The sequence below is a fragment of the Streptomyces smaragdinus genome (assembly GCF_009604385.1).
GTDB classification, from domain to species: domain Bacteria; phylum Actinomycetota; class Actinomycetes; order Streptomycetales; family Streptomycetaceae; genus Streptomyces; species Streptomyces smaragdinus.
Map to the genome: position 1 here is coordinate 1 of NZ_WEGJ01000016.1, position 55,663 is coordinate 55,663.

Below are 55,663 nucleotides of genomic sequence, written 5' to 3' on the forward strand. Positions count from 1 at the left end.
CACGCCCACCCCACCAGGGCCAAACCCCCCGCCGGCTGCGGTGACCCCCACCCCCAGAAACGGGCGGCATGTGGGTGGGCCCCTGCCCCGCGCCGCCAGGCGCGGGGAGCCGGCGGCGCGACGCCGCGTACACCCCCGGGGAAGCAGACCGCCCCCGCCCGGGCCCAGCCCCCCGCCGGCTACGGCGACAACGTCACCCCGAAACCGGCGGCCGCGGGCGCGGGGAGCCGGCGGCGCCGGAGCCGCGCCCCGGACGCCCGCCCCCGCCAGAGACCCCGGGGTTGAAGGCGCGACCTTCTGAAGTAAGCTGCCATTGTTCTACTTCAATAGGAACAAGGGGGAGCCGCATGACCACCACCCGCAGATGCACCCTGACAGCCATCCCGTTCGCCGCAGCCACCACCGCCTACGTCGCCACGTTCCTGACGTACCAGGACCGCCTGCCCACCCGCATCGCCACCCACTTCACGGGCACCGGTACCCCCGACAGCTTCACGAACCGCACCACCGCCCTCTGGATCGGCACCGCCCTCCTCCTCGGCCTCGGACTCCTCCTCACCACCCTCGCCCTCATCGCCAAGGACGGCCCCGGAGCGAGGCTCATCGCCGCAGCCGGCGCCGGCACCGCCGTCGCGGCCGGTTACCCCCTCGTCCTCACCGTCGTCGTCAACGCGGACGTCCGCGACCCGGCAGCCGTACACCTGCCGCTCTGGCACGTCGCCGTACTCCTGCTCGCCGGTGCAGCCACCGGCGCCCTCGCCTGGCGGCTGACGGACAGCGGCCCCCGTCCCGAACCCGCGCAGCACGTCTCCGCGCTCCAACTGGCCGACGGTGAGGTCGCATCCTGGAGCCGCACCATGGTCTCCCGCGCGCTGCTGATCCCCACCGCCCTCGTCACCCTCGGCGGGCTGTTCACCGTTTTCATCGGCCCCTGGCAGGCAGGAGTGGTGCTGCTCGTCGTCGGTCTCCTCTGCGCGCCGCTCGCCGCCCTCCGGGTCACCGTCGACCGGCGCGGGCTCACCGTCGCCTCCACCGTCCTACCCAGGCCGCGGCTCGCCGTGCCGCTCGGCGGTATCGTCGGTGCCGACAGCGTCCGGGTCGACGCCATGGGCGACTTCGGCGGCTGGGGCTACCGCATACTCCCGAACCGGCGGGGAATTATGCTGCGTTCGGGCGAGGCGCTCGCGGTCCGTACGACGGGAGGCCGCGAATACGTGGTCACCGTCGACGACTCGACGACCGGGGCCGCGCTGCTCAACGGGTTGGTGGACCGCCAGGCATCGGGGCGTGAGTAGGAATGCTGTTTCGGGTCCTTTCGAACTCCCCCGTTCCGCTGGGCGAGCAGATCGCCGCCTGCGTACGGGGGGCGATCGCCGACGGTACGGCGGCCCCGGGCGAGCGGCTGCCACCCGCCCGTGAGGTCGCCGAGTCACTGGGCGTCAATATGCATACCGTTCTGCGCGGTTACCAGCGCCTGCGGGACGAGGGTCTGATCGAGCTACGCCGCGGCCGGGGTGCGGTGATCACCGCGGCGCCGGGCATCGCGGGCCAGGCCCGGATCGCCGAGGCCGTACACGGTCTCATCGCCCAGGCGCGGGAGTTCGGCCTCACCGACCAGGAGTTGGTGTCCCTGGTGCACAACTGCCTGTCGGCCACCACGACGCCCGACAGCGGGGGCTGATGGCGCCCCCGCGGCTGGGGCTCAACAGCAGCCTGTGGATAACCCGAGCACACATTCGGGCGACCCTCCCTGTGCATATCCATATTCGATACGTCACCGACAGTAACGTGAGTCCATACGCACCCACTCAGGAGGCTCACGATGGCCGACACCACGCGCTACTACGACGACGCAATCGCCTTCCTCCGCGGCTTCGGCCGGCAGATCGGGCTGCATCGCGAGCGAGCCGGTCTGAGCCAGGCAGAACTCGCCGACCGCCTCGGCTGCAGCGCGGAGCCGACCGACTCAATCGAGCAGGGACGCCGGATCGCGCAACCGGAGTTCATCGACCGCGCCGACGAGGCACTGAACGCGAGTGGCGTGCTGTCCCCGAGGCCGGCGGTCCTTCATCCGCCGGCGCCAAGCGGCCCGACCGCCCCGGAGCGGCGGCGAGGCAGGACGTCAGCACGCTCCCGCCCCACCGGCCAAACGCTCACCACCCCGGACCGCCTCAGGACAAGTACCCCTCCACCTGCGAAGCCGACCGCACCTGTGCCCCCTCCGGATCCTCCCCCACCGCCATCCGGGCGCGGCGCTGGCGCAGCAGGTCCCAAGCCTGGTCGAGTTCCACCTCCAGGGCCGCGAGGCGCGCATGCTCGGTCACGGGGTCGTTGTCCCCGCTCGCCCGGCGGTCACGCAGGTCCTTCTCCTCCGCGATCATTTCGTGGATGTGCCCGAGTATCCGCTTCTCGGCCTCAGCGTTCTGTCCCGCCACGGTTCCCTCCCTGTCCCCGGAAATGCCCGATCAATACAGCACCCCCATCGTGCCACCTACCAGGACAAACACGACAGCACCCCTCACGACTCCGAATGCAGCACCCCGGCCGCCGGACTACGCGAATGAACCCACGCCGGCAGCGCCGTCAGCGCCGCGACCGCCGCCAGGATCCCGGCCGCCGCCGCGAGCAGCCAGCTCGCCGGTGGTGTGTACGTCTCCCCGAACAGCCAGTACAGCCCCAGACCCGCGGGCATCCCCACCGCCACCCCGGGTACGGCGGGCAGGAGTTGGGCGACGCACAGCGCCGTCACGACCTGCCCCGGTGTGGCCCCCAGCGTGCGGCTGATGGTCAGCGCCCGTCTGGCCTGGACGGCTGTGCTCCAGCCGAGGAGCACGGTGTTCAGAGTGGACAGCGCCACCAGCGTGAGCGTCACGGCGAGCAGCGTCTGGCCGGTGCGGTCGGTCCGTACCTCCAGGGGGCCGAAGCGCAGGGCGTCGGGGGCCGCGGCGAGTGCCGTGTACCAGGCGAGCAGCGCCGTGATCATCGCGGCGGTCGCCGCCGCACCCGCTCCCGCCAGGACCGCGCGTCCCGGGCGGCGGGCGAGCAGCCGGACGCCGAGCAGCAGCGAGGTCGGCAGATAGGCCGTCACGGCGTTCAGCCGAGGGTGGTGGGTGAGCAGGTGCGCGGGGTCCGCCAGGGCGTGCACGGTGCTGAAGCGGGTGGCCCGCAGGGCGGGGCCGATCGCGCCGGTCCCCGCGACCGCGGCGGCGAGGGCGAGCGCGGAGAGGACGGTGCCGGGAGCCGGGGCGCTCGCGGTGTTGAGCAGGCCGTCGCTCGGGTCGACGAAGTGCGGCGCCGCCAGCGTGCCGGCGGTCAGGCCCAGCGCCGTGGCGAGGACGGTGAGCAGCAGATACTGCGCCAGCAGGCCCGCGGTGATCGTCCCGGGACCGGCGCCGACGACCTTCAGCAGTGCCGCCCGCCGGTTGTCGCGGGCGGTGCGGCCGACGGCGAGGGCCGTGAGCGTGACGATCGCGGCGACGGCCAGCAGCGTGCCGCCGACGACCAGGGTGGGCCGGGTGCCCTGGATCATCGCGGTGTCCGTGCGCAGGATGTTCTGCCACCGCAGCACGTTGAACCAGCCGTCGGGCACAACGCCCCGCTCGCGCAGGCGGTCGCCGAAGCCGTCCGTCGCATCGGGGTCGGCCAGCTTGACCTGGATCAGCCGGACGCCGGGATCGTCCCCCGCCAGCGCCCGGGCGTCCTCGTCGGTCAGCCAGACCATGCCGCCCCAGTCCGACGGCCCGGGCCCCTGCGCCCGGTCGCTCCACGGGTACACCCCGGTGGCCGCGCTGATCGCCGTACCGACGACCGGCATCTCCCGCCCGCCGACGGTGACGCGGTCACCGACCCGGACCTCGAGCTCCCGCGCGAACCCACGCTCGACGACCACCCCGCCGGGGCGCACCCAGCCGCCCGAGGTCACCAGCGGCCGGTCCACCGCCGGCCGGGTGCCGTCGCGTCCCTCGGCGCCGGCGTGCACGGAGCGGCCGTGGGCCCCGACGGTGGTGTCGTACGCGAAGAACGGGCCGCCGACCGCCCTCACCTCGGGGATCCTGCGCAGGCGTTCGACGTAGTCGGCGGGGTCCGGATCCGTCGTCGTCATCAGGATGTCGGGGCCGGCGGTGGCGGCGCGGGTCTTCGCGTACGCGGTGGTCACGGCGTCGTCGGTGGCCACGCCGAGGGTCAGGGCGGTGGCGGCGACGGTGACGGCGAGCAGGAAGAGGAGGGTTTCGCCGGGGTGGCGGCGCAGGTCGCGCCGGATCAGGCGCCAGGCCGCGAGGAGCTGTCCCACGGTCAGTCCTTCCAGGCCAGCATCGCGCCGAGGCCCGCGCCGGCGGCCGGCCGCGTGTCGTCGGCCACCGTTCCGTCGCGCAGGGAGAGGATCCGGTCGGCGGTGGCGGCGACGCGTTCGTCGTGGGTGACCATGACCAGGGTCTGGCCGGCGGCGCGCAGTTCGCCGAAGAGGCGGAGGATGTCGTGGGTGGCGGCGGTGTCGAGATTGCCGGTGGGTTCGTCGGCGAGGACGACCAGGGGGTCGTTGACCAGGGCGCGGGCTATCGCGACGCGTTGGCGCTGGCCGCCGGAGAGCTCGGAGGGGAGATGGCGGGCGCGGTCGGCAAGGCCGACGCGGTCCAGGAGGCCGGCGGCGCGGTCGCGGGCGGTGCGGGGGGAGGCGCCGGCGAGCAGGGCGGGGAGTTCGATGTTCTGGGCGGCGCTCAGTTCGTGCATCAGGTGGTACGCCTGGAAGACGAAGCCCACGGAGCGGCGGCGCAGCCTCGCGAGGGCGCGTTCGCCGAGGTGGTCGATACGGTCGCCGCCGAGCCAGACCTCGCCGCCGGTGGGCCGGTCGAGGCCGCCGAGGAGTTGCAGCAGGGTGGATTTGCCGCAGCCGCTCGGGCCGGTGACGGCGAGGGTCTGCCCGGCGGGCACCTCGAGGTCGACGTGGTCGACGGCCCGTACGAGGCTCTCGCCGGCCCCGTACGTACGCGTCAGCCCGACCGCGCGCAGCGCCGGTCCCGTACCTGTCGTCATGCGTCTCCTCCTCGCGGGGTACGGGCGGCCCAGACCCGCCCGCATGCCTCCAGCCAGCGCAGATCGGCCTGCAGCCGGAGGGCGACGCCCTCCAGGAGCAGGGCGGGCTCGGCGCCCGTGCCGTACGCGAGGACGGCCCGCTGGGTCTCGGCGAGGGCGCCCATCAGCTCCCGCCGCCGGTCGTCGACGAGCGCGACGGGATCGGCCAGCCCCGACTCGGCGGCGGCGATCAGCTTCAGGTGGAACTCGGCAACGTCCGCCCGGGGCCCGGCACTCTCGCCCAGCCACCCGCCGACCCGCGCCAGCCCCGCCTCGGTCACCCCGTACACCCTGCGCCGCGGCCCCCGTACGGGCACGTCCTCCCGCACCTGCACGACAAGCCCGGCCTTCTCCAGCCGCCCGAGCGTCACGTACACCTGCCCCGGATTGAGCTCGTCCCCCAGGGGCCCGAGCGCCGCGGCCAGCCGTCCCCGCAGGTCGTACCCGTGCGAGGGCGCCTTGACGAGCAACGCCAGTACCACGTCCTGCACTTGCCGGCCTCTCTGCGAGATCTAATAGATAACGGTTAGCTATTCAGCCGTCAAGCGCCCCACCGCACAGCGCCACCGCATCTCAGGCCGGGGCTCGACGCTCCAGCGCCATCAGCACGTGCTCCACCTCGCCGGGCACCACTGCGAGTTGTACGACACCGTCGGCCGACGCGAATTCGACGACGAGGGCCCGGTAGTGGAGCCCCCGCCGCTCCTGCCCGGACGGCCGCCGCACCTCGCCCAGGTGCAGGTCGGGCGGCAGACTCCGGGTCTCCCCACGCTCGCCGCGAGGTTCCCAGGACCACGAGCCGGAGCCGATGACGAGCCTGCCGCGCGTCCAGCCGCCTGCCTGCGGACCCTTCGCCGAACAGGCGATCCGAATGGTCCGACCGTCGATGAGGTGAGCCGTCAGACGGTCCTGCCTGCCGCTGATGACCAGCGCGACGGCCAGTCCGCCCAGTGCGAACGCCCAAGTAATTGTCCAGATGTCCGTCATCCGTGCATTCAACCGGATCCGACGCCGAACCAACAGGCCCGTCCGCGCGCCCCGTTTCTCGAAGCATCACGGCCGATTCACAGCCCCGTCACGCCCCGGGACCCCTCGTCCATCAGCGTCGGAAGGGAGCAGGAACCCTCCCCCCGAGTTCCGAGGAGCTCCATCGTGCGTGTCCCGACACGACTTCCCGTCACGGTCCTCGCCGGTGCGGCGATCGTCGTCTCGTCGGTCGTCGGCCTGAACGCCGGCGATTCCGCCGCGAACACCGCCCCGATGACCGAAGCCCGCCGCCCCATCCCCCACCGGGTCGCCGTCTACGCCCACCGCGGCTCCTCCGGGTCCACGCCGGAAAACACCCTCGCCGCCGTGGACTTCGCTGTCGCCCAGCACGCCGACTTCGTCGAGACCGATGTGCGGCGGACCAGGGACGGCCGGCTGGTCGTCATGCACGACGAAGGGCTCGGCCGGACCACCGACGTCGAGGACGTCTTCCCGGGCCGGGCCCCGTACCGGGTGCGCGACTTCACCCTCCGGGAGATCAAGCGGCTCGACGCCGGGTCGTGGTTCTCGCCGCAGTTCGCCGGCGAAAGGGTGCCCACGCTCGGCGAGTTCGTCGGGCGGATCGGCCGCCGCTCCGGGCTGCTCCTCGAGATCAAGGACCTAGGCGTCGAGCAGGACATAGCCCGCGAACTGAAGCGCCGCCCGGGCTATCTCACACAGGCAGTGGCCGAGCGCAAGCTGATCATCCAGTCGTTCCGGGTGAGCTCAGTGCGCGCGATCCACAAGCTCCTGCCCGAAGTCCCCGTCGCCATCCTGTACGGCGTGAAGCCCACAGACGCCGCCCTCGTCGAGGCCGCCTCCTGGGCCGACCACATCAATCCCCGCAAGGACCTCACCGACCGCAAGCTCATCGACCGCGTCCACGACCTCGGCATGCGCATCGCCCCGTACTCCCTCGACACCGGTCAGGAGATGCGGAAGTTCCTCGCGATGGACGTCGACGGCGTCATCACCGACAACCCCGGCACGCTGCACGACATCGAGACGATCAGCCGCTGACCCGCGCCGCCAGAATCTGCTCCCGCAGGATCTCCGCGTGCCCGCAGTGCTGCGCCAGCTCCCGCACGACGTGGAGATACACCCACCGCAGCGGCAGCGGGCCCCGGCGGTTGCCCTTGATGATGTCGTCCAGAGTCAGAGGCGCCGTGGCCTCGCGGGAGGCCGAGCATGCCTCCCGGTGGGAGCGCTGGATCGACGCAATCGTGTCCGAGGGGGCGAGGTCGAACGACTCGTCCGGGTGGTCCGGGATGCCGATCTCGCTGCGCGGGCGGCAGGTGATGCTCGCGTCGAACCAGACCTTCTCGACGAACGTGGCGTGCTTCACCAGCCCCAGCAGCGTCGTCTTCGACGGCACCAGCGAGCGCCTGGCCTCCTCCTCCGTCAGCCCGTCCAGGCTGTCGTGCAGGGCGAGCCGGTGCTCGTCGAGGAACGCCTCGAACTGGACGCGCAGTTCGGCATGGAAGACGGCGGGGTCCACGGAGGGGTTAGCGCTCATGCGTCCTTACGGTACGGCCCTGCGGCACCCCCGCGCTGCGGCACCCCGCAATCGCCGGCGACATCGTGCGGGACCTGCCCGCCGGCACGTACCCCCACCTCGCCGAACTCGCCGCGGAGCACGTGCTGAAGCCCGGTTACGACTACGCCGACGAGCTCCCCCACGCCCTCGCCCCCGACGCGGCCTAGCCGCCGGGCCCAACCCCCGGATAGGTTCCCCTGCGTTGCCGTGAATGACATCGCGGCGCGATACGTAAGGGGAGGCGCATGCGCAAGACTCTCAGAGGGTTGCTGTCCCTGGCCGTGCTCTTCGGCACCGTCGCCGCCGGCGGGTCCGCCGGGGCCGCGGAGGCCGGGACCGAGGCGGCGACCTGCGACGAGGTCGAGGCACAGGTCCTGGCGATCCCGGGAATGAGCCTGATACAGGAGAAGCCGTACACCGGATACTGCTTCTGGGTGCTGAACTACACCCAGCCGGTGGACCACCGCGATCCGGACGGAGGAACGTTCCAGCAGCGGATCACCCTGCTGCACAAGGACGCGTCCCGGCCCACCGTCTTCTACACCGGCGGCTACAGCGTCTCCACCAGCCCCTCGCGCCGTGAGCCGACGCAGATCGTCGACGGTAACCAGGTGTCGATGGAGTACCGCTTCTTCAGCCCGTCCCGCCCCGACCCCGCCGACTGGTCGAAGCTGGACATCTGGCAGGCGGCCAGCGACCAGCACCGCATCTACCGGGCGCTGAAGCCGCTGTACGACAAGAACTGGCTGGCCACCGGCGGCAGCAAGGGCGGCATGACCGCCACGTACTTCGAGCGCTTCTACCCCGCCGACATGGACGGCGTCGTCCCGTACGTCGCGCCCAACGACGTGGTGAACAAGGAGGACTCGGCGTACGACGAGTTCTTTGAAACCGTCGGCACCCCCGAGTGCCGCGCCAAGCTCGACAACATCCAGCGCGAGGCGCTGATCCGGCGTGAGCCGATGGAGCGGATGTACGCCGACTGGGCCGCGGAGAACGGCGCCACGTTCACCACCGTCGGCACGCTGGACAAGGCGTTCGAGGCCGTCGTCCTCGACTTCACCTGGGCGTTCTGGCAGTACAGCCTGGAGGCCGACTGCGCCGGGCTGCCGGTCGCGGCCACGGCCACCGACCAGGAGCTGTACGACGTGATCGACGCGATCTCCGGCTGGTCGTTCTACACCGACCAGGGCCTGGAGGCGTACACCCCGTACTACTACCAGGCGGCCACCCAGCTCGGCTCGCCGTCGCTGACGATGCCGCACCTCAAGGGCCTGACGCGGTACGGGTACCAGCCGGCGCGGAACTTCGTGCCGTCCTCGATCCCGGTGACGTTCGAGCCGTCGGTGATGCGGGACGTCGACACGTGGGTACGGACCCGGGCGAACCACATGCTGTACGTGTACGGCTCCAACGACCCGTGGGGCGCCGAGCGATTCCGCTTCGGGCCGACGGCGCGGGACTCGTACGTCTACACCGCGCCGGGGATGAACCACGGCGCCAACATCGCGGGGCTGGCGCCCGAGGACCGGGCGAAGGCCACGGCGTCGGTGCTGGAGTGGGCGGGGCTGAGCGACGCGGTGGTCGCCGAGGCGAAGCCGCTGGCCAAGCATGACCCGAAGCTGGACCGGTGCGCGGACTGCGCGCCGGGGCGGGAGCCGCTGCGGTAGGTCCCCGTCGTACGTCTTACGCCGGCCCCGGACGCGTCGTGTCCGGGGCCGGCCACTGGGGTCCCCCGCCTCAGGCCGCGTACGACAGCAGCTGAAGCAGATGCTCCCGCCCCGGCGTCAGCAGCCCCGGCAGCGCGGGCGCCTGGGGGAACCAGCGCTTCTCGTACTCCCAGCACAGCCACCCGTCCCACCCCGACTCGCTGAGCCGCGCCAGCACCTCGCCCAGCGGCAGCGCCCCCGCCCCGAGCGGCAGCGGCGCGGTGTCCTCCCGCCCGGCCACATCCTTGACCTGCACGTACGCCAGATGCTCACCGAGCGCGGCGAGCGTGTCGGACGGCTCCTCGCCGCCCAGCCAGGGATGCAGTACGTCCCACAGGGCGCCGACGCTGCGATGCCCGACCCGGTCCAGGATCCGCGCGACGCCGGCGCCGGTGCGGTGGCTGTCGTGGGTCTCGAGCAGGATCCGTACCCCCAGGTCGGCGGCGTACGGGGCCAGGGCCGTCAGCCGCCGTACGGCCGTCGGGTCGGCCTCGACGGCGGGTACGGAGCCGGCGCCGGGGAAGACGCGTACGTACGGGGCGCCCAGGTCGCGGGCCAGGGCGAGCAGGGAGCGGACCTCGGCGAGGACCGGCCCGTCGTCGCCGGGGGCGCACATCTTCGCGTACCCGGCGATCGTGAGGATCTCCACGCCCGCCTTGGCGAACGCCGCGGCCAGGTCCGCCCGTTCGACGAGGGTGATCCCGGGGTGGACGGGCTCCTCGGCGTGGCAGCGGAGTTCGACGCCCTGGTAGCGGTGGGCCTCGGCGAGCCGCAGGACCTCCGCCGGGTCGGTGGCGGGCAGACCGAGGGTGGAGAAGGCGAGTCGCATGTCCCCTAAAGAAGCAGACGCCAGTCCTGGCCGACAAGCTCCGCGCCGTAGCTCCGATGGGGTTTCTCGGCGACGAGCTCGAAGCCGGCCGCCCGATAGATCCGCCGGGCGGAGCCGAGAACGGAGTTGGTCCACAGCACGAGCTCCCGGTATCCGGCGCTCCGCGCGAAGCCGATACAGGCGTCGACGAGCCGCGTACCCACCCGATGCCCGCGCGCGTCCGGGGTGACCAGCAGCAGCCGCAGCCGCGCGGTGTCCGGCGCCGCGTCCGCCACGCACATCACGCACCCCACCGGCCGCCCGTCGAGGTCCGCGATCCACACCCGCTCCCGCGCGGGGTCACGGCCGCCCGCGTAGTCCGCCACGATCCCCGCGACCAGCGCCTCGAAGTCCCCGTCCCACCCGAACTCCCGCGCGTACAACTCCCCGTGCGCCTGCACGATCCACCCCAGCTCCCCCGCCCCCGGCTCCCGCAGCACCACCTCCCGGGTCCGCTCCCCGGCCGTCAGCGCCAGCCGCACCGTCCGCAGCGCGTCGGTCAGCCCCGCCAGCTCCCCCGGCCCCAGCCCCGCCAGCAGCCCGGCGACGGCCTCGCTCGACCGCTCGTCCAGCACCCCCTGCACCCGCCGCCCCTCCTCGGTGAGCGCCACGTACTGGTACCGCGCGTCCCGCCCCGCCCGCTCCCGTACCACCAGCCCCCGGTCCACGAACCGCCGCAGGATCCGGCTCGTCTGCGGCGCGTCCAGCCCCAGCCCCGCCCGTAGCTCCGCCACCCCGACCCGCTCCCCCTGCGCCAGCTCGTACAGCACGCGGGCCTCGGTGAGGGTGTACGGGCTGCGCAGCGCGGCCGGGTAGTCGAGGAGGCCGATGAGGCGGGTGTACGCGCGGTTGAAGGCGCGTACCTCACGGACGGCCGGGTCCAGGGTCATCGGATGCCTCCGCAGATAGTTGCCCTTAGGCAAGCATTGCTGGAAGGCAAGGATAGCCCGCATCACACCGGCGCACGCTGGACAGCCCGGAAACCCCCCGGTAGCTTCATGGAAACTGAGCAAGCGCTTAGGCACGCGTACCACGATGGAGGGCAGGGCCACATGCGGCGGACGGTGTTCAACGCAGACCACGAGGCGTTCCGCGAGACGATCCGGGACTTCATCGCCGCCGAGGTCGTGCCGTACTACCCCGAGTGGAGCGCGGCCGGCGCCGTGCCGCGGGAGTTCTACAAGAAGCTCGGCGAGCTGGGCGTCTTTGGCATCGAGGTGCCGGAGGAGTACGGCGGCGCGGGCGAGACGTCCTTCAAGTACACGGCGATCATCAGCGAGGAGTGCGCCCGCGCGGGCGTCAGCTTCGGCGGATCCGGCGTGCACACGGCGCTGTGTCTGCCGTATCTGCTGAAGTACGCGAACGAGGAGCAGAAGAAGCGCTGGCTGCCGGCGTTCGTCTCCGGCGAGATGATGACCGCCATCGCCATGACCGAGCCGGGCACCGGCTCCGACCTGGCGGGCATGAAGACCACCGCCAAGCTGAGCGAGGACGGCACGCACTACGTGCTGAACGGCGCGAAGACCTTCATCACCGGCGGCGTCCAGGCCGACCGCGTGCTGGTCTGCGCCCGCACCGCCCCCGCCACCCCCGAGGACCGCCGCGGCGGGATCTCGATCCTGGTCGTCGACACCAAGTCCCCGGGCTACGCGGTGGGCCGCAAGCTCGACAAGCTGGGCCTGAAGTCCTCCGACACCGCCGAGCTGTCGTTCACCGACGTCAAGGTCCCCGTCGAGGACCTCCTGGGCGAGGAGGGCAAGGGCTTCTCGTATCTGACGCACAACCTCCCGCAGGAGCGCCTCGGCATCGCCGTCGGCGCGTACGCGCAGGCCGCCGCCGCGGTCCGGTTCGCCACGGAGTACGTGAAGGACCGCACGGTCTTCGGCCGCACCGTCGCCGAGTTCCAGAACACCAAGTTCGTCCTCGCCGACTGCAAGGCCGAGGTCGACGCCATCGAATCGTACGTGGACCGCGCGCTGGACGCCCACGACGACGGCGAGCTGTCGGTGGCGGACGCCGCCGCGGTGAAGCTGTTCGCGACCGAGCGGGCGGCCGTCGTGATCGACAAGTGCCTGCAGCTGCACGGCGGCTACGGCTACATGAACGAGTACCCGATCGCCCGGCTCTACGCGGACACCCGCGTCACCCGGATCTACGGCGGCACCAGCGAGGTCATGCGCTCGATCGTCGCCAAGTCCATGGGCCTGTGATCATTACCGTATGAGCAAGGCACTCGACGACCTGCTCGATCTGCTCGACCTCGAGCGGATCGAGCAGGACATCTTCCGCGGTCTCTCGCGCTCGGCCATCGTCCCCCGCGTCTTCGGCGGCCAGGTGGCGGCCCAGGCGCTGGTGGCCGCCGGCCGTACGGTCCCCGAGGACCGCACGGCCCACTCCCTGCACGCGTACTTCCTGCGCCCCGGCGACCCGGGGGCGCCCATCGTCTACACGGTCGACCGGATCCGCGACGGGCGCTCCTTCACCACCCGGCGGGTGGTGGCCGTCCAGCACGGGCAGCCGGTCTTCCATCTGTCGGCGTCGTTCCAGGAGTACGAGGAGGGGCTGGAGCACCAGGAGCCGATGCCGCCCGCCCCGGACCCGGACACGCTGCCGACGGCCGAGGAGACGCTGCCCCGGTACGCGGACCGCTTCCTGCACCCGAGCGTCGCCGAGCGGCTGCTGGAGGCGCGGGCGGCCGTCGACCTGCGGTACGCGCAGGAGCCGCCGTTCGCCACGGCGGGGCAGCCGCGCGAGCCGCGGTCGCAGGTGTGGTTCCGGACGAACGGCACCCTGTCCGGCGAGGTGGACACCCCGCTGACGCACACCTGCCTGATGACGTACGTATCGGACATGACGCTGCTCGACTCCATCCTCCTCGCCCACGGCCGCGGCGGCTGGGCGGTCGGGGACGTCGTGGGCGCGAGTCTGGACCACGCGATGTGGTTCCACCGGCCGTTCCGGGCGGACGAGTGGCTGCTGTACGACCAGGAGTCCCCGACCTCGCAGGGCGGCCGGGGACTGGGCAGGGGCCGGATCTTCACCCGGGACGGGCGGCTGGTGGCGTCCGTGATCCAGGAGGGTGTGGTGCGGGTTCCCCGCTAGAGACCCGCCGCCGCCAGCAGGTACGCCGTCATGGGCTCGTAGTGGCGCGAGTCCGCGACATGGTCGTCCATCGGTACGGCGACCTGCAGCGTGCCCTCCGCCTCGCCGAGGAAGAGCGCCGGGTCGTTGCTGTCGGCGAAGCCCACCGTGTCGATGCCGCGGTAGCCGGCGCCGCCCGCCCAGCCGTGGTCCGCCACCACGAGCTCCGGCCACCCGTCGGCCGGCAGCGCGTCGAGGATCGCCCACATCGGCTCGGGGGCGTGGGTGTGCCACAGCGTGGCGCCCCGCTCCAGCACGGCGACGCCGCAGAACTGCTGCACCCGGCCCGACGACTCGTCGGACGTGTCGGTCACCCACAGCCCCTCCGGTACGGACACCAGCGGGCACCCGGCGGCCACCAGGGCGGCGGACAGTGCCCGGTGCACGTCCAGCAGCCCGCCGGGGTGGCCGGTCGCGACCAGCACCCGGCGGCGGGTGTCGGCGGCCTTGCGCAGGACGGTCGCCATCCGGTCCAGGCCGTCGACGACCAGCTCCACGTCGATGGTGTCGGCGCCGGTGGTGTGCCCCGGGTCGGGGTTGACGCCGACGCGGGTGGCCATCAGCTCCAGCACCTGCTCCTTCGTCCAGCGTTCGTTGACGTCGAGGCCGAGGAGGTAGCGGGGGTTTCCGGCGGCGAGCTCGCGGTAGTTGTGCAGGTTGTGGTCGCGGGTGGTGGCGACGTCTCCGGCGATGCGGGTCCGTACGAGATGGTCGATGAGTTCGGCGCGGCTGGGGACGGTGGATGCAGTCGACATGTGGCCATTCTCACCCGTCCGGGTGAGAGGCTGGCCACGAGGGCGAAAACGGGGGGCGATCCTCGTGCGCGGTGTACAGATGAGGATGGGCCGTCGCCGTCCTACCCTCGAAGACATGACCAGTGCCAGTGAGCCCCGCGGCCCCGTCGACTCCTCCCGCACCCCGCGCTACGCCGGTCCGGCCACGTTCGCCCGGCTGCCGCGCCTGGACCAGGTGGAGCGTACGGACGTCGCCGTCGTCGGCGTCCCCTTCGACTCCGGTGTGTCCTACCGGCCCGGCGCCCGCTTCGGCGGCAACGCCATCCGCGAGGCGTCCCGGCTGCTGCGCCCGTACAACCCGGCGCAGGACGCCTCGCCGTTCGCGCTGGCGCAGGTGGCGGACGCGGGGGACATCGCGGTCAACCCGTTCAACATCAACGAGGCGGTGGAGACCGTCGAGCACGCGGCGGGCGAACTGCTCGCGGGCGGCGCCCGGCTGATGACGCTGGGCGGCGACCACACGATCGCGCTGCCGCTGCTGCGGGCGGTGGCGGCCAAGCACGGTCCGGTGGCTCTGCTGCACTTCGACGCCCATCTGGACACCTGGGACACGTACTTCGGCGCCGCGTACACGCACGGCACGCCGTTCCGCCGGGCGGTGGAGGAGGGGATCCTGGACACGTCCGCGCTGTCGCACGTGGGGATCCGTGGACCGCTGTACGGCAAGCAGGATCTGACGGACGACGCGAAGATGGGCTTCGGGATCGTCACGTCGGCGGACGTCTACCGGCGGGGCGCGGACGAGGTCGCCGACCAGCTGCGCCAGCGGATCGGGGACCGGCCGCTGTACATCTCCATCGACATCGACTGCCTCGACCCGGCGCACGCCCCCGGCACGGGTACGCCGGAGGCGGGCGGGATGACGTCGCGGGAGCTGCTGGAGATCCTGCGCGGGCTGTCGTCGTGCCGGCTGGTGTCGGCGGACGTGGTCGAGGTGGCGCCCGCGTACGACCACGCCGAGATCACCTGTGTGGCGGCGTCGCACACGGCGTACGAGCTGACGACGATCATGTCCCGGCAGATCGCGGCGGAGCGGGCGGCCTGAGGGGACGACGTCTCAGAGCTCGGCGGCCAGGTCCTTCAGGAAGCGGACGCTGTCCTCGTCGTTCTCCGCGGCGGCCGACAGGCGGTCCATCACCACCATGTAGTTCTCCACGTCCTCGCGCTTGTCGAGGTAGAGGGCGCTGGTCAGCTGCTCCAGATAGACGATGTCCGGGAGGTCCGGCTCACGGAACCGCAGGATCGTGATCGGACCGCCCGACGACGCCAGGCCGCCGATCTCGAACGGCGCGACCTGCAGCGTGACATGGGGCAGGGCGGCGACCTCGATGAGGTGCTCGAGCTGGCGCTTCATCACGCCGGGCGAGCCCTGCGGCCGGCGCAGGGCGGACTCGTCGACCACGAACCACAGCTTCGGGCCGCCGGGGGCCCGGAGGATCTGCTGGCGGCGCATGCGCATCTCGACCTTGCGGGCGATCGCGCGCTCGGAGCCGCGGGCCTGGCCCAGCGCCGTGACGCCCTGGGCGTACTCCTCGGTCTGCAGCAGGCCGGGGATGAACTGGACCTGGTAGTTGCGGATGACGGCCGCGGCCTCCTCCAGCCCCAGCACCGTCTCCAGCCAGGCCGGCATCACGTCGCTGTACTGCTGCCACCAGCCGGGCGTCGCGGCGCGGCGGCAGAGCTGCAGATACTCCTCCAGCTCCGGCTCGCCGACCCCGTACAGCAGGAGGAGGTCGCGGACGTCGCGCTCCTTCTGGCCGACGCGGCCCAGCTCCAGGCGGCTGATCTTGGCGTGCGAGGCGCGGATGGCCTCGCCGGCGGCCTCGCGGCTGATGCCGCGGGCCTCACGCAGCCGGCGCAGGTGCGTGCCCAGCACGATGCGCAGCACGGTGGGTCCACCGCGCTGCTCCTGCTGCCGGTCCGGTCCGCGGTCCGCCGCGGGGTCGGGTAGGAGTGCCGTCACCGGGTCAGTGTTGCACCGGAAGGGGGGTGAAGGCCACCTTTCAAGTACCTATGGGGAACGGGGACTTCGGCTACCGGGCGGTTCACCCGGCGAGGTCGTCGAAGTCACCGTCCTTCGCGCCGCGGATGAAGGCGGCGATCTCCGCCCGGGTGTAGACGAGCGCCGGTCCCCCGGGAAAGCGGGAGTTGCGTACCGCGACCTGGCCGTCGGGCAGGCCGGCCAGTTCCACGCACTCGCCGTTCGGATTGCTGGCGCCGGCCTTGCGCCAGACCGCGCCCGCCGCGGTGGTCGCCCGCATGCCGTTCTCGTACCGCTGGTCCCCGCTGTGGTGCATCGCGCGTCCGCTCCATGGTCTGTCGCGCCGTCCGGGCGGTTTGCCGCCACCCGTAAGGACATGTCGCACGCAGTCTTGTGCTGAGCACCTGCGTGCAGTGAAATTGCAGATGTACTTGCAGCGGTAAGTGCACCTCGTTCAAGATGTTTTACGCAAGCCTGTTCGCTCAACATCACATCCTCGTCGGAGGAGTTCAGGGATGACAGCGATCGCGTCCGTGGCGGACGGTGCGGCTCCCGCACCGGCCCCCGCCCCGCCGTGGGCGGCGGACGCGGCGTACGCCGCCCGTACGCTGGAGGCCGAGCCGGGGTCCGCCCGGCTGGCGCGGGAGTTCGCCGCGGCGACCCTGCGCGACTGGGGTCTTCGCGAGCGGTCGGCGGACGTGGAGCTGGTGGCGCACGAGTTCGTGGTCAACGCCATGGCGCACGGTCTGGACCCGGTCTGGTCCGAGCCGCCGCCGCATCCGGTGATCGTGAGCATGTTCAGGGACGGCGACGCTCTGCTCTGCGCGGCCTTCGACCCCGGCGTACGCCGGCCCAGGCCCGCACCGCACTCCGCGGAGCCCAGCACACTCGCCGACGCCGGCCGGGGACTGCAGCTCGTGGCCGCCGTCAGCGATATCTGGGGCTGGACGCTCCCGGGCCCGGAGGGGAAGGCGGTCTGGGCCGCCTTCTGCTCCGCGCCGTCGCTTCCGTACTCCCTCGCGGACCGGCTGACAACGGTCGCGGAGGTCTTCACGGGGAGCTGTGATCCCTGTCTCGTCGTGGCCGCGTAGCCGCCGTACCTGCTCCGGAAACAAAATCACGCGGATCCGGGTTGTCGGTCCTGGTGCTTAGTCTGAGTACCGGACGGACTGATCGATCCGGAGGTTGCCGGTGGCGGCGGAGCAGGGCAGCGCAGCGGGGGACGACGGCGAGGGCTGGGCACGGCGGCTCGTCGGCTACTGCGCGCGCTACCGGCGCAATGTGGCGCTGTCCCTCGGGGCCTCCCTGGCCGGGATGGCCATCATGGCCCTGGTCCCGCTGATCCCGAAGCTGATCATCGACGACGTGATCGTGGGCGACAGCCGCGAGCTGGCCCCCTGGGCGGCGCTGATGGTGCTGTCGGCGGTCGCCGTGTACGCGCTGACGTTCGTCCGGCGCTATTACGGCGGGCGGCTCGCCCTCGACGTGCAGCACGATCTGCGGACCGAGATGTTCGACTCCATCACCCGGCTGGACGGACGCCGGCAGGACGAGCTGTCGACCGGGCAGGTCGTCGGACGGGGCACCACGGATCTGCAGCTGGTGCAGGGCCTGCTCTTCATGGTCCCGATGATGATCGGGAACGTGCTGCTGTTCCTGGTCTCGCTGGTCGTCATGTTCGTGCTGTCACCGCTGCTGACCGTGATCGCGCTGGCCGTGGCCCCGCTGCTGTGGTGGATAGCCTCCCGCAGCCGCACCCGGCTCTTCCCCGCCACCTGGTACGCCCAGCAGCAGGCCGGCGCCGTGGCCTCCGTCGTCGACGGGGCCGTGGGCGGCGTGCGCGTGGTCAAGGGCTTCGGGCAGGAGACGCAGGAGACGGGCAAGCTGCGCGCCGTCAGCCGGGTGCTGTTCGCGGCCCGGCTGCGTACGGTCAAGCTGAACGCCCGCTACACCCCGGCCCTGCAGGCCGTCCCCTCCCTCGGCCAGGTCGCGATGCTGGCGCTCGGCGGCTGGATGGCGACGAAGGGGCAGGTCACGCTCGGTACGTTCGTCGCGTTCTCGACCTATCTGGCCCAGCTCACCGGCCCCGTCCGGATGCTCGCCGTCATGCTGACCGTGGGCCAGCAGGCGCGCGCGGGCGTGGAGCGGGTCTTCGACCTGATCGACACCGAGCCCGAGGTCGACGAGCGCCCGGACGCGCACGAGCTGGGCGCGACGGCGGACGCGGTGGTCGAGTTCGACCACGTCTCCTTCGGGTACGACCCCGGGCACCCGGTGCTCTCCGACTTCTCCCTGCGCATCGAGCCCGGCGAGACGGTCGCCGTGGTCGGCGCCTCCGGCAGCGGGAAGTCCACGCTGTCGCTGCTCCTCCCCCGCTACTACGACGTCACCTCCGGCGCGGTCCGCGTCGGCGGCGAGGACGTCCGCGATCTGACACTGACCTCGCTGCGGGCGGCGATCGGGCTGGTCCCGGAGAACAGCTTCCTGTTCTCCGAGTCCGTACGGGACAACATCGCGTACGGCCGCCCCGACGCCACCGACGCCGAGGTGGAGGCCGCGGCGAAGGCCGCGCAGGCGGACGGCTTCGTCCGCGAGCTGGCGGACGGGTACGACACGGTGGTCGGCGAGCAGGGCATGACGCTCTCCGGCGGCCAGCGCCAGCGCGTCGCCCTGGCCCGCGCGATCCTCACCGACCCCCGGCTGCTGCTGCTGGACGACGCCACGTCGGCGGTCGACGCCAGGATCGAGCACGAGATCCACGAGGCGCTGCGCACGGTGATGGCGGGCCGTACGACGCTGCTGATCGCGCACCGCCAGTCGACGCTGGCGCTCGCGGACCGCATCGCGGTGCTCGAGGCGGGCCGGCTGGTGGACGTGGGCACGCACGAGGAGCTCGAGGCCCGCTGCCCGCTGTACCGGAGGCTGCTGACGCATCCGGACGAGCTGGCGAACCTGGAGCAGGACCCGGCGGGTCAGGCCGCGGCCTCCGCTTCCGCCGTCGTCGACGGCATCACGCCGGAGCTGTGGATACGTACCCCGTCCGAGGGTGACAAGGCGGGTGGCTCGGCGAACACCTCCGCCTCCGCCGGCGACCCCTCGGGCTTCGCCGGGATGCTGGCCAGCTCCCCCGCGTCGCCGGAGCTGCTGGCGAAGGTCGCCGCGCTGCCGCCGGCCACGGACACCCCGTCCGTGGACGAGGCGGGGGCCGAGCGGGCGGAGGAGTCGTACGGGCTGCGGCGGCTGCTGCGCGGCTTCGGGTTCCCCCTGGCCCTGGCGCTGGGGGCGGTCGCGGTGGACGCGATCGCGGGGCTGCTGCTGCCGGTCCTCATCCGGCACGGGATCGACGAGGGCGTGACGAAGCTGTCGCTGGGCGCCGTGTGGGCGGCGTCGCTGCTCGCGCTCGCTGTGGTCGTGGGGCAGTGGGCGGCGCAGATCGGCTCGGCGCGGCTGACGGGGCGGACGGGCGAGCGGGTGCTGTACGCGCTGCGCGTCAAGATCTTCGCGCAGCTCCAGCGGCTGGGGCTCGACTACTACGAGCGGCATCTCACCGGCAAGATCATGACCCGGATGACGACGGACGTCGACGCGCTGTCGACGTTCCTGCAGACGGGACTGGTCACGGCGGTCGTCAGCCTGCTCACGTTCTTCGGCATCCTGGTGGCGCTGCTGGTCATCGACATCCAGCTGGCGCTGGTCGTGTTCGCCACGCTGCCGCCGCTGATCGTCGGGACGGTCTTCTTCCGCCGCCACAGCGTCAAGGCGTACGAGCTGGCGCGTGAGCGGGTCAGCGTGGTCAACGGCGATCTGCAGGAGTCCGTGGCGGGTCTGCGGATCGTGCAGGCGTTCCGCCGGGAGACCGGGGGGACGGAGCGGTTCGCGGACCGGAGCGACAGCTACCGGCAGGCGCGGGTGCGGGGGCAGTGGCTGATATCCGTGTACTTCCCGTTCGTCCAGCTGCTGGCCACGATCGCGGCGACGGGCGTGCTGGCGATGGGCGCGGACCGGGTGGCGGCGGGGACGCTGACGGCGGGCGCGCTGGTGGCGTATCTGCTGTACATCGACTTGTTCTTCGCCCCCGTGCAGCAGCTGTCGCAGGTGTTCGACGGCTACCAGCAGGCGGCGGTGTCGCTGAAGCGGATCCAGGAGCTGCTGGTCGAGGAGACGTCCACCCCGGCCGCCGCCGCGCCCCTCCCGGTGCCGTCGCTGAAGGGCGAGCTGACGTTCGCGGACGTGTCCTTCGGCTACCAGGGCTCCGGGGACAACGCCCTGAGCGGCCTGGACCTGACGATCCCCGCGGGCCAGACGGTCGCGTTCGTCGGTGAGACGGGCGCGGGCAAGTCGACGCTGGTCAAGCTGGCGGCGCGGTTCTACGACCCCACGTCGGGCGCGGTCCTGGCGGACGGCACGGACCTGCGGGACCTGGACCTCACGGCGTACCGCCACCATCTGGGGGTCGTCCCGCAGGAGTCGTATCTCTTCCCCGGCACGATCCGCGACGCGATCGCCTACGGCCGCCCCGACGCCTCCGACGCGGAGGTCGAGGCGGCGGCGCGAGCGGTGGGCGCGCACGCGATGGTGGCGACGCTCCCGCGCGGCTATCTCCACGAGGTGGCGGAGCGGGGCCGTAACCTCTCGGCGGGCCAGCGCCAGCTGATAGCCCTGGCCCGGGCGGAGCTGGTGAACCCGGACATCCTCCTCCTCGACGAGGCCACGGCGGCCCTCGACCTGGCGACGGAGGCCCTGGTCAACCAGGCGACGGACCGCCTCGCGGTAAAACGCACCACGCTGGTGGTGGCCCACCGCCTCACGACGGCGGCCCGCGCGGACCGGGTGGTGGTCCTGGACCACGGCCGCGTGGTGGAGGACGGCACACACGACGACCTCCTGGCGCGGGAGGGTCACTACGCGGAGCTGTGGCGGACGTATCTGGGGGAGCCGGCGGGGGTGGGGGCGTAGAAGGGGCGACAAGACTATGCCATACTTCAAGTATGGCAACTCGGAAGATCACGATCACCGTGCCGGAAGAGCTCGTGGAATCGATCAAGGGTCGTGTCGACTCCCGCGGGGTGTCGGCATACATCGCGGCTGCCGCCGCTCACCAGGACGAGATGGACCGCCTGCGCGAGCTGGCCGACCGGCTCGAGGAGGAGCACGGCCCCGTCACGGACGACGACTACCAGGCCGCCCTGGACCGCATCGCCGAAATGGACGCCTGGCACGACGGGCAGAAGCAGGAACCCCACCGCAGCGAGGCCGCGTGAGCCGCCCCTGCCGGGCAGTAACGCAGCCCCGACAGCGCGCCTTCGTCTTCGGCTGTGAGGCCTTGTCCAAGACGGTCCGGGGCGACAGCGAGATGGCCGCGCTGGTGAAGGCAGCTCCTCGGCGGGACGTCCCCATCGTCACCTCGGCGCTGACGACTCTGGAGGCGTGGGACCCGCGCGAAAGGTGGAGCCAAGCACTGTGGAGCTGGACCCTGTCGCGGATCCGCATCGTCCACACCGACGACCAACTGATCACAACAGCACGAGTGCTGCTGAAGACGGCTGGCCTGCACGGTCACAAGTACGCCATCGACGCCGTCCTGGCAGCCGTAGCCGCACGAGAGGCCGCGGCAGGCACCCAGGTCACCGTCCTCACCTCCGACACGGATGACATGACTCAGCTCCTCACGGATCACCCGGTCCACATCCAGAAGGTTTGAGAGCAACGCGGGACACACCTCATTGGCGTCCCGTATCGGAAACGGAGCCACGCCCGAGCCGATGCAGACAGTGGGCTCGTGAAGCCTCACCGACTCCTCGGGTTGCTCGGGCGATTGCCGCGACATCACCGTCATCGAAAGAGATGGCCTGGTTCAGCGGCCTGCCAAAGGTACCGGCGTAGGGGGTCAGGAATCCTGGCCCGCAATCCCCACCTGGTCGACCTGGGACACGCGCTTTTGGGTGACCCCCATGCACTCGGCAAGCAGCTCCCGCTTGCCTTCGGCCACGGCCTCTTCACCGCCGGCGCGGGCGGCGTACTCGGCTCGGATGTCCTGCCAGCGGGTGTACTCGGTCATGGTGCCTCCTCTTTGTCGCGGGATTTCCAGTAGCCGACGCTGCGCTGTTCGGCGAGCGGTGACTGGCAGCGGATCGGCCGTTGGACCTCGGGTAAAGGCTTGTATCCCTTTCGACTTCCCTTCTGGACATTGAATTGCCCCGTCACCGAGGGTGGGCGTCATGACCACCTCGCGTCTCGTGGCGGATCTCGAACCGCCCTACTACACCGCCGTCTTCACCTCCCTCCGACCCGACAACCCCGAGGGCTACGCCGAGACCTCCGAACACATGCAGGAGATCGTCAAGCAGATCCCCGGCTTCCTCGGCTACGAGTCCGCGCGCACGCCCGGCGGCATCGGCATCACGGTCGCGTACTTCCGCGACGAGGAGTCCCTCACGGCCTGGCGGCAGAACGCCGAACACCAGAGCGCGCAGCGGCGGGGGCGCGAGCAGTGGTACGACGCGTACAGCCTCCACATCGGCAAGGTGGAGCGGAGCTACAGCTTCGAGCGCGAGTAGGGGCCTACCTCCGCCGTTCCCAATCGCTCCGGGTGACCGCGTACTCGACGTCACCGTGCTCGTCACCCGGAATCGACTCCGGCCAGTCCGCGATGAAGACCCGGACGAACGACAGCCCGGCCTTCTCCATCACCCGCCGGGACCGGCTGTTGACGACCATGGTGTTCGCCGTGACCCGCTCGACCCCGAGCTCCGCGAAGCCCTTGTCGATCAGCGCCCGCGAGCCCTCCGTGGCGTACCCGTGCCCCCAGGCGGCCCGGTTCAGCCGATACCCGAGCTCGACCACGGAGGGATCGGACTCCTCGATGGGCCGGAACTCGAACCACCCCAGAAAGGTCCCGGCGGCCTTCTCCTCCGCCGCCCAGTAACCACGGGTCCCCCAGCACGGATAGTCGTGCAGGATCCACGCCAGGACGTCCGTCTCCACCGCCTCGCGCGTGGTGGGCCGGCCCCCGTTGATGTAGCGCATGACCTCGGGATCGCTGTCCAGGGCGAACAGATAGTCGACGTCGGCCGTGGTGAACGCACGCAGGACGAGCCGGTCGGTCTCCAGGAAGTCGGTCATACCGCGATCCTCACCACGAGCGGGCGGAGCTGCCACCGTTTTTCGAGTTGACATACCTCGTATTGCTTCGCGGAACCGTTCGTCTCCGCCGTGGATCCGGTTCTCAGCTTCAGGAGGGTCTGCGGGAGCTCACCGCGCCGAGCCCGGAGTGCTCGTCGTCGGCGTCGTGTGTGGCTCGGGTGTCCTTGGGGCCATCTGCTTCCCCGAGTTGCAGCTCGGCGTCTGCCGGGGTGAGGCGGTTGCCTCGGCTCTCGGCGATACGCAAGGCGTTGCGGAGGGAATCGGTGAGGCCGCCGGCCAGGTAGACGAGGTCTTCCTGTTGGGGGTCGTCGTCGTTCAGGAGTTCGGCCGCGTAGGCGATGAACTCCGAGGCCGTGTCGAGCTGTTCGGCCTCCACCCGGTCCGCGAGGCGGGAGACGTAGCCCGTGCCCGTGCTTGAGCGGAGGTAGCAGGGGCGGCCTGTGGGGTCGGACCAGGGGAGGAGGCGGAGTTGCTGGGAGTTGAGCCACATCGTGGGGGACCTCCGGGATCCGTGGGCGATATCTTCGCCGGATTTATGGGCGGTTGGTTATCACCTTGTCCGAGAGGGAACTCCCCGTACACAGTTGGCCTGTCACCAGCGGGCCATTGTGGACGACGGATTGAAGAGGTGTTCGACCAATGGAACTCACCATCGAACATGAGGGTAGGATCACTCCCCGAGTACTGCTCGGACGCCGCTTGCGTCGACTTCGGGAAAGCGAAGGACTTTCTCAGCGCGGGCTCGCCGAAATCATTGGGTACCCGCACACGTACATCAGTCGCGTCGAGCGAGGGGAACAATTGCCGTCACAGGCTCTGGCGGTCATGTTCGATACTCACTTCAACTCCGACGATCTTTTCCAGGAACTCCTCGACCTCGCACACGACAACATGATCGCCGAATACAGTCGCAGCTTCGTCGAGCAAGAGAAGGACGCCGTCCGGATCCAGGTCTTCACCAGCAGCAGCATCCCTGGGCTCCTGCAGATCGAGGAGTACACGCGTGAGTGCTTCCGACTGGACCCAACCGCCGAGGCCACGAACGAGCTGGATGCGCGCGTCACGGCCCGCATGAGCCGTCAGCGCCTCTTCAACGGCGACTCGCCGCCTCATTATTGGGCGATCATTGACGAGACCGCACTGAAGCGACCAACAGCCAGCAGGGATACCATGCGCGCACAACTCGACCATCTTCTCAAGATGGCCGAAAAGCCGCATATCTCCATTCAGGTGCTGCCCTTCAGCCAAGCGCTGCATCCCATGCTCGGCGGCAGCCTGACCCTGCTGACCTTGCGGAACGGCTCAACAGTGGCTCTGGTCGAGAGCTTTGCCTCGGGTGAGCCAGTAGAATCCCCGCAGAAGGTACTTGAGCTTGTCGAGCGTTTTGACATCGGGCGCTCAAAAGCTCTTCCGGCAAGCGAGTCACTCAAGCTGATTCGCAGCTATCTAAAGGGGTACGCTGATGAGCCCTGCCAGCATTCCTGACGCCTCCGTAATCGCCTCGTGGCGCAAGTCGTCATACAGTGGGTCCGAGAATCAGAACTGCGTTGAGATCTCCGAGGAGTATCCCGGCGCCATCCCGGTACGTGACTCCAAGGACCCGCACGGTCCCGCCCTCATGTTCCGCGCGGATGGCTGGAGTTCCTTCATCGAAGCCATAAAGCGCGGAGAATTCTCGGTCTGAGGAAAACGCCGACGGCCCCAGTCACCCACGACCGGGGCCGTCAGTCACACAGCCGTTACGCCACCGGCAGCCCCAACTCGCGGGCAATCAGCATCCGCTGGACCTCGCTCGTGCCCTCGCCGATCTCCAGGATCTTCGAGTCGCGCCACATGCGGGCCACCGGGTACTCGTTCATGAAGCCGTAGCCGCCGTGGATCTGCGTCGCCTCTCGGGCGTTGTCCACCGCGATCGTCGAGGAGTACAGCTTGGCCAGGGCGGCTTCCTTCTTGAAGGGTTCGCCGTGGACCAGGCGGGACGCCGCGTCGCGCCAGGCGAGGCGGGAGGTGTGGGCCTTCAGTTCCATGTCCGCCAGCTTGAACTGGATCGCCTGGTTGACGCCGATCGGGCGGCCGAACGCGTGGCGTTCCTTCGCGTACTTCACCGACTCGTCCACGCAGCCCTGCGCCAGGCCCGTGCCCAGGGCCGCGATCGCGATGCGGCCCTCGTCGAGGATGCGGAGGAACTGGGCGTAGCCGCGGCCCCGTTCGCCGAGGAGGTTCGCCGAGGGGACGCGGACCTCGTCGAAGGAGAGCTCGCGGGTGTCCGAGGCGTTCCAGCCGACCTTCGAGTACGGGGCCGCGACCGTGAAGCCGGGGGTGCCCGACGGGACGATGATCGCGGAGATCTCCGGGCGGCCGTTGTCGCGGGTGCCCGTCACCGCCGTCACCGTGACCAGGCCCGTGATGTCCGTACCGGAGTTGGTGATGAAGCACTTGGAGCCGTTGATCACCCACTCGTCGGTGTCCGGGTCCAGTCGTGCCGTCGTACGGGTACCCCCCGCGTCCGAGCCCGCGCCCGGCTCCGTCAGGCCGAAGGCGCCCAGCATCTCGCCCGAGCACAGCTTCGGGAGCCAGGTGCGCTTCTGCTCCTCCGTGCCGAAGAGATGGATGGGCATCGCGCCCAGCGACACCGCCGCCTCCAGGGTGATCGCGACCGAGGAGTCGACGCGCGCCAGCTCCTCCAGGGCGAGGCCCAGGGCGAGGTAGTCGCCGCCCATGCCGCCGTACTCCTCGGGGAACGGCAGGCCGAACAGGCCCATGCGGCCCATCTCGCGGATGATGTCGTACGGGAACTCGTGCCGCTCGTAGTAGTCGCCGATCTTGGGGGCGACGACGTCGTGCGCGAACTCCTCGACCGTACGGCGGAGTTCCTCCAGCTCGGGGTCGAGTCGGTGGTCGAGGGACATGTTCAGGACTCCTTGTGGGAGAGAGCGATCACGGTGCGGGAGGGGCTGGGGCGGCCGAGTTCGCCGGCCATCCAGGCGCTGGTGGCCACCAGGGCGTCCAGGTCGACGCCGGTGTCGATGCCGAGGCCCTGGAGCATCCAGACGAGGTCCTCGGTAGCGAGGTTTCCGGTGGCGCTCTTCGCGAACGGGCAGCCGCCCAGGCCGCCCGCGCTGGCGTCGACGGTGGTCACGCCGTGCTGGAGGGCGGCGAGGGTGTTGGCCAGGGCCTGGCCGTAGGTGTCGTGGAAGTGGACGCCGAGGGCGGGCGTGGGGACGCCGGCCTCGTTGAGGGCGGCGAGCAGCTCCTGGACGTGGCCCGCGGTGGCGACGCCGATCGTGTCGCCCAGGCTGAGCTCGTCGCAGCCCATGGCGAGCAGCCGGCGGCAGGCGGCGACAACCTGCGGGACGGGGACCGCGCCCTCCCACGGGTCGCCGAAGCACATGGAGAGGTAGCCGCGGACGTGGCTGCCGGCCTCCTTCGCGGCGGCCACCACCGGCTCGAACATCGCCATCGACTCGGCGACCGAGCGGTTGAGGTTCCGCTGGGCGAAGGTCTCCGTGGCGCTGGCGAAGATCGCGATACGGGTGGCGCCCAGCGCCTGCGCCCGCTCCAGGCCGCGGGTGTTGGGGACGAGGACCGGCAGGTGGACGCCCTCGATGTCCGACAGTCGCGGATACAACGACTCCGCGTCGGCGAGCTGCGGCACCCACTTGGGGTGGACGAAGCTCGTCGCCTCGACCGTGGTCAGCCCCGCCGCCGCCAGCCGGTGGATGAACTCCGCCTTGACGTCGGTCGGGACCTGCCCCTTCTCGTTCTGCAGCCCGTCGCGCGGGCCCACCTCGTGGATCCGGACCCGGGACGGCAGACCCTCCCGGGGGAACCGCATGGGCAGGGTCGTCGTCATTCGGAGACCTCCTCGTCCGACGAGTCCGACTCGTCCGGCTGGACCACCGCCAGCACCTGGTCCATCGCCACGGTCGAGCCCGCGCTCACATCCAGCTCCGTGACCGTCCCGGCGTGCGGCGCGGAGATCACGTGCTCCATCTTCATCGCCTCCACCACCAGCAGGCTCTGCCCCGCCGCGACGTGCTCCCCCACGGCGGCCTTGACCACCGTCACCGTCCCCGGCATCGGCGCCGTCAGCGCGTCCGCCCCCGACGCCGCGGCCGACCCCCGGGCGGCGATCGGGTCGTAGCCCTGTACGTGCCAGGCGTCACCGTCCCGCCCCAGCAGCCACCCCTCGGGGCTGGGCGCCACGGCGAACCGGAAAACAACCCCGTCCAGCTCCGTGACCGCCGTGGAGCCGTCCCGCGCGAGCACCCCCGAGGCCGTGTACGTCACCGGCTCATGCCCCGGCACCCGCAGCTCGTGCCGTATCGGCACCGGCGTCCCGCCCATCCGCCACCCGGAGGGCACCGCAAAGGGATCCACCCAGCCACCGGGCGAAGGCGTCAGCGCATCCTCCGCCAGCAGGGCAGCCGTCTCGTACACCTCCCCCGGCACCTCCCCCGGCACCAGCCCCGCGGCCTCCCGATCGACCAGCCCCGTGTCCAACTCCCCGGCGCCGACGGCAGGCAGACCGAGCAACCGCCGCAGGAACCCGGCGTTCGTATCGACCCCCAGCACCACCGTCCCCGCGAGGGCGGCCCGCAGCCGCCGCAGCGCCGTGGCGCGATCGGGCCCGTACGCGATGACCTTGGCCAGCATCGGGTCGTACGCCGTCCCGACCTCGCACCCCTCGTACAGCCCGGAGTCCACCCGGATCCCCGGCCCCGACGGCTCCCGAAGCAGCCGTACACGACCGGCGGACGGCAGGAAGTCCACCCGGTCACCGCTGACCCGGGCCGTCTCGGCGCAGATCCGCGCCTCGATGGCGTGCCCGGTCAACGGAACGGACGTGAACGGCAGCGGCTCCCCAGCCGCCACCCGAAGCTGCCACTCGACCAGATCCAGCCCCGTGACCAGCTCGGTCACCGGATGCTCGACCTGAAGCCGGGTGTTCATCTCCATGAAGTAGTACGCGGACGGATCCGACCCCGGAACGATGAACTCCACCGTCCCCGCCCCGACATACCCGCAGGACCGAGCCGCCTGCACGGCGGCCTCACCCATCGCCTCCCGGGTCGCCTCGTCCAGCAGGACGGACGGCGCCTCCTCGACGATCTTCTGATGCCGCCGCTGCAGCGAGCACTCTCGCTCACCGAGGTGCACGACGTTCCCGTGCCCGTCCGCCAGCACCTGGATCTCGATGTGCCGCGGCCGGTCGATCCACCGCTCCACCAGCAGCGTGTCGTCCCCGAAGGACCCCAGCGCCTCCCGCCGCGCCGCCGCGATCTCCTCGGGCAGCACGGCCAGATCCCGCACCAGCCGCATCCCCTTGCCGCCACCGCCCGCGGAGGGCTTGAGCAGCACCGGAACGCCGATCTCGCGCGCGGCCCCCGTCAGCTCGGCGTCCGTCAGCCCGCTCCCGGAGGACCCCGGCACGACCGGCACCCCGGCCGCCCGTACGGTCTCCTTGGCGCGGATCTTGTCGCCCATCAGCTCGATCGCCTCGGCCGGGGGGCCGAGGAAGACCAGCCCGGCGTCGGCACAGGCCCGGGCGAACGAAGCGTTCTCCGCGAGGAAGCCGTAGCCGGGATGAACGGCCTGGGCTCCCACCGAAGCAGCGGCCCGAACCAGCTCCTCGGAAGACAGATAACTGGCGATACGAACCGACGTATCCGCCTCCCGCACATGCAGCGCCGCGGCGTCCGCGTCCGTGAAGACGGCCGCCGAACGCACGCCCAGCGACCGGAGCGTGCGGATGACCCGGACCGCGATCTCGCCGCGATTGGCGATGAGAACTGTCTCGAACATCGTCATCCTCACATCCGGAAGACGCCGAACTCCGGGTCCCGGAGCGGCGCGTTGGCGCAGGCGGTCAGGGCCAGACCCAGCACCTGGCGGGTCTCCATGGGGTCGATCACACCGTCGTCCCAGAGCCGGGCGGTGGCGTAGTACGCGTTCCCCTGCGTCTCGTACTGCGCGCGCACGGGAGCCTTGAACGCCTCCTCGTCCTCCGCCGGCCAGGTCTCGCCGCGCCCCTCGAGCTGGTCGCGCTTGACGGTGGCCAGCACGGACGCGGCCTGCTCGCCGCCCATCACGGAGATCTTGGCGTTCGGCCACATCCACAGGAAGCGGGGGCTGTACGCACGGCCGCACATCGAATAGTTGCCCGCCCCGTACGAGCCGCCGACGACGACCGTCAGCTTCGGCACCCGGGTGCAGGCGACGGCGGTGACCATCTTGGCGCCGTGCTTGGCGATGCCGCCGGCCTCGTAGTCGCGGCCGACCATGAAGCCGGAGATGTTCTGCAGGAACAGCAGCGGGATGCCGCGCTGGTCGCACAGCTCGATGAAGTGGGCGCCCTTCTGGGCGCTCTCGGAGAAAAGGATGCCGTTGTTCGCGACGATGCCCACGGGGTGGCCGTGGATCCGGGCGAAGCCGGTGACCAGCGTCGTACCGAACTCGGCCTTGAACTCCTGGAAGCGGGACCCGTCGACGAGCCGGGCGATGATCTCGCGGCTGTCGTACGGGGTACGCGAGTCGACCGGCACGGCCCCGTACAGCCCGGCGGGGTCGACCTTCGGCTCCACGGCCGCCCGCGAGGACCAGGGCAGCGGGCCCCGCTCCGGCAGCGTGGCGACGATGTTGCGGACGATCCGCAGCGCGTGCGCGTCGTCCTCCGCGAGATGGTCCGTGACGCCGGAGGTACGGGAGTGGACCTCGCCGCCGCCCAGCTCCTCCGCCGTGACGACCTCGCCGGTGGCGGCCTTCACCAGCGGGGGGCCGCCGAGGAAGATCGTGCCCTGGTTGCGGACGATGACCGCCTCGTCCGACATGGCCGGGACGTACGCCCCGCCGGCCGTGCAGGAGCCGAGGACGGCGGCGATCTGGGGGATGCCGGCGCCGGACATCCGGGCCTGGTTGTAGAAGATCCGGCCGAAGTGCTCGCGGTCGGGGAAGACCTCGTCCTGCATGGGCAGGAAGGCGCCGCCGGAGTCGACGAGGTACACGCACGGCAGTCGGTTCTCCAGCGCCACCTCCTGGGCGCGGAGGTGCTTCTTGACCGTCATCGGGTAGTACGTGCCGCCCTTGACGGTGGCGTCGTTCGCGACGACCACGCACTCGCGGCCCGAGATCCGACCGATGCCGGTGATCATCCCGGCGGCGGGGGCGGCGTCGCCGTACATCCCGTCGGCGGCCAGCGGGGCCAGCTCCAGGAACGGGGAGCCGGGGTCGAGGAGGGTGTCGACGCGGTCGCGCGGGAGGAGCTTGCCGCGGGCCGTGTGGCGGTCGCGGGCCTTCTCGCCGCCGCCGCGGCGGGCCGCCGCCAGCTTCTCGTGGAGCTGGCCGACGAGCGCCCGGTGCGCGGCCTCGTTGGCCCGCCAGGCCTCGGACGCCGGGTCGGCGGCGGTCCCGAGGACGGGTGCGTCCTGGTCCACTGAGGGGCCCCTTACGCAGATCGGTTAATGAGCGTTAACGTAACACCGTCAGGTTAACGAGCATTAACCGACCTGTCTAGGATGGAACCATGAGCACCGAGGTCCCCGCGCTCACGCGCCGCGAGCAGATCCTGAGGGAAGCCGCCCGCCTCTTCGCCGAGCGCGGATTCCACGGCGTGGGCGTGGACGAGATAGGGGCGGCCGTCGGCATCAGCGGCCCCGGGCTGTACCGGCACTTCCCCGGCAAGGACGCCATGCTGGCGGAGCTGCTGGTGGGCATCAGCGAGCGGCTGCTGGCCGCGGGGCGCCACCGCGCGGCGGACGCGTCGGGCGAGGCGCTGCTGGACGCGCTGATCGAGGGGCACATCGACTTCGCGCTGGACGACCGGCCGCTGATCATCCTGCACGACCGGGAGCTGGACCGGCTGCGCGACGAGGACCGCAAGCTGGTGCGTCAGCTGCAGCGGCAGTACGTGGAGCAGTGGGTGGCCGTGGTCCGCGAGGTGTATCCGGGGCTGGGCGACGCGGAGGCCCGTACGGCGGTGCACGCGGTGTTCGGCCTGCTGAACTCGACGCCGCATCTGAGCCCGCGCGCCAGCCTCCCGGGGCGGGACGCGACGGCGCTGCTGCTGCACCGGCTGGCCCGGGGAGCGTTCGCGGCCGCCGCCGCGGGTGCGACGGCGGCCGGCGGTTCGTAGGAGGCCCTACGGGTTGGTCTGCGCGGGCACGGAGGCCAGCCGGGCCGCGACCTTCTCGGCGATCTTCTCCGCGAGCTGGTCGACCAGCCCCGGATGCTCCGCCAGCGCCGCCGCGAGGGCGGTGATCTGCTCCGCGGTGAGCTCTATCTCCGTCAGGTCGGCCAGCTTCTCCTGGACGGCGCGGGCGCGCAGATTGGTGTCCCGCAGATAGCTCGCCGGAGTCCAGGTGGGGTTGTCCGGATTCTCCACGGGGGCCTTCACGAAGTCGGTGTTCCAGACCTTCTTCGCGTCGGTGTCGGTCAGCGGCATGTCATCCTCCTGCGCCCAGGCCCGCATCGCCGCTCGGGATGCGAAGCGCGCCACGTTGGTGTCGAGCGGTCTCGACGTGTACTGGTGGATCAGCCACTCGGCGCGGATGCCCGGTTTCCCGGCGGGCACGCCGTAGTGCGCGACCCACAGGCCGTCGCCCGCGAACGAGGTGGTGTCGCGGTTCAGCCAGAAGTCGGTGCTGCAGTAGAGCAGCACCCGGTGGTCCGGTCTCAGCCGCTTCACCTCGCGCAGGAAGGCGTCCTTCTCCGCGCAGGTCGCGGCCGTACCGTCGGAGGTGCGCTCCCAGTCGCAGGCCAGCACGTCGCCCTCGCGGGAGACGCACTTGTCCACGAAGTAGCGTGCCTGCGCGGCGATGTTGCCCGGCCACAGGAAGTGGTAGAAGCCCACGACCAGCCCCGCGGAGCGGGCCCGGCGGGCGTGGGCGGACTGTCTGGGGTCGGTGTAGGTGCGGCCCTCGGTCGCCTTCATGATGCAGAAGTCGAAGCCGCCGGTGGGAAACGTCGACTGATGGTTGCTGACGTCTATGCCCTTGATCACAGAACCTCCGGGGGCGGACGCCGGTCACGGACAGGTACGAACTCTGTAGGTGTACCCCGTCACGGTGACATCGACCGTCCCCACGCGGGTCGGCTCCGGCGTACGCGCCCCCGGGCGCGGGGCGCCTGGTATGGGGGGCTTCCTCACTCCCACGGCACCTCCGGCGCCCGGTAGTAGCCGATGCCCTGCTCCGTCCAGCGCGGGCCCTGGGCGGCCAGGCGCAGGCGGTACGCGTCCCAGTCGTGGGTCTCGGCCGGTGACCAGCCGAGTTCCGCCGCTCCCGCGATCCGGGGGAACGCCATGTACTCGAGGTCGGCGAGCGTCTCGAGGGTCTCCGTCCACAGCGGGGCCTCCACCCCGGCCACGGCGCTCTCGGGGGCGCCCTGGAGGAAGCCGGCGGGGTCCCAGTCGTACGACGTCTCGACGCTGACGTAGCCCGCCCAGTGCAGGCCGATCTTCGTGCGGCGGTCGTACTGCATGTCGAGGTAGAGGCGGGTGGCGGGCGAGAGGATCACCTTGGTGCCGGCGTTCGCCGCCGCGACGACGTCCGCCTCGGTGCCGGTGCGGCCCCAGTACTGGGCGATCGTCCCGGACGCCGGGTGGGCGCCGGTGATCTGGTGCCAGGCCAGCACGGTCTTGCCGTAGCGGGCGACGACCGGCTGGACGCGGTCCATGAAGGCGGCGTAGTCGGCGGGGCTGGTGGCGTCGGCCTCGTCGCCGCCGATGTGGAGGTACGGGCCGGGGGTGAGCGCGGCGATCTCGCGGACGACGTCGTCCACGAAGTCGTACGTCCGCTCCAGCGGGATGCACAGCGAGGTGAAGCCGACCCGGATCCCGGTGTAGAGGCGCGGCGCCCTTCCGTCGCAGTTCAGCTCGGCGTACGAGGAGAGGGCGGCGCCGGTGTGCCCCGGCATGTCGATCTCCGGGACGACGGTCAGCCCGCGGGACGCGGCGTAGGCGACGAGCTCGGTGTACTGGGCCTGCGTGTAGGAGCCGCCGTCCCCGCCGCCGACCTCCGTCGTGCCGCCGTACTCCGCGAGCCGGGGCCAGGAGCCGATCGCGATGCGCCAGCCCTGGTCGTCGGAGAGGTGGAGGTGCAGCCGGTTCAGCTTGTACGGGGCGAGGTCGTCGATGTACCGCTTCACCTCCGCCACCGTGAAGAAGTGCCGGGCCACGTCCAGCATCGCCCCCCGGTAGGCGTAGCGCGGCCGGTCGGTGATCGTCCCGCCGGCCACCGTCCACGGACCGGGCCGCACGGTGCGGGCCTCGACCGCCGGCGGGAGCAGCTGGCGCAGGGTCTGTACGCCGTAGAACAGCCCCGCCGGCCGGTACGCCGTGATCGTTACGGCCCCGGCGCCCGCCTCCAGCCGGTACCCCTCGTCCCCGAAGGTCCCCGCCGCGGCGCCGTCCAGCGCCAGCCGTATCCCGTCCGTCCCGCCGCCCTCGGTCACCGGCAGCGGATACCCGGTGGACGGCCGCAACAGCCCCGCCAGATAGTCACCGGTCGCCCGCTCCCCCGCCGGCACGCGTATCACCGTGTCCGCGGTGATCGCGTACGCCGCCCCGCCGGGCTCCGCCGAGACGGGCGCCGGGACCACCGCGTCGTACGCGCCCGGGGTGACGGCGGCGGCGGTCTCCTCGCCGGGAGAGGCGCAGGCGCCGAGCGCCCCGGCCACCATCAGCAGCACGGCCGCAAGCACGGGCGTCCGTCTCACAGGCGTTCCCCTCCCCACAGCCGATCCACCTTGGTACGGACTTACCGGCTGTCCCCGGAGGCGTCAAGGTGTAGACCACTTGGCTCCCCGAAAGAACCCTTCCCTGCCCGATATCGGGCAGATTTCTTGCGAAGGCCGTGATCATCCAGCAGTATCAACGGGTGCACACCGAGCTCATCGATCATCTGGTCCGCAGCGCCCCGCTCCACCGCGGCGAAGCCGCCCGGGTGATCCAGGACGTCCTCGCCTACTTCGACGAGACGACCGAGGAGTTCGTCCGCCGCCGCCATCGCGAGCTCCAGGGTCAGGGCCTGGTCAACGCGGCGATCTTCGAACGGATCGCCGGCGAGCTCCCGCAACGGGTGGTGGCGCCGCCGGAGCTTTCCCAGCGGCAGCTGCGCCGCATCGTGTACGGCTGAGCCGCCGCGCGGCCCGGCCCGTACGAGACGAGCATCGAAGACGACGTAAGGAACGATATGTGCGGAATCGTGGGATACATCGGGCGGCGTGACGCCGCCCCGCTGCTGCTGGAGGGCCTGCAGCGGCTGGAGTACCGGGGCTACGACTCGGCCGGGGTCGCGATCACCGGGAAGACCGGCGGGCTGAAGACGGTCAAGGCCAAGGGCCGGGTCCGGGAGCTGGACGCCAAGCTGCCGAAGCGGTTCGCCGGCACCACCGGCATCGCCCACACCCGCTGGGCCACCCACGGCGCCCCCAACGACACCAACGCCCACCCGCACCTGGACGCCGACGGCAAGGTCGCCGTCGTCCACAACGGCATCATTGACAACGCCACCGACCTGCGCACCAGGCTGATCGCCGAGGGCGTCGAGTTCCGCTCCGACACCGACACCGAGGTCCTCCCCCACCTCATCGCCCGCTCCCAGGCGCCCACGCTGGAGGAGAAGGTCCGCGACGCGCTGCGCCACGTCGAGGGCACGTACGGCATCGCCGTCCTGCACAGCGACTTCAACGACCGCATCGTCGTCGCCCGCAACGGCTCCCCCGTCGTCCTGGGCATCGGCGAGAAGGAGATGTTCGTCGCCTCCGACATCGCCGCGCTCGTCTCCCACACCCGCCAGATCGTCACCCTCGACGACGGCGAGATGGCCACGATCAAGGCCGACGACTACCGCACGTACACCACCCGCGAGGGCTCGCGCACGGCCGCGTCGCCGGAGACGGTGGAGTACGAGGCCGCCTCGTACGACATGGGCGGACACGACACGTACATGCACAAGGAGATGTCCGAGCAGCCCGAGGCCGTCGACCGGGTGCTGCGCGGCCGGATCGAGGACCGCTTCGCCACCGTGCATCTGGGCGGGCTGAACCTGGACGCCCGCGAGGCGCGCTCCATCCGCCGGGTGAAGATCCTCGGCTGCGGCACCTCGTACCACGCCGGCATGGTCGGCGCGCAGATGATCGAGGAGCTGGCGCGCATCCCCGCGGACGCGGAGCCGGCGTCGGAGTTCCGCTACCGCAACGCGGTCGTCGACCCCGACACGCTGTACGTCGCGGTGTCCCAGTCCGGTGAGACGTACGACGTGCTGGCCGCCGTGCAGGAGCTCAAGCGCAAGGGCGCGCGGGTGCTGGGCGTGGTGAACGTCGTCGGTTCGGCGATCGCCCGCGAGACGGACGGCGGGGTGTACGTGCACGCCGGGCCCGAGGTGTGCGTGGTGTCCACCAAGTGCTTCACCAACACCACGGTGGCGTTCGCGCTGCTGGCCCTGCATCTGGGCCGGATCCGCGACCTGTCGGTGTCCGACGGCAAGCGGATCATCGAGGGGCTGCGCAAACTGCCCGGGCAGATCGCGGAGATCCTGGCCGGCGAGGACGAGATCCGCAAGCTGGCGGGCGAGTTCGCGCACGCGCGGTCGATGCTGTTCATCGGGCGGGTACGGGGCTACCCGGTGGCCCGCGAGGCGTCGCTGAAGCTCAAGGAGATCAGCTACATCCACGCGGAGGCGTATCCGGCCTCGGAGCTCAAGCACGGCCCGCTGGCGCTGATCGAGCCGGACGTGCCGACGGTGGCGATCGTCCCGAGCGACGACCTGCTGGAGAAGAACCGCGCGGCGCTGGAGGAGATCAAGGCCCGCAGCGGGCGGATCCTCGCGGTGGCGCACGAGAAGCAGGAGAAGGCGGACCACACGATCGTCGTCCCGCAGAACGAGCCGGAGCTGGACCCGATCCTGATGGGCATCCCGCTCCAGCTGCTGGCGTACCACACGGCGAAGGAGCTGGACCGCGACATCGACAAGCCCCGCAACCTGGCGAAGTCCGTGACAGTGGAATAGCCACGAGCGGCCCCGCCGCGCGCTGCCACCATGTGCGCGCGGCGGGGCCGCCTCCCCTGTGCCGGCGTCGCCCATTACGCCGGCGGTGCGGCTGCCCGGCCGGGGACCGTCACCTCCCGGTGGGCAGCGCGTCCTTACGCCGCGGCGGCCTCACGGCCGGCGGAGCGCCGGGGCAGCGCGGTGGGCAGATGGGCTATCGCGGCGGTCGCCGTGTACCAGGCGGCGAGGCCGGAGAGGGCCGCGGCGTAGCCGCCGACCTTCGTCAGGTCCGCGTTGTCCGCGAACTGGGCTATGGCCAGCACCAGCATGCCGACGAAGAGCAGTCCGTACACGGCCTGCGTGAGCAATCCGGCACCGTTGGACGCGAGCGTCAGCGTCAGGGCGATCAGGGCGAACAGCAGCAGGAAGAGTCCGGCCGCGTTGGGGTCGACCTGGGTGCCGGCGGCGGAGCCCCAGGTGAACCAGAGCGCGCCGGTCGCGCCGAACGCCGCGCCCGTCAGCGCGCTGCCCGCGCGCAGTTCGAGGACGCCGACGACGAACAGGGCCACGCCGCCCGCCCAGGTGGCGAGATCGACGGCGTTGGCGGCGGTGACCCCGTCGATCAGGTCCGAGTTACCGAGACCGAACGCGAGCAGGGTGACGCCGAGAAGTAGATAGCCGAGGGTGGTGGTGTTGCTTCCCGCGGAGACGTCTCTGTCCACAGCGGGCTCCCTTCGTTTCCAGGGCTGAACGGCTGCTGGTGCTGCCCCCGTTATGCCCGTCACAAATTCACAATCCACCTTCTACCAGCGGGTAGATTCGACTTGTTCGAAGCCCGTACGAGCCGGACGCGGGCGCGCGTACCGGGCGCTCGTACGAAGAGGGAGCCGGACCCGGCTCAGGGAATGACGACGACCGGCCGCTTGGCCCGCTTGGCGAGCCGTCCCGCCACCGACCCGAAGATCCGGCCGACGATGCCGTGCGTGGAACCGACCACGATCGCGTCGGCCTCGTACTCCCGGCCGACCTCCTCCAGTTCGTGGCAGATGTCGCCGCCGCGCTCGACGAGGATCCACGGCACCTCGGCCAGATAGTCCGCGCACGCCAGCTCCAGCCCGAGCACCTCGGTGCGGTGGTCCGGCACGTCGACGAACACCGGCGGCTCGCAGCCCGCCCATACGGTCGTGGGCAGCCGGTTGGCGACATGGACGATGATCAGCCCGCAGCCGGAGCGGCGGGTCATGCCGATCGCGTACGCCAGGGCACGCTCGGCGGACGTCGAGCCGTCGAAGCCGACGACGACGCCGTGCAGGAAGGCCGGGTCGCATACGCGGCGCGGCTCGCTCTCCGCTTCCAGTTCCGCCGTAGGGTCGGCGAACTGCTTGCGGTCCGCGGGTTCGGGGATTTCGTGACCGGCCATCGGTGTCTCGGCGAAGAAGTCCTTGGGAGGGGGAACGGCTGTGGCTGGATGGGGCTGATCCGAGCTCCTGACGTGAGGCAACACCCGGAGTGACCGGGAAGCATCTTCCCAAGCCCTTACCCCAAGGGTACGGCGACACTCCCCGCCTGCCCAGGTCTTCGGCCCCGTGCGCCCCTCACGGGTGACGGAACCGGCCGACCCGGACCGGACCGGCGGTGTCAGGGAGCATGCCCGAGGAACCGCTTGAACGCAATGCCCTGCTGCCGTGGCCGCGCCCCGGACGGGCGCGGGGCCGCCGCGGCCACTCGCTCCGGGCGCGCTCCCGTGCGCCCTCGCCGCGCCCCCGGCCGGGGCGTAAGGCTGCCCGCCGGACCCTGTGTGACCGACGGGCCGGGGCCGGCCGCCCCGGCGCGGCCCGCCGAGGCGGGCGGCAGCGGCCGGAAGTGGCCCATTCGCAGATGGTTTTCGGACAACTTCCGTTCTCCGTAAAGGAGTTGTGGGTGACATGTGGCAACACCCCTGGTGCACGGGCGTGCAGGGGCGCAAGGTCGTTTGGGCTCGGCCGACCACGGGGGTGACGGGGAAGGCGCACTTCACAGGCGGGCGATGCAGTGCAACGCTTCGTGATCGAATGCTTTACGCCAAGTTTCCATATCGACATGGGGCAGGGCCCGAACATGTCACGCCGGCCCCGGTGGCCACATAAGATTTGATCTTGTGGCCACCGTTGAGGTCCAGACAACCGAGGGGGGCGCGAGCAGCATGACCCAGGACACCGCTGTCGCCGGTGCGCAGAATCCCAGGGCGCCGGGTGCGAGACGGCGCCGTGAGGTCGTGGCGGTCCTGCTGTTCAGTGGCGGCCCCATCTTCGAGAGCTCCATACCGCTGTCGGTGTTCGGCGCCGACCGGCAGGACACCGGCGCGCCCCGCTACCGGCTGCTGGTCTGCGCGGGCGAGCCCGTCCCCCTGCTGACCACCGGCGGCCTGGAGCTGACCACCCCGCACGGGCTGGACGCGCTGTCGCGGGCCGGGACCATCGTCGTCCCCGCCTGGCGCTCGATCACCGCGCCGCCGCCCGCCACGGCCCTGCAGGCCCTGCGCCGCGCGCACGAGGAGGGCGCGCGGATCGTGGGCCTGTGCACCGGCGCCTTCGCGCTGGCCGCCGCGGGGCTGCTGGACGGGCGGCCCGCCACCACGCACTGGATGTACGCGCCGACCCTGGCCAAGCGCTATCCGAGCGTCCACGTCGACCCCCGCGAGCTGTACGTGGACGACGGCGACATCCTCACCTCCGCCGGCACCGCCGCCGGGATCGACCTGTGCCTGCACATCGTGCGCACCGACCACGGCGCGGAGGCCGCCGCCGCGCTGGCCCGCCGCCTGGTCGTACCGTCGCGCCGGGGCTCGGGGGCCGACCGGCATCTGGACCGGTCATTACCCGAGGAGATCGGCGGGGATCCCCTGGCCGAAGTCGTCTCCTGGGCCCTGGAGCACCTGCACGAGCAGTTCGACGTGGAGGCGCTCGCCACCCGGGCGTACATGTCACGCCGGACGTTCGACCGGCGGTTCCGTTCGCTGACCGGCAGCGCTCCGCTGCAGTGGCTGATCACGCAGCGGGTGCTCGCGGCGCAGCGGCTGCTGGAGACGTCCGACTTCTCCGTGGACGAGGTCGCCGGCCGCTGCGGCTTCCGCTCGCCGGTGGCTCTGCGCGGACATTTCCGGCGCCAGCTGGGCTACTCCCCGGCCGCGTACCGGGCGGCGTACCGCAGCCGGCATCCGCAGCCGGACGAGAAGCCGGAAACTGACGCGTTCGCCGTGCAGAGCGCCCGTGAGCCCCGCCGTACGGTCCCCACCCAGCGGGAACGCCCGACCGGGTAGCGCACGGGTGTGTCTGTACGTGACACGTGAGCCGTAGGGTTGGTGCCATGAACGACCGCATGGTGTGGATCGACTGTGAGATGACCGGCCTGTCCCTGACGACCGACGCGCTGATCGAGGTGGCCGCCCTGGTCACCGACTCCGAGCTGAACGTGCTCGGCGACGGCGTGGACATCGTTATCCGGCCCCCGGACGAGGCGCTGGAGAGCATGCCGGAGATCGTGCGCGAGATGCACACCAGCTCCGGACTGCTGGACGAGCTGGCCGGCGGTACGACGCTGGCGGACGCGGAGGCCCAGGTCCTCGCGTACGTCCGCGAGCACGTCCCCGAGCGGGGCAAGGCCCCGCTGTGCGGGAACTCCGTGGGCACGGACCGCGGCTTCCTCGCCCGGGACATGGGGGCGCTGGAGGAGTACCTCCACTACCGGATCGTGGACGTCTCCTCGGTCAAGGAGCTGGCGCGGCGCTGGTACCCGCGGGCGTACTTCAACAGCCCGCCGAAGTCCGGCAACCACCGCGCTCTCGCCGACATCCGCGAGTCCATCGCGGAGCTGCGGTACTACCGCGAGGCGGTCTTCGTCCCGCAGCCCGGCCCGGACTCGGAGACGGCCCGTACGATCGCCGCCCGCCACACCGTGTCCTGACCCCGGGCGCCCCCGTGGATACGGGGAGGCGAGCACCCGTGAAGACCCTGTACACTTCATTCTGGCCGGTGCGAAAAGCACAGGTCATGGTGGGTGTAGCTCAGCTGGTAGAGCACCTGGTTGTGGTCCAGGATGTCGCGGGTTCGAGTCCCGTCACTCACCCTTCGTCGCTGAGGGCCGGCCTGCGGGTCGGCCCTCAGTGCTTTTCCGGTCTGGATTCTCCGGAGGGAGCGTGGCCGCGTGACGGAGCAGGGTGAGCGCGGGTTCGGGGTCGTGGCGGCGCTGGTGCGGTCGACGTTCCTGGTGAACGCCGTGTACGCGGAGTCGGCGCGGGAGTACGGGCTCACCTCGCAGCAGGGGCAGTTGCTGTGCGTGCTGCTGGGGCGGTCGTACGGGATGGGTGAGCTCGGCGGGGTGCTGGGGCTGGCCAAGTCGTCGCTCACCGGGCTGGTGGACCGCAGTGCGCGCAACGGGCTGGTCGCGCGGGAGGCCGATCCGCGGGACACCCGGGCGGTGCGGGTGGTGCTGACCGAGGAGGGGCGGGCGCTGGGCGGGGAGTTCTACGCGGAGACCTGCCGGCGGGTGGACGCGCTGGCAGGGGGGCTGGACGGGGGCGAGCGGGACGCGCTGGACGGGCTGCTCAGCCGGGTCGTACGGGAGAACGAGGTGCCGGTGGTGTTCCCGGAGTCCTGAAACCGATTGAGGTTCGCAACACGAACTAATATTGTTCGTGGCACGAACTTCACCGTTTCCGGCGGAAGGAAACCACCATGTCCGTCCCCGAGAGCGTCTTCGGCGTCGGCGCCCACACCGGGATCGACGAGGTGCCCGAGCTGCTGCACCTGGCGCGGCGGGGCGGGCTGTGGGACCGCATCGCGGGCATGGGCGTGGAGAAGCTGACGCCCGGGGCCGCCGTCGAGGCGTTCGAGGAGGCGATCGTGCTGGTCAAGCGGCTGTCGGGGGGTGGCGGGCCGGTGACGTTCCACGGGAGGCACTACCGGGTCGACGGCATCGAGCCGGCCCCCATCGACGCGCCGCCGGTGTGGACGGGGTCGAACGGGCCCAAGTCACTGGCCGTCACCGGCCGGGTGGCGGACGGCTGGCTGCCGGGCCACGCCGCGGACTGGCTGAGCGAGCGCTACCGCACCTCACGCCCCCTGATCGACGAGGCGGCGGTGGCCGCCGGCCGCGACCCCGGCGCGATCCGTCCCGCCCGGCCACGCGGCGCACGACGAGGTGTCCCTCGGCCGCTGGGGCCAAGAGATCGCCCCGGCCGTCCGGGAGGCGGTGGCGAAGGGCTGAGGGGACGGTCAGTCGGACGACCCCGCGATGTTCACCATCCAGCCGATCCCGAACTTGTCCGTGCACATGCCGAAGGTGTCTCCCCACATCTGCTTCGCCAGCGGCACCGCCACATGCCCGCCCACCGACAGCTTCTCCCAGTACCCCGTGAGCTCCGCGGTGTCGTCACCGCTGAGGCTCACCGAGACGTTCGACCCGGGCTTGAAGTCCATCCCGGGCGGCGTGTCCGACGCCATCAGCGTGAAGCCGGCCGGGGTCTCCAGCATCCCGTGCATGACGCCGTCCGCGCCCTCGGCGGTCGGGTCGCCGAAGTCGCCGAACGTGCTGATGACCAGGTCGCCGCCGAGGCAGTCCCGGTAGAACTCCAGGGCCGGGCGGGCGTTTCCCTTGAACTGAATGTATGGATTCAGGCGTGATGTCATACCGGCACGCTAGCGCCGCCCACTGACAGCGGCGCGGCGTGCGCGGCGATCGGGTTGTCCAGCGTGCCGTGCAGCTGGAGCGCGGCGGACGGGTCGGTCAGGTCGACCATCTGCCGGTTGTCGCGCAGCTGGAGCCGGTTCAGGCAGGACAGGGCGAACGTGGGGGCGAACATGTCGTACCGCCGGAAGCGGTCCGCGAGCTCCGGGACCGACGCCTGGTAGTCCCGTACACACGCGGCGACCGTCCGCCAGAAGGACGTCTCGTCCAGCACGCCCTCCGTGTGCAGAGCGGCCGAGAGGAAGCGCAGGAAGCAGTCAAAGACGTCCGTGAAGACGGCGAGGAGCCGCTCGTCTTCCGGTACGGCCGCCCGGATGCGGGCGACGTCGTCCGGCAGCGGGAGGTCCGGGTCCATGACCACGATCTCCTCCGCGATGTCCTTGAAGATCACGCGGTCGACGGTGCCGTCCCCGGCCAGCACCAGGATCGCGTTCTCGCCGTGCGGCATGTACGCCAGCCCGTACGCGTAGAGGCTGTGCAGCACCGGGACCAGATAGGCGTCGAGATAGCCCCGCAGCCACGCCTCGGGGGCCAGCCCGGAGCGGCGGATCAGCGCGGCGGCGAAGCCGGCGCCGTCCTCGTCGGTGTGCAGCAGGGACGCCATCGTGGCGAGGCGCTGCCCCGGGGCGAGGGACGGGACGGGGCTCTCGCGCCAGAGGGCGGCGAGCATCTTGCGGTACGGGGAGCCGGGGGGCGTCGCGGCCTCGTACTCGAGGTGGCGGTAGCCGACGGCGGCGCGTTCGCGGATGATCGTGAAGCGGGCGGCGCGCAGGACGGGATCGCGGTCGACGAGGTCCGCGAGCCAGTCGTTGATGGCGGGGGTGGCCTCCATGTAGGCGGCGGACAGGCCGCGCATGAAGCCCATGTTGAGGACGGACAGGGCGGTTTTGACGTAGTGGCGGCCGGGGGCGGTGGTGTTGAAGAAGGTGCGGACGGACTGCTGGGCCAGATAGTCGTCCGGGCCGGGGCCGAGCGGTACGAGGCGCCGCAGGGCGACCTCGGAGGCGAAGGTGACGGCGAGCTTGTGCTCCCACTGCCAGGGGTGGACGGGGATCAGGAGGTAGTCGGCGAGGTCCAGGCCCCGGGCGGTCATCGTGGCGGCGAAACGGTCGAGGGTGTCCGGGCCGAGTTCGTCGCGTATCAGACGGTCGTAGGCAAGGCCCGCCCCGGCGTGGAACGCGGCGCGGTCGCGGTGGGCGGCGAGCCACAGCAGGCGGACGGGGGCGGCGGCCTCGGGGGCGTAGGCGTGGAACTCGGTGGCGGTGAAGCCGAGGCGGCCGTTGTTGGCGACGAAGCAGGGGTGGCCCTCCGTCATGCCGGTCTCGATGTCCTGGAAGGAGCCGTGGGCGGCCAGTTCGGCGGCGGTGACCTGCGGTTTCCGCAGTTTGTACGCGGCTGAGGCGAGGGTGGCGGTGATCTCCTCCAGATAGACCGGGAGGATCTCGTCGCTCAGGCCGAGGGTGGTGCGGAATTCGAGGAAGAACTCCAGCGCGTCCAGGTCCCGTTCGCCGTCGGCCGTGCGGCAGGTGAGGGTGGCGGGGTCGATGTGCCAGTGGTCCAGGGCCAGCCGTCGCGCCGCGAAGTCGTACGTGACGCCGCCGTCGTCGGAGCGGACCGTGTAGCGGCCGGGGGCGGTCGTCACGGGGGCGAGCAGCCGTTCGTGCGTGAATTCGGCGAGGGCCTTGGTCAGCAGCCGGCGGGTGGCCCGGTGCCACAGGCGGGGGTTCACGGGAGGGCTCCTTGGGGTACGGCGCGGTTGAACTCCTCGCGGGTGCAGAAGCTCAGGGCGGCGGTTTTGGCGGGGAGGACGACGGTTCGCTCGATACGGAAGCCGACGGCCTCATTGAGGCGCTGTACGGCGGTGTTGCGGACGTCCGGTTCGACGACGATCCGGCGGACGTCCGGGTCGGCGAAGAGCTCCGCCACGACTGCCGTGATGACGGCGCGGGTGAAGCCGTGGACGGGCACGGCGGCCGGGGGGACGAGGAAGTGCATGCCGACGTCCCCCGGCCGGGCGGGGTAGACGCCGGCGAGTTCGCGTACGGCCGGGTCGTAGCGCTCCATGAGGAACGCCGGTTCGCCGTCCCGCAGCCCGAGATACGCGTGGTGGTACGGGTCCGCGTCGATGCGCGCGTACTCCGCCGCGACCTCCGTCTCAGAGGCGTCCCCCAGCAGCCAGAACGCGGCCTTGGGATGCGTGACCCAGCGGTGCAGCAGGGGGGCGTCCGCCGCCGGGTCGACGGGGCGCAGGGTGAAGGCCGTCATATGCCGAACTCCTGGAAGGCGACGCGCTTCTCCACCGGGTAGTACTCGGTGCCGCCGAGTAGCTCGCGGATGATGCTCGCGTTGCGGTACGCGGCCATGCCCAGGTCGGGGGCGGCGAGGCCGTGGGTGTGCAGCTCGGCGTTCTGGACGAAGATCTCGCCGGTGCCGGCGGTGTCGATCGAGTAGTCGCGGCGTACGTCGTACCGCCCCCGCGCGTCCCAGCGGATCCGGTCGCGGACCGGGGCGAGGAAGTCCGGCACCCGGTGCCGGTAGCCGGTGGCCAGCACCAGGCCCTGGGTGTCGAGGGTGAAGTCGCGGCCCTGTTCGCGCTGGCGCAGGCCCAGGGTGTACGTGCCGGCGTCGTGGTGGACGGACGTCAGTTCGGTGTTGGTGAGGAGGCGGGCCGGGACCGGGCGGCGGAGGTTCTTCACGTACAGCAGGTCGAAGATCTCGTTGATCAGGTCGGAGTTGATGCCCTTGTAGAGGTGTTTCTGTGCGCCGATCAGCCGGTCGCGGGCGGCGGGCGGGAGGGCGTGGAAGTAGTCGATGTACTCCGGAGAGGTCATCTCCAGGGTGAGCTTGGTGTATTCGAGGGGGAAGAAGCGCGGGGAGCGGGTGACCCAGGTGAGCGCGTAGTCGTGGGTGTCGATGTCCTGGAGCAGGTCGTGGAAGATCTCGGCGGCGCTCTGTCCGCTGCCGACGACCGTGACGCTGTCCTTGCGCCGCAGTCCGTCGCGCAGTTCGAGGTAGCGGGAGTTGTGGGCAGCGTCGCCCGGCAGACCGCGGCAGGACTCGGGGACGTACGGCGGGGTGCCGGTACCGAGGATCAGCCGGCGGGCGCGGTACGTACGGTCGCCGGTGTGGATGGTGTACGCGCCGTCGTCGTACGTGACCTCCGTGACCCGCTGCCCGAAGCGTACGGCGGGCAGCTGCGCGGCGGCCCAGCGGCAGTAGTCGCTGAACTCCTCGCGCAGGGGGTAGAAGCTCTCGCGGATGTAGAACGAGTAGAGCCGCCCGGACTGCTTCAGATAGCTGAGGAAGGAGTACGGGGACGTCGGGTCGGCCAGCGTGACCAGGTCCGACATGAACGGCGTCTGCAGATGCGTGCCCTCCAGGAACATCCCCGGGTGCCAGGCCCAGTCGGCGGCCTCGCGGGCCTCGAGGAAGACGCCGTCGAGCCCGTCGACGGGGGCGGTGAGGCAGGCCAGGCCCAGGTTGAAGGGGCCGAGGCCGATCGCGGCGAAGTCGTGGACGTCAGTGCGTACGGACAAGGTCGTCTCCCACGGGGGCGGCGGCGTATCCGGCGAGCAGGTCGAGCACGGCGCGGATGTCGTCGAGGGTGGTCTCGGGGTTGAGCAGGGTGAACTTGAGGTGGTCGCGGCCGTCGACCCTGGTGCCGGCCACCACGGCGGCGCCGGAGGCGAACAGGGCTTGGCGGGCACGGCGGTTGGCCTCGTCCGGGACGCCGGCACAGCGGAAGACCAGGGTGGACAGCTGGGGGCGGGCGACGACCTCGAAGCGGGGGTCGGCGTCGAGCAGGGTCCACGCCTCGGCGGCCAGGTCGCAGACGGAGTCGAAGAGGTCGCCGACGGCGTCGGCGCCCATGACGCGCAGGGTGAGCCAGAGCTTGAGGGCGTCGAAGCGGCGGGTGGTCTGGAGGGATTTGTCGACCTGGTTGGGGTGGGCGCCGCGGGCGGGGTTGAGGTAGTCCGCGTGGTACGTGGCGTGGCGCAGGGTACGGCCGTCGCGGACCAGGAGGGCGCTGGAGCTCACCGGCTGGAAGAAGGACTTGTGGAAGTCGACGGTGACGGAGTCGGCGCGCTCCACGCCGTCGAGGAGGTGCCGGCGGGTGCGGGAGGCCAGCAGTCCGCAGCCGTACGCGGCGTCGACGTGCAGCCAGGCGCCGTACCGCTCGCAGAGGGCGGCGATCCCGGGGAGGGGGTCGATGCTGCCGAAGTCGGTGGTGCCGGCGGTGGCGACGACCGCCATGGGGGTCAGTCCGGCGCGGCGGCACTGCGCGAGCTCGCGGGCGAGGGCGGTGGTGTCCATCCGGCGGGTGTCGTCGCAGGGGACGGTGATCACGGCGTCGGGGCCGAGGCCCAGCAGGGCGGCGGACTTGGTGACGCTGAAGTGGCTCGCGGCGGAGGTGAACACGCGCAGGCCGGCGTCCGTCTTGGCCTCCTCGCGGGCCAGCAGCAGGGCCTGGAGGTTGGACTGGGTACCGCCGCTGGTGAACACGCCGTCGGCGGCGGGGCCCAGGCCCGCGCGGGCGGCCGTCCAGTCGATCAGGCGGCGCTCGATGAGGGTGGCGCCGGCGCTCTGGTCCCAGGTGTCGAGGGAGGAGTTGACGGCCGTGAGGAGGGCTTCGGCGAGGACGGCGGGGATGGCTACGGGGCAGTTGAGGTGCGCCAGGTAGCGGGGGTGGTGGAAATAGACGGCGTCGCGGAGGTAGACGGCGTCCAGTTCGGTGAGGGCGGCGGCGGTGTCGCCGAGCGGGGTGTCGAGGTCGACGGCGTCGATCTCCGGGGCGAGGCCGTGCGGGGTGACGCCCGTGAAGGGGGCTTCGACGCGGGCGAATCGGGCGGTCATCCGCTCCACGCCGGCGAGGAGGCTGCGGCGGTAGGCGTCGGCGGAGTGGGCGCCCAGCAGGTGGGACCTGCTCATGAGGGGGGTCCTCCCGAGGGGGTGGCGGGCATGCGGTCACGTAACTACGGCTTCGATCTTTGAGTTAGGTTAGCCTAACCTAACTCCACGTCAACCCCGGGAACGCCCTTACGACCCCGATGTCATCCTGAGGACATGGATTCGCGAGCCGCCTCCCCGTCCGACCCCTCCGCCGTCTTCCCCGCCGCCCGTTCCACCGATCCGGCGCCGGTCTCCGCCGCCGACGTGAAGAACGCCGCCGAGCGCATCGCCGGGCTGGTGCGGCCCGTGACCGTCGCGCCGGGCGGCGACGGGGTGTGGTTCGCACTGGAGTTCCTCCAGCACACCGGGTCGTTCAAGGCACGCGGCGCCGCCAACTTCGTCACCGCCCAGCGCGACGCCGGCGCCGTCCCCGAGACCGGGGTCGTCATCGCCTCCGGCGGCAACGCGGGACTCGCCTGCGCCTGGGCGGCACGCGAGCGCGGCGTCCCGGCGCACGTCTTCCTGCCGCGCACCGCCCCCGCCGTCAAGGCCGAGCGGCTGCGCGGGTACGGGGCCGACGTACGGCTGGAGGGCACCACGTACCAGGAGGCCCTGGACGCCTCCCGGACGTACGCGCTGGCCACCGGGGCGCTGCAGTCCCACGCCTACGACCACCCGCTGGTCTCCGCCGGCGCCGGCACCCTGCTGACGGAGATCGCCCTCGCCGTCCCGGTGGACACCGTCGTCGTGTCGGTGGGCGGCGGCGGGCTCTTCGCCGGGGTCGCGGCGGCCGCGGCGGGCCTCGGCGTCCGGGTCGTCGCCGTGGAGCCGGAGAACTGCCGGGCGCTGAACGCCGCGCACGCCGCCGGGCGGATCGTGGACGTGCCGGTGAACTCGGTGGCCGCCGACTCCCTCGGCGCCACCCGGGTGTCGGCGGACGCGCTGCACTGGATCGGGCGGCCGGAGAACGTGTCCGTGCTGGTGCCGGACGAGGCGATCGTGTCCGTACGGCGGCAGCTGTGGGACGGGCACCGGCTGGCCGTCGAGCACGCGGCGGCGACCGCCCTCGCGGCGCTGGAGACCGGGGCCTACCGGCCGGAGCGCGGGGAGCGGGTCGCGGTGGTGCTCTGCGGGGCGAACACGGATCCGTCGGATCTGGTCTGAAGGCTCAGGGGGTCGAAGCCGCCCGGGCGCGCGCCGCGTACGCGCGGGACTTGTTGCGGTTGCCGCAGATCCGCATCGAGCACCAGCGGCGGCTGCGGTTCTTCGTCACGTCCCGGAACACCCAGCCGCACGTGTGCTCCGCGCACCGTTTGAGCCGCGCCGCCTCGCCCGTCGCCGTCAGCCCGCTCCAGGCGATCGCCAGCTCCGCCAGCGGACGGCGGTCCGCGGGGAGGCCGGGGGCGGGCACCAGCCCTCCCCCGGTGGTGACGACCACCGGCTGCGCGGCCAGTACGGCGTCGGAGGCCTCGACCAGCGCCGCGTCGGGGGTGTCGCCGACGTGCGCGCCCAGGCGCTCGCGCAGGCCCGCCCGCAGGGCGAGGTACGCGGCGTGGGTGGCGGGCGGGACGGCGGGTTCGGCGGGCGCGAGGAGGCCGCGGGCGTGCAGCCAGGACGTCAGGGCGGCGGGGGTGGCGATCTCGTCGCTGCCGTCTTCGACGTCGACCGTGTTGGCGAACGCCTCCACCAGCTCGGCCGCCGCGGGTGCTTCGGGCATCGGTGCCTCCGTTCACTCCTCTCCCGAGTTTACCGGCTAAGCGTTTTACCGGTTGCTGCCGGGCGCCGGATTGTGGAACGCTGACCATCTCACCGGCAAAGCCGATAGGCGGTTAGGGGTCAGCGGATGGCAGTGATACGGGATCAGCGCGCCGCCCCCGCCCGTCGTAACACCGCCGTCCTCGTCGGCTTCACCGCGGCCACCAACCTCGCCGACGGCGTGCTGAAGATGGCCCTCCCCCTCCTCGCCGCCCAGCTCACCGGCTCCCCCGCGCAGGTCACCGCCGTGTCCCTGACCCTCACCGCGCCGTGGCTGCTCATCGCCCTGCACGTCGGGGTGCTCGTCGACCGGGGTGACCGGCGGCGGCTGCTGTGGGCGGCGAACGCGATGCGGCTGGTGGCCGTCGGCTGGCTCGCCACCGTCGCGGGCGCCGGGGGGATCGGGCTGGGGCACCTGCTGGGCGCCGGGGCGGTGCTCGGGGTGGCGGACGTGATCGCCGCGACGGCGGGAGCCGCCATCGTGCCCGCCGCGGTGCCGGAGGCGGGGCGGGAGCGGGCCAACGCGTGGATCTCGGGGGCGGAGACGGTGTGCCAGGAGTTCGCCGGGCCCTTCGCCGGGGGGCTGCTGCTCGCGGCCGGTACGGGGCTGGCCCTGGGGGCGACGTGGGTGGCGTACGCCGCTGCCGCCGCCGCGCTGCTGCTGCTCGCCGGACGGTTCCGGGCTCACGGCGAACCGGCGTCCGCCCCCGTCAACGCCCTGATCGCCGAGGGTGTGCGCTACCTCTGGCGGCACCGCCTGCTGCGCACCATGTCCCTGATCCTGACCGTCCTGTGCGCCGTCTGGGGCGGCTGGCTCGCCCTCATCCCGCTGTACGCGTCCGAGGAGATGGGCCTGGGCTCCGGCGAGTACGGCGTCGTCCTGAGCGCCCTCGGCGTCGGCGGGCTGACCGGGGCCCTCACGGTGACCTGGATCAACCGGGTGCTGGGCGTCCGCCGGGCCATGCTCGCGGACCTGATCGGCACCGCCGCGATGGCCGGCCTCCCGGCGGTCACCGCCAGTGTCTGGGCGGTCGCCGCCGGGGCGTTCCTGGGCGGCGCGGGCGGCACCCTGTGGACGGTGAACTCCCGGACGATCGCCCAGCGGCTGGTCCCGGACGAGATGCTCGGCCGGTTCAACGCGGCCTACCGCCTCTTCAGCTGGGGCGCGATGCCGCTGGGCGCGGCGCTGCTGGGCCTCCTCGCGGAGCTGACGGGCCTGCGCACGGCGTTCGCGGTATTCGCGGCGGCCACGGCGGCGACCGTCCTCCCGTTCCTGCGGACGGTGACCGCACAAAGGGTGGCGGCGCCCGGGTGATCCTCCGGGCGCCGCGTACAACCCTCGAAGCCAGAGGCTGTCCGCAAACCCCCGTCGTTCGCGCGGAGCGCGGGCGTCGCGGCGTTCGGTGCGTGCTCTCGGCGTGCGCCGTCCCAGGTCATGTGGCGGAGCCACCTGTCCTGGGACGGCGTGCGGCGAGATGGGGGTACCCCCTGCTCGAGCGAAGCCGAGAGCTTGGGGGAGTGCCGGGCGTCGGGGCGCAGGCGGGGGTTTGCGGACAGCCTCTAGGCGGAGGCCCGCACCACCAGCTCCGTCGGCAGCAGTGACCGCGGCACCTCGCCGCCCGCCCCCGACGCGCCCGCGCGTTCGATCTCCGCGAGCAGCACCCGTACCATCTCCCGCCCCATCGCCTCCGTCGGCTGACGCACCGAGGTGAGCGGCGGATCCGTGTGCCGGGCCACCGGGGAGTCGTCGAAGCCGATCAGCGCCACGTCCTCCGGCACCCGCCGCCCCGAGCCGCGCAGCACCTGCAGCGCGCCCGCCGCCATCAGGTCCGACCCGGCGAACACCGCGTCCAGCGTCGGGCGGCGCGCCAGCAGCTCGCGCATGGCCCGGCGGCCCGACTCCTCGGTGAAGTCGCCGGGGACCACCAGCGAGGGCTCGGCGGGCAGCCCCGCCGCCTTCAAGGCCTGACGGTAACCCTCGATACGGCACTGGGCACCGAAGACGTCCGGCCGCCCGGAGATCGCGGCGATGTCCCGCCGGCCCCGGGCGATCAGGTGCTCGACCGCGGCCCGGCCCCCGCCCACGTTGTCGGTGTCGACGAACGGCAGCTGCTCGTCCTGCGACCGCCGGCCGGAGATGACGGCGGGGATGCCCTGCTCGGTGAGCTGATCCGGGAGCTTGTCGTCCTGGTGGACGGAGATCAGCAGCACCCCGTCGACGCGGTTGCCGCTCAGATAGCCCGCCAGCCGGGTCCGCTCCTTGGCCGTCCGGCTCAGGGTGAGCAGCAGCTGCTTGTCCGCGTCCAGGATGGCGGCGCTGATGCCGTGGATCATGTCCGAGAAGTACGGCTCGGAGAACAGCCGGGTCTCCGGTTCGGGGATGACCAGCGCGATCGCGTCCGTACTGCCGGCCGCGAGCGCCCGCGCGGTGCGGTTCGGCACGTACCCGAGCTCCGCGATCGCCCGCTCCACGGCGGCCTTCGCCTCCACGCTGACCTGCTGCGATCCGTTGATCACCCGGGACACCGTGCCGCGGCCGACGCCCGCCCGGGCGGCCACCTGCTCCAGCGTGGGCCGCCCGCGCCGGCCCGCCGCCCTTGACACCGGGGGCAGCGCCCGCCTGATGCCGTCCGCCATCTTCCCTCCCTCATGGGAACACCTGGTCGATCGTCAATCGAAACACCATGGTCACACCCCGCGGCGCTCGCCGGTCATAAGGAGGACGAGGCAACGCTCGACGTTCCGCCCAAGTTAACAGCCGGATAACGCCCAGAGGTGAGTGAAGCGCACTCTCTTGACACCTGCCCGCCCAGCCGCGACTCTTCAACTCATCACGACTGGGAGCGCTCCCACGCTAGTCGATCCAAACAGAACCGCACGCGCGAACGACAACTGCACGAACACCGACGTACGATCCGCTTCCGCGGACCGTAGCCGCACCACCCCGCGCGAGCGGACAGCACCACCGCAACAGATCCCGACCACGCCACAGCCTTTGAGCCGCGAGCCGTTTTCCATGGGGCGCCCGTGAGCACCCGGGGGGCAGGCGGGAGTCCGGAATGACACGTCTAGGAGGAACGCAGTGCGCAGCTACCGCACCACCCGCCGCGCGGCCGCCATCGCAGTGACCGCCGCCCTTGCCGCCGGCCTGCTCGCCGGCTGTGCGAGTGACGACGGCGACGACTCGGCCAAGGACACCGGCGGCGACAGCAGCGGAAAGACCACCCTCAACGTCGGTCTGTTCGGTGTCTTCGGTTACCAGGAGGCCGGCCTCTACGCCGAGTACGAGAAGCTCCACCCGAACATCAAGATCAAGCAGACCACGGTCGAGCGGAACGAGAACTACTACCCCGCGCTGCTGACCCACCTCTCCGCGGGCTCCGGTCTCTCCGACATCCAGGGCATCGAGATCGCCAACATCGCGGAGATCACCTCCACGCAGGCGGACAAGTTCATGGACCTCTCGAAGGTCGAGGGCGCCTCCAAGGACAACTTCTTCCCGTGGAAGGCCGCCCAGGGTTCGACCAAGGACGGCAAGCTCATCGGCCTCGGCACCGACATCGGCCCGATGGCGCTGTGCTACCGCAAGGACCTCTTCGAGGCCGCGGGCCTGCCCACCGACCGCGACAAGGTCGCGGAGCTGTGGAAGGGCGACTGGAAGAAGTGGGTGGACGCCGGCAACCAGTACAAGGCCAAGGCTCCCAAGGGCACCGCGTGGACCGACGGCGCCGCCGGTGTGTTCAACGCCGCGATCTCCTCCAGCGCGACCCGCTACGTGGACGACAGCGGTAACTACATCTACAAGGACAATCCGGACGTCCGTGCCGCGTTCGACCTGGCGGCCGACGCCGCGGCGAACGGTCTGACCGCCAAGACCGGTGAGCCCTTCACCGAGCCGTGGAACCAGGCCATCGCCAACGGCAAGTTCGCCACCATCTCCTGCCCCGCCTGGATGCTCGGCACCCTGAAGGACAAGGGCGGCGACAAGGCCAAGGGCAAGTGGGACATCGCCGTACCGCCGAAGGGCGGCAACTGGGGCGGTTCGTTCCTCGGCGTCCCGGAGGCCGGCAAGAACAAGGAGGAGGCCGCCAAGCTCGCCGCCTGGCTGACCGCCCCCGAGCAGCAGGCGAAGCTCTTCGCCAAGCAGGGCAGCTTCCCGAGCTCCCCGCAGGCCGCTGCCATGCCGGAGATCAAGACGGCCAAGAACGACTACTTCCCCGAGGTTCCGTACGGCGAGATCTTCAGCGCCACGGCCGCCGACATCCCCGTCCAGGTGATCGGCGCGAAGGACCAGACGGTCCAGGAGAACTTCGTCCGCTCCGGCCTGCTGCTCGTCGAGCAGGGCAAGCAGGACAAGGACGGCGCCTGGGACGCCGCGATCAAGGCCATCGACAACGCCCTCGACCAGTGAGAATCCTGTGACCTCAACCGGCTCACACGTGACCGCGCCCCCCTCGAACAAGGGGGGCGCGGCCCCGCGCCACCAGAATTCCGACGGCGCGAACACGGCCCGTAACGCGAAGCGGCGCAGCCGCCTCTACCGCTGGGACATGAAGTACAGCCCGTACGGGTTCATCGCGCCCTTCTTCCTCTTCTTCCTCGCCTTCGGGCTCTTCCCGCTGCTGTACACGGGGTACGCCTCGCTGCACCAGGTGGAGCTCACCGCGCCGACCGACATGAACTGGGTGGGCCTGCGCAACTACAGCCGGCTCCTCGAGGACGACTTCTTCTGGAACGCCCTGAAGGTCACCCTCATCCTCGGCATCATGTCGACGGTGCCGCAGCTGCTCATGGCGCTGGGCCTGGCCCATCTGCTGAACTACCGGCTGCGCGGCAGCACCTTCTTCCGGGTCGCCATGCTCACCCCGTACGCCACCTCGGTGGCGGCGGCGACCCTCGTGTTCGCGATGCTCTTCGGCCGCGACTACGGAATGATCAACTGGTTCCTGGGCTTCTTCGGTGTCGATCACATCGACTGGGCGGCGGGCACCTGGTCCTCCCGGATCGGTGTCTCCGTCATCGTGATCTGGCGCTGGACGGGGTACAACACCCTGATCTATCTGGCGGCCATGCAGGCGATCCCGAAGGACCTGTACGAGTCCGCCGCCATCGACGGCGCCTCCCGCTGGAAGCAGTTCCTGCACGTCACGATCCCGTCCCTGCGCCCGACGATCCTCTTCACCGTGGTCGTCTCCAGCATCGGCGCGATGCAGCTGTTCGGTGAGCCGCTGCTGTTCAACCCCGGCGGCGGAGCGAACGGCGGCGCGGAGCACCAGTTCCAGACCATCGGCCTGTACCTGTACGAGCAGGGCTGGACCAACCAGCATCTCGGCCGGGGTGCCGCCATCGCCTGGGTGATGTTCATCCTGCTCGTCGTGATCGGTCTGCTCAGCACGCTGATCTCCCGCCGGCTGGCGAAAACACACTGAAGGATCTCTGATGGCACACGCACTCAAGACGCCCGCGGACGTCGAGCCCCGCGGCCGCCGCAGCAAGGTCAGGGCGGGCCGGGCCGGCGGTCAGGACCGCGCCGGCTGGTTCACGTACACCGTGCTGGTCCTGTTCACGATCGGCTCGCTCTTCCCGCTGTTCTGGACGGCCGTCGCGGCCTCCCGGAACAACACCCGGCTCGCGGAGACCCCACCGCCGTTCTGGTTCGGCGGCAACCTCCTCGACAAGTCCGAGGTCGCCTGGAACACCGGCAACATGGGCCTGGCGCTGCTGAACACGACCATCGTGGCGGGCTGCATCGCGGCCGGTACGGTGATCTTCGGCACGCTGGCCGGGTTCGCCTTCGCCAAGCTGCGGTTCCGGATGAAGAACATGCTGCTGCTCATGGTCATCGGCACGATGATGGTCCCGCCGCAGCTCAGCGTCGTCCCGCTGTTCATGGCGATCGCGAAGCTGGAGTGGACCAACCAGCTGCAGGCGGTCATCCTGCCGTTCCTGGTGAGCGCGTTCGGCGTGTTCTTCATGCGGCAGTACCTGGAGCAGGCGCTGCCGACCGAGCTGATCGAGGCCGCCCGGGTCGACGGTGCGCACAGCCTGCGGGTGGTGTGGCACGTGGTCTTCCCCGCGGCCAGACCCGCCATGGCGGTGCTCGGCATGCTGACGTTCGTGATGGCCTGGAACGAGTTCTTCTGGCCGATCATCGCGCTGACCCAGCAGAATCCCACCGTCCAGGTGGCACTCACCGGTCTGGGCCGCGGCTATGTGCCCGACCAGTCGGTGATCATGGCGGGCGCCCTGCTCGGCACCCTGCCGCTGCTGGTGCTGCTGGCCCTGTTCGGCAAGCAGATCGTCGGCGGCATCATGTCCGGCGCCGTGAAGGGCTAGCCCGGCAGCCGGACGCACGTCCGGTGACGCGTACCACCGAACCTTCGTCACGGGGGCAGGGCGACCAGCGTCGTTCGCCCGCCCCTCACTCCCCCAACCCACCTGGGTTCGGGCCGATTTGTGATGGGAGCGCTCCCAAAAATGACAGACGCCAAGGTGACTCCTCCGTCGTTTCCCGCCGGCTTTCTCTGGGGCTCGGCAACCGCCGCGTATCAGATCGAGGGCGCGGCGGCGCTGGACGGCCGGACCCCCTCCATCTGGGACACGTTCTCCCACACCCCGGGCAAAACGCTCGGCGGCGACACCGGTGACGTAGCCGTCGACCACTACCACCGCTTCCGCGACGACGTGCAGATGATGGCGGACCTCGGGCTCGGCGCCTACCGCTTCTCGGTGTCGTGGTCGCGGGTGCAGCCCACCGGCCGGGGCCCCGCCGTCCAGCGCGGCATCGACTTCTACCGCAAGCTCGTGGACGAGCTCCTCGAGCACAACATCACCCCCGCGCTCACCCTCTACCACTGGGACCTCCCCCAGGAGCTCGAGGACGCCGGCGGCTGGCCGCACCGCGACACCGCCGCCCGCTTCGCCGAGTACGCCGCCCTCGTCGGGCAGGCGCTGGGCGACCGGGTCGAGCTGTGGTCCACCCTCAACGAGCCCTGGTGCAGCGCCTTCCTCGGCTACGCCGCCGGCGTGCACGCCCCCG

55 protein-coding genes, 1 tRNA gene and 3 pseudogenes (1 of these 59 cut by a window edge) are annotated in these 55,663 nt (G+C 71.3%); 30 read left to right on the plus strand and 29 right to left on the minus strand.

The genetic code is table 11. The annotated features are described in order from the left end of the window. Positions 1-347: 347 nt before the first annotated feature. The 3 genes and pseudogenes from SRB5_RS20070 to SRB5_RS20080 all read left to right on the plus strand — a co-directional run. The gene (locus tag SRB5_RS20070; protein ID WP_194292971.1) at positions 348-1,295 is read left to right on the plus strand and encodes a DUF1648 domain-containing protein; all 948 of its coding nucleotides are present in this window, start codon (positions 348-350) and stop codon (positions 1,293-1,295) included. 2 nt (positions 1,296-1,297) lie between these two features. Further along, positions 1,298-1,681: a GntR family transcriptional regulator gene (locus tag SRB5_RS20075; protein WP_153453974.1), complete on the plus strand. Its 384-nt coding sequence runs from the start codon at positions 1,298-1,300 to the stop codon at positions 1,679-1,681. A gap of 141 nt (positions 1,682-1,822) precedes the next feature. Beyond that, a pseudogene (locus SRB5_RS20080) lies at positions 1,823-2,035 on the plus strand (helix-turn-helix domain-containing protein); the annotation flags it as partial. A 136-nt stretch (positions 2,036-2,171) separates the two neighbouring features. Here the strand turns inward: SRB5_RS20080 and SRB5_RS20085 are convergent. From SRB5_RS20085 to SRB5_RS20105, 5 genes are all read right to left on the minus strand, one after another. Continuing rightward, positions 2,172-2,435 (minus strand): DUF2630 family protein, encoded by a 264-nt coding sequence (locus SRB5_RS20085; protein ID WP_323378181.1) that lies wholly within the window; start codon positions 2,433-2,435, stop codon positions 2,172-2,174. Positions 2,436-2,518: 83 nt separating this feature from the next. Further along, positions 2,519-4,291 carry an ABC transporter permease gene (locus SRB5_RS20090; RefSeq protein WP_323378182.1) on the minus strand — a complete coding sequence of 591 codons (1,773 nt, stop codon included), beginning with the start codon at positions 4,289-4,291 and terminating at the stop codon, positions 2,519-2,521. Positions 4,292-4,293: 2 nt separating this feature from the next. Further along, complete coding sequence (locus tag SRB5_RS20095) at positions 4,294-5,031, minus strand: ABC transporter ATP-binding protein (RefSeq protein WP_194292972.1); 738 nt, start codon at positions 5,029-5,031, stop codon at positions 4,294-4,296. Further along, positions 5,028-5,561, minus strand: a complete 534-nt coding sequence (locus SRB5_RS20100) for a PadR family transcriptional regulator (protein WP_323378183.1) — start codon at positions 5,559-5,561, stop codon at positions 5,028-5,030. Before SRB5_RS20100 ends, SRB5_RS20095 begins: the two co-directional genes overlap by 4 nt. A gap of 82 nt (positions 5,562-5,643) precedes the next feature. Continuing rightward, entirely contained in the window at positions 5,644-6,057 is a 414-nt protein-coding gene (locus SRB5_RS20105; RefSeq protein ID WP_153453980.1) for a hypothetical protein, read from the minus strand. Positions 6,058-6,222: 165 nt separating this feature from the next. Between SRB5_RS20105 and SRB5_RS20110 the strand changes: the two genes are divergently transcribed. Then, positions 6,223-7,116, plus strand: coding sequence for a glycerophosphodiester phosphodiesterase (locus SRB5_RS20110; RefSeq protein ID WP_153453982.1), 894 nt, complete (start codon positions 6,223-6,225; stop codon positions 7,114-7,116). Here the strand turns inward: SRB5_RS20110 and SRB5_RS20115 are convergent. Further along, positions 7,106-7,612 carry a DinB family protein gene (locus tag SRB5_RS20115; protein WP_153453984.1) on the minus strand — a complete coding sequence of 169 codons (507 nt, stop codon included), beginning with the start codon at positions 7,610-7,612 and terminating at the stop codon, positions 7,106-7,108. The genes SRB5_RS20110 and SRB5_RS20115 overlap by 11 nt on opposite strands. A 65-nt stretch (positions 7,613-7,677) precedes the next feature. On the opposite strand from SRB5_RS20115, the gene SRB5_RS37170 reads away from it, so the two are divergent. Both SRB5_RS37170 and SRB5_RS20120 read left to right on the plus strand, forming a co-directional pair. Next, a complete protein-coding gene (locus SRB5_RS37170) occupies positions 7,678-7,800 on the plus strand; it encodes a hypothetical protein (RefSeq protein WP_267132600.1) in 123 nt (40 codons plus the stop codon). Between the two features lie 78 nt (positions 7,801-7,878). After that, complete coding sequence (locus SRB5_RS20120) at positions 7,879-9,303, plus strand: S28 family serine protease (RefSeq protein WP_153453986.1); 1,425 nt, start codon at positions 7,879-7,881, stop codon at positions 9,301-9,303. A gap of 70 nt (positions 9,304-9,373) precedes the next feature. Here the strand turns inward: SRB5_RS20120 and SRB5_RS20125 are convergent, their stop codons facing one another. Together SRB5_RS20125 and SRB5_RS20130 are read right to left on the minus strand one after the other, a co-directional pair. Further along, positions 9,374-10,171, minus strand: coding sequence for a sugar phosphate isomerase/epimerase family protein (locus SRB5_RS20125; RefSeq protein WP_153453988.1), 798 nt, complete (start codon positions 10,169-10,171; stop codon positions 9,374-9,376). Between the two features lie 5 nt (positions 10,172-10,176). After that, positions 10,177-11,100 (minus strand): bifunctional helix-turn-helix transcriptional regulator/GNAT family N-acetyltransferase, encoded by a 924-nt coding sequence (locus SRB5_RS20130; RefSeq protein ID WP_153453990.1) that lies wholly within the window; start codon positions 11,098-11,100, stop codon positions 10,177-10,179. Between the two features lie 162 nt (positions 11,101-11,262). Here SRB5_RS20130 and SRB5_RS20135 point away from each other — a divergent pair, with 162 nt between their 5' ends. Continuing rightward, positions 11,263-12,420, plus strand: a complete 1,158-nt coding sequence (locus SRB5_RS20135; protein ID WP_153453992.1) for an acyl-CoA dehydrogenase family protein — start codon at positions 11,263-11,265, stop codon at positions 12,418-12,420. Positions 12,421-12,430: 10 nt separating this feature from the next. Beyond that, positions 12,431-13,312 (plus strand): acyl-CoA thioesterase, encoded by an 882-nt coding sequence (locus SRB5_RS20140; protein ID WP_153453993.1) that lies wholly within the window; start codon positions 12,431-12,433, stop codon positions 13,310-13,312. Here SRB5_RS20140 and SRB5_RS20145 read toward each other — a convergent pair. Next, a complete protein-coding gene (locus SRB5_RS20145) occupies positions 13,309-14,106 on the minus strand; it encodes a phosphatase (protein WP_153453995.1) in 798 nt (265 codons plus the stop codon). The genes SRB5_RS20140 and SRB5_RS20145 overlap by 4 nt on opposite strands. 115 nt (positions 14,107-14,221) lie before the next feature. Between SRB5_RS20145 and speB the strand changes: the two genes are divergently transcribed. Then, on the plus strand, positions 14,222-15,190 hold the full coding sequence (gene speB, locus SRB5_RS20150) for an agmatinase (protein WP_153453997.1): 969 nt from the start codon (positions 14,222-14,224) through the stop codon (positions 15,188-15,190). Positions 15,191-15,202: 12 nt separating this feature from the next. Here speB and SRB5_RS20155 read toward each other — a convergent pair whose 3' ends face one another. Then, entirely contained in the window at positions 15,203-16,108 is a 906-nt protein-coding gene (locus SRB5_RS20155; protein ID WP_323378184.1) for a helix-turn-helix domain-containing protein, read from the minus strand. An 82-nt stretch (positions 16,109-16,190) separates the two neighbouring features. Continuing rightward, entirely contained in the window at positions 16,191-16,442 is a 252-nt protein-coding gene (locus tag SRB5_RS20160) for a DUF397 domain-containing protein (protein ID WP_153453999.1), read from the minus strand. 199 nt (positions 16,443-16,641) lie between these two features. Here SRB5_RS20160 and SRB5_RS20165 point away from each other — a divergent pair, with 199 nt between their 5' ends. From SRB5_RS20165 to SRB5_RS20180, 4 genes are all read left to right on the plus strand, one after another. After that, positions 16,642-17,217 carry an ATP-binding protein gene (locus SRB5_RS20165; RefSeq protein WP_153454001.1) on the plus strand — a complete coding sequence of 192 codons (576 nt, stop codon included), beginning with the start codon at positions 16,642-16,644 and terminating at the stop codon, positions 17,215-17,217. Between the two features lie 100 nt (positions 17,218-17,317). Next, positions 17,318-21,082, plus strand: a complete 3,765-nt coding sequence (locus tag SRB5_RS20170; RefSeq protein ID WP_323378185.1) for an ABC transporter ATP-binding protein — start codon at positions 17,318-17,320, stop codon at positions 21,080-21,082. 32 nt (positions 21,083-21,114) lie between these two features. Further along, positions 21,115-21,387 carry a hypothetical protein gene (locus SRB5_RS20175; RefSeq protein ID WP_153454005.1) on the plus strand — a complete coding sequence of 91 codons (273 nt, stop codon included), beginning with the start codon at positions 21,115-21,117 and terminating at the stop codon, positions 21,385-21,387. 62 nt (positions 21,388-21,449) lie between these two features. After that, positions 21,450-21,827 carry a hypothetical protein gene (locus SRB5_RS20180; RefSeq protein WP_228390244.1) on the plus strand — a complete coding sequence of 126 codons (378 nt, stop codon included), beginning with the start codon at positions 21,450-21,452 and terminating at the stop codon, positions 21,825-21,827. Between the two features lie 186 nt (positions 21,828-22,013). Here SRB5_RS20180 and SRB5_RS20185 read toward each other — a convergent pair whose 3' ends face one another. Further along, a complete protein-coding gene (locus tag SRB5_RS20185) occupies positions 22,014-22,184 on the minus strand; it encodes a hypothetical protein (protein ID WP_228390245.1) in 171 nt (56 codons plus the stop codon). Between the two features lie 160 nt (positions 22,185-22,344). Between SRB5_RS20185 and SRB5_RS20190 the strand changes: the two genes are divergently transcribed. Further along, positions 22,345-22,683, plus strand: coding sequence for an antibiotic biosynthesis monooxygenase family protein (locus SRB5_RS20190; protein ID WP_153454007.1), 339 nt, complete (start codon positions 22,345-22,347; stop codon positions 22,681-22,683). A 4-nt stretch (positions 22,684-22,687) separates the two neighbouring features. On the opposite strand, the gene SRB5_RS20195 is transcribed toward SRB5_RS20190, so the two are convergent. After that, on the minus strand, positions 22,688-23,248 hold the full coding sequence (locus SRB5_RS20195) for a GNAT family N-acetyltransferase (RefSeq protein ID WP_153454009.1): 561 nt from the start codon (positions 23,246-23,248) through the stop codon (positions 22,688-22,690). A 109-nt stretch (positions 23,249-23,357) separates the two neighbouring features. Next, on the minus strand, positions 23,358-23,759 hold the full coding sequence (locus SRB5_RS20200) for a hypothetical protein (RefSeq protein ID WP_194292973.1): 402 nt from the start codon (positions 23,757-23,759) through the stop codon (positions 23,358-23,360). A gap of 149 nt (positions 23,760-23,908) precedes the next feature. Here SRB5_RS20200 and SRB5_RS20205 point away from each other — a divergent pair, with 149 nt between their 5' ends. Continuing rightward, entirely contained in the window at positions 23,909-24,754 is an 846-nt protein-coding gene (locus SRB5_RS20205) for a helix-turn-helix domain-containing protein (RefSeq protein ID WP_153454011.1), read from the plus strand. Then, positions 24,732-24,953: a DUF397 domain-containing protein gene (locus SRB5_RS20210; protein WP_153454013.1), complete on the plus strand. Its 222-nt coding sequence runs from the start codon at positions 24,732-24,734 to the stop codon at positions 24,951-24,953. Before SRB5_RS20205 ends, SRB5_RS20210 begins: the two co-directional genes overlap by 23 nt. Before the next feature lie 55 nt (positions 24,954-25,008). Here SRB5_RS20210 and SRB5_RS20215 read toward each other — a convergent pair whose 3' ends face one another. The 4 genes from SRB5_RS20215 to SRB5_RS20230 are packed head-to-tail and all read right to left on the minus strand — an operon-like array spanning position 25,009 to position 30,702. Beyond that, on the minus strand, positions 25,009-26,178 hold the full coding sequence (locus SRB5_RS20215) for an acyl-CoA dehydrogenase family protein (RefSeq protein WP_153454015.1): 1,170 nt from the start codon (positions 26,176-26,178) through the stop codon (positions 25,009-25,011). Between the two features lie 2 nt (positions 26,179-26,180). Then, entirely contained in the window at positions 26,181-27,122 is a 942-nt protein-coding gene (locus tag SRB5_RS20220; RefSeq protein ID WP_153454017.1) for a hydroxymethylglutaryl-CoA lyase, read from the minus strand. Next, positions 27,119-29,074 carry an ATP-binding protein gene (locus SRB5_RS20225; protein WP_153454019.1) on the minus strand — a complete coding sequence of 652 codons (1,956 nt, stop codon included), beginning with the start codon at positions 29,072-29,074 and terminating at the stop codon, positions 27,119-27,121. The genes SRB5_RS20220 and SRB5_RS20225 overlap by 4 nt, the downstream gene beginning before the upstream one ends. An 8-nt stretch (positions 29,075-29,082) precedes the next feature. Beyond that, positions 29,083-30,702: a carboxyl transferase domain-containing protein gene (locus SRB5_RS20230; RefSeq protein WP_323378186.1), complete on the minus strand. Its 1,620-nt coding sequence runs from the start codon at positions 30,700-30,702 to the stop codon at positions 29,083-29,085. A gap of 89 nt (positions 30,703-30,791) precedes the next feature. On the opposite strand from SRB5_RS20230, the gene SRB5_RS20235 reads away from it, so the two are divergent. After that, the gene (locus SRB5_RS20235) at positions 30,792-31,400 is read left to right on the plus strand and encodes an SACE_7040 family transcriptional regulator (protein WP_153454021.1); all 609 of its coding nucleotides are present in this window, start codon (positions 30,792-30,794) and stop codon (positions 31,398-31,400) included. Between the two features lie 318 nt (positions 31,401-31,718). Here SRB5_RS20235 and SRB5_RS36605 read toward each other — a convergent pair. Next, positions 31,719-32,267, minus strand: a pseudogene (locus SRB5_RS36605) (GH25 family lysozyme); the annotation flags it as partial. A gap of 143 nt (positions 32,268-32,410) precedes the next feature. Further along, positions 32,411-33,946, minus strand: a complete 1,536-nt coding sequence (locus SRB5_RS20245) for a beta-N-acetylhexosaminidase (RefSeq protein ID WP_153454168.1) — start codon at positions 33,944-33,946, stop codon at positions 32,411-32,413. A 197-nt stretch (positions 33,947-34,143) separates the two neighbouring features. On the opposite strand from SRB5_RS20245, the gene SRB5_RS20250 reads away from it, so the two are divergent. Both SRB5_RS20250 and glmS read left to right on the plus strand, forming a co-directional pair. Then, a complete protein-coding gene (locus tag SRB5_RS20250) occupies positions 34,144-34,401 on the plus strand; it encodes a hypothetical protein (protein WP_323378188.1) in 258 nt (85 codons plus the stop codon). A 57-nt stretch (positions 34,402-34,458) separates the two neighbouring features. Beyond that, a complete protein-coding gene (gene glmS, locus SRB5_RS20255) occupies positions 34,459-36,276 on the plus strand; it encodes a glutamine--fructose-6-phosphate transaminase (isomerizing) (RefSeq protein ID WP_153454023.1) in 1,818 nt (605 codons plus the stop codon). Positions 36,277-36,410: 134 nt separating this feature from the next. On the opposite strand, the gene SRB5_RS20260 is transcribed toward glmS, so the two are convergent. Both SRB5_RS20260 and SRB5_RS20265 read right to left on the minus strand, forming a co-directional pair. Continuing rightward, the gene (locus tag SRB5_RS20260) at positions 36,411-36,977 is read right to left on the minus strand and encodes a GPR1/FUN34/YaaH family transporter (RefSeq protein ID WP_323378189.1); all 567 of its coding nucleotides are present in this window, start codon (positions 36,975-36,977) and stop codon (positions 36,411-36,413) included. A gap of 176 nt (positions 36,978-37,153) precedes the next feature. Next, positions 37,154-37,675, minus strand: a complete 522-nt coding sequence (locus SRB5_RS20265; RefSeq protein WP_153454025.1) for a universal stress protein — start codon at positions 37,673-37,675, stop codon at positions 37,154-37,156. 762 nt (positions 37,676-38,437) lie between these two features. On the opposite strand from SRB5_RS20265, the gene SRB5_RS20270 reads away from it, so the two are divergent. The 5 genes and pseudogenes from SRB5_RS20270 to SRB5_RS37175 form a co-directional block, all read left to right on the plus strand. Further along, entirely contained in the window at positions 38,438-39,553 is a 1,116-nt protein-coding gene (locus SRB5_RS20270; RefSeq protein WP_153454027.1) for a helix-turn-helix domain-containing protein, read from the plus strand. A 47-nt stretch (positions 39,554-39,600) separates the two neighbouring features. Then, positions 39,601-40,197, plus strand: a complete 597-nt coding sequence (gene orn / locus SRB5_RS20275; RefSeq protein ID WP_153454029.1) for an oligoribonuclease — start codon at positions 39,601-39,603, stop codon at positions 40,195-40,197. A gap of 89 nt (positions 40,198-40,286) precedes the next feature. Further along, a tRNA-His gene (locus tag SRB5_RS20280) sits at positions 40,287-40,359 on the plus strand. A 78-nt stretch (positions 40,360-40,437) separates the two neighbouring features. Next, positions 40,438-40,890, plus strand: a complete 453-nt coding sequence (locus SRB5_RS20285) for a MarR family winged helix-turn-helix transcriptional regulator (RefSeq protein WP_323378191.1) — start codon at positions 40,438-40,440, stop codon at positions 40,888-40,890. A gap of 188 nt (positions 40,891-41,078) precedes the next feature. Beyond that, positions 41,079-41,348, plus strand: a pseudogene (locus SRB5_RS37175) (LLM class flavin-dependent oxidoreductase); the annotation flags it as partial. Between the two features lie 159 nt (positions 41,349-41,507). Here SRB5_RS37175 and SRB5_RS20295 read toward each other — a convergent pair. From SRB5_RS20295 to SRB5_RS20315, 5 genes are read right to left on the minus strand one after another with little or no spacing between them, the layout of a single operon-like run. Beyond that, positions 41,508-41,921 carry a VOC family protein gene (locus tag SRB5_RS20295; protein WP_153454031.1) on the minus strand — a complete coding sequence of 138 codons (414 nt, stop codon included), beginning with the start codon at positions 41,919-41,921 and terminating at the stop codon, positions 41,508-41,510. Then, positions 41,918-43,708: an IucA/IucC family protein gene (locus SRB5_RS20300; protein ID WP_323378192.1), complete on the minus strand. Its 1,791-nt coding sequence runs from the start codon at positions 43,706-43,708 to the stop codon at positions 41,918-41,920. The genes SRB5_RS20295 and SRB5_RS20300 overlap by 4 nt, the downstream gene beginning before the upstream one ends. Continuing rightward, a complete protein-coding gene (locus SRB5_RS20305) occupies positions 43,705-44,244 on the minus strand; it encodes a GNAT family N-acetyltransferase (RefSeq protein ID WP_153454035.1) in 540 nt (179 codons plus the stop codon). The genes SRB5_RS20300 and SRB5_RS20305 overlap by 4 nt, the downstream gene beginning before the upstream one ends. After that, the gene (locus SRB5_RS20310; RefSeq protein ID WP_153454037.1) at positions 44,241-45,515 is read right to left on the minus strand and encodes a lysine N(6)-hydroxylase/L-ornithine N(5)-oxygenase family protein; all 1,275 of its coding nucleotides are present in this window, start codon (positions 45,513-45,515) and stop codon (positions 44,241-44,243) included. Before SRB5_RS20310 ends, SRB5_RS20305 begins: the two co-directional genes overlap by 4 nt. Further along, positions 45,499-46,908, minus strand: coding sequence for a pyridoxal phosphate-dependent decarboxylase family protein (locus SRB5_RS20315; protein WP_153454039.1), 1,410 nt, complete (start codon positions 46,906-46,908; stop codon positions 45,499-45,501). The genes SRB5_RS20310 and SRB5_RS20315 overlap by 17 nt, the downstream gene beginning before the upstream one ends. Positions 46,909-47,043: 135 nt before the next feature. Here SRB5_RS20315 and SRB5_RS20320 point away from each other — a divergent pair, with 135 nt between their 5' ends. Next, positions 47,044-48,033, plus strand: coding sequence for a serine/threonine dehydratase (locus tag SRB5_RS20320; protein WP_153454042.1), 990 nt, complete (start codon positions 47,044-47,046; stop codon positions 48,031-48,033). A 4-nt stretch (positions 48,034-48,037) separates the two neighbouring features. Here SRB5_RS20320 and SRB5_RS20325 read toward each other — a convergent pair whose 3' ends face one another. Next, positions 48,038-48,586 carry a CGNR zinc finger domain-containing protein gene (locus SRB5_RS20325; RefSeq protein WP_153454044.1) on the minus strand — a complete coding sequence of 183 codons (549 nt, stop codon included), beginning with the start codon at positions 48,584-48,586 and terminating at the stop codon, positions 48,038-48,040. Between the two features lie 126 nt (positions 48,587-48,712). Between SRB5_RS20325 and SRB5_RS20330 the strand changes: the two genes are divergently transcribed. Then, positions 48,713-49,939: an MFS transporter gene (locus SRB5_RS20330; protein ID WP_153454046.1), complete on the plus strand. Its 1,227-nt coding sequence runs from the start codon at positions 48,713-48,715 to the stop codon at positions 49,937-49,939. 245 nt (positions 49,940-50,184) lie between these two features. Here the strand turns inward: SRB5_RS20330 and SRB5_RS20335 are convergent, their stop codons facing one another. Further along, positions 50,185-51,261, minus strand: a complete 1,077-nt coding sequence (locus SRB5_RS20335; RefSeq protein ID WP_153454048.1) for a LacI family DNA-binding transcriptional regulator — start codon at positions 51,259-51,261, stop codon at positions 50,185-50,187. A gap of 445 nt (positions 51,262-51,706) precedes the next feature. On the opposite strand from SRB5_RS20335, the gene SRB5_RS20340 reads away from it, so the two are divergent. From SRB5_RS20340 to SRB5_RS20355, 4 genes are all read left to right on the plus strand, one after another. Beyond that, complete coding sequence (locus SRB5_RS20340; protein ID WP_323378193.1) at positions 51,707-53,035, plus strand: ABC transporter substrate-binding protein; 1,329 nt, start codon at positions 51,707-51,709, stop codon at positions 53,033-53,035. Between the two features lie 28 nt (positions 53,036-53,063). Further along, positions 53,064-54,053, plus strand: a complete 990-nt coding sequence (locus SRB5_RS20345; RefSeq protein ID WP_407703945.1) for a carbohydrate ABC transporter permease — start codon at positions 53,064-53,066, stop codon at positions 54,051-54,053. Positions 54,054-54,063: 10 nt separating this feature from the next. Continuing rightward, positions 54,064-54,960: a carbohydrate ABC transporter permease gene (locus tag SRB5_RS20350; RefSeq protein ID WP_153454050.1), complete on the plus strand. Its 897-nt coding sequence runs from the start codon at positions 54,064-54,066 to the stop codon at positions 54,958-54,960. A gap of 141 nt (positions 54,961-55,101) precedes the next feature. After that, positions 55,102-55,663: the start of a GH1 family beta-glucosidase gene (locus tag SRB5_RS20355; protein ID WP_153454052.1), read on the plus strand. 863 nt of this gene lie beyond the right edge of the window; 562 of the gene's 1,425 nt are visible here — the first part of the coding sequence; its start codon is at positions 55,102-55,104; the stop codon falls past the right edge of the window.

Coding starts and splice junctions, on each gene's coding strand:
- SRB5_RS20245 (WP_153454168.1), bottom strand. CDS start 33,946: ATGGTGGCCGGGGCGCTCGGCGCCTGCGCCTCTCCCGGCGAGGAGACC.
- SRB5_RS20205 (WP_153454011.1), top strand. CDS start 23,909: ATGGAACTCACCATCGAACATGAGGGTAGGATCACTCCCCGAGTACTG.
- SRB5_RS20185 (WP_228390245.1), bottom strand. CDS start 22,184: ATGACCGAGTACACCCGCTGGCAGGACATCCGAGCCGAGTACGCCGCC.
- SRB5_RS20105 (WP_153453980.1), bottom strand. CDS start 6,057: ATGACGGACATCTGGACAATTACTTGGGCGTTCGCACTGGGCGGACTG.
- SRB5_RS20070 (WP_194292971.1), top strand. CDS start 348: ATGACCACCACCCGCAGATGCACCCTGACAGCCATCCCGTTCGCCGCA.
- SRB5_RS20295 (WP_153454031.1), bottom strand. CDS start 41,921: ATGACATCACGCCTGAATCCATACATTCAGTTCAAGGGAAACGCCCGC.
- SRB5_RS20145 (WP_153453995.1), bottom strand. CDS start 14,106: ATGTCGACTGCATCCACCGTCCCCAGCCGCGCCGAACTCATCGACCAT.
- SRB5_RS20140 (WP_153453993.1), top strand. CDS start 12,431: ATGAGCAAGGCACTCGACGACCTGCTCGATCTGCTCGACCTCGAGCGG.
- SRB5_RS20350 (WP_153454050.1), top strand. CDS start 54,064: ATGGCACACGCACTCAAGACGCCCGCGGACGTCGAGCCCCGCGGCCGC.
- SRB5_RS20220 (WP_153454017.1), bottom strand. CDS start 27,122: ATGACGACGACCCTGCCCATGCGGTTCCCCCGGGAGGGTCTGCCGTCC.
- SRB5_RS20325 (WP_153454044.1), bottom strand. CDS start 48,586: ATGCCCGAAGCACCCGCGGCGGCCGAGCTGGTGGAGGCGTTCGCCAAC.
- SRB5_RS20095 (WP_194292972.1), bottom strand. CDS start 5,031: ATGACGACAGGTACGGGACCGGCGCTGCGCGCGGTCGGGCTGACGCGT.
- SRB5_RS20115 (WP_153453984.1), bottom strand. CDS start 7,612: ATGAGCGCTAACCCCTCCGTGGACCCCGCCGTCTTCCATGCCGAACTG.
- SRB5_RS20265 (WP_153454025.1), bottom strand. CDS start 37,675: ATGGCCGGTCACGAAATCCCCGAACCCGCGGACCGCAAGCAGTTCGCC.
- glmS (WP_153454023.1), top strand. CDS start 34,459: ATGTGCGGAATCGTGGGATACATCGGGCGGCGTGACGCCGCCCCGCTG.
- SRB5_RS20165 (WP_153454001.1), top strand. CDS start 16,642: ATGACAGCGATCGCGTCCGTGGCGGACGGTGCGGCTCCCGCACCGGCC.
- SRB5_RS20190 (WP_153454007.1), top strand. CDS start 22,345: ATGACCACCTCGCGTCTCGTGGCGGATCTCGAACCGCCCTACTACACC.
- speB (WP_153453997.1), top strand. CDS start 14,222: ATGACCAGTGCCAGTGAGCCCCGCGGCCCCGTCGACTCCTCCCGCACC.
- SRB5_RS20160 (WP_153453999.1), bottom strand. CDS start 16,442: ATGCACCACAGCGGGGACCAGCGGTACGAGAACGGCATGCGGGCGACC.
- SRB5_RS20135 (WP_153453992.1), top strand. CDS start 11,263: ATGCGGCGGACGGTGTTCAACGCAGACCACGAGGCGTTCCGCGAGACG.
- SRB5_RS20315 (WP_153454039.1), bottom strand. CDS start 46,908: ATGAGCAGGTCCCACCTGCTGGGCGCCCACTCCGCCGACGCCTACCGC.
- SRB5_RS20235 (WP_153454021.1), top strand. CDS start 30,792: ATGAGCACCGAGGTCCCCGCGCTCACGCGCCGCGAGCAGATCCTGAGG.
- SRB5_RS20215 (WP_153454015.1), bottom strand. CDS start 26,178: ATGTCCCTCGACCACCGACTCGACCCCGAGCTGGAGGAACTCCGCCGT.
- SRB5_RS20335 (WP_153454048.1), bottom strand. CDS start 51,261: ATGGCGGACGGCATCAGGCGGGCGCTGCCCCCGGTGTCAAGGGCGGCG.
- orn (WP_153454029.1), top strand. CDS start 39,601: ATGAACGACCGCATGGTGTGGATCGACTGTGAGATGACCGGCCTGTCC.
- SRB5_RS20305 (WP_153454035.1), bottom strand. CDS start 44,244: ATGACGGCCTTCACCCTGCGCCCCGTCGACCCGGCGGCGGACGCCCCC.
- SRB5_RS20125 (WP_153453988.1), bottom strand. CDS start 10,171: ATGCGACTCGCCTTCTCCACCCTCGGTCTGCCCGCCACCGACCCGGCG.
- SRB5_RS20195 (WP_153454009.1), bottom strand. CDS start 23,248: ATGACCGACTTCCTGGAGACCGACCGGCTCGTCCTGCGTGCGTTCACC.
- SRB5_RS20225 (WP_153454019.1), bottom strand. CDS start 29,074: ATGTTCGAGACAGTTCTCATCGCCAATCGCGGCGAGATCGCGGTCCGG.
- SRB5_RS20075 (WP_153453974.1), top strand. CDS start 1,298: ATGCTGTTTCGGGTCCTTTCGAACTCCCCCGTTCCGCTGGGCGAGCAG.
- SRB5_RS20210 (WP_153454013.1), top strand. CDS start 24,732: ATGAGCCCTGCCAGCATTCCTGACGCCTCCGTAATCGCCTCGTGGCGC.
- SRB5_RS20175 (WP_153454005.1), top strand. CDS start 21,115: ATGGCAACTCGGAAGATCACGATCACCGTGCCGGAAGAGCTCGTGGAA.
- SRB5_RS20120 (WP_153453986.1), top strand. CDS start 7,879: ATGCGCAAGACTCTCAGAGGGTTGCTGTCCCTGGCCGTGCTCTTCGGC.
- SRB5_RS20270 (WP_153454027.1), top strand. CDS start 38,438: ATGACCCAGGACACCGCTGTCGCCGGTGCGCAGAATCCCAGGGCGCCG.
- SRB5_RS20320 (WP_153454042.1), top strand. CDS start 47,044: ATGGATTCGCGAGCCGCCTCCCCGTCCGACCCCTCCGCCGTCTTCCCC.
- SRB5_RS20200 (WP_194292973.1), bottom strand. CDS start 23,759: ATGTGGCTCAACTCCCAGCAACTCCGCCTCCTCCCCTGGTCCGACCCC.
- SRB5_RS20130 (WP_153453990.1), bottom strand. CDS start 11,100: ATGACCCTGGACCCGGCCGTCCGTGAGGTACGCGCCTTCAACCGCGCG.
- SRB5_RS20330 (WP_153454046.1), top strand. CDS start 48,713: ATGGCAGTGATACGGGATCAGCGCGCCGCCCCCGCCCGTCGTAACACC.